Annotated in this window: 54 protein-coding genes, 3 tRNA genes and 4 pseudogenes (1 of these 61 only partly in view); 16 read left to right on the top strand and 45 right to left on the bottom strand. The window is 68.0% G+C overall.

The window, feature by feature from the left end; all coding sequences use genetic code 11:
* Positions 1–161: 161 nt before the first annotated feature.
* Both MX659_RS02280 and MX659_RS02275 read right to left on the bottom strand, forming a co-directional pair.
* Positions 162–575: pseudogene (locus tag MX659_RS02280) on the bottom strand (transposase); the annotation flags it as partial.
* A gap of 15 nt (positions 576–590) precedes the next feature.
* A complete protein-coding gene (locus MX659_RS02275; protein ID WP_267191858.1) occupies positions 591–1,106 on the bottom strand; it encodes an IS110 family transposase in 516 nt (171 codons plus the stop codon).
* A 146-nt stretch (positions 1,107–1,252) separates the two neighbouring features.
* On the opposite strand from MX659_RS02275, the gene MX659_RS02270 reads away from it, so the two are divergent.
* The 8 genes from MX659_RS02270 (at position 1,253) to MX659_RS02235 (ending at position 5,857) form a co-directional block, all read left to right on the top strand.
* Positions 1,253–1,663: a TspO/MBR family protein gene (locus MX659_RS02270; protein ID WP_267191857.1), complete on the top strand. Its 411-nt coding sequence runs from the start codon at positions 1,253–1,255 to the stop codon at positions 1,661–1,663.
* Positions 1,664–1,921: 258 nt separating this feature from the next.
* Positions 1,922–2,485 (top strand): DUF2239 family protein, encoded by a 564-nt coding sequence (locus tag MX659_RS02265; protein WP_267191856.1) that lies wholly within the window; start codon positions 1,922–1,924, stop codon positions 2,483–2,485.
* Between the two features lie 66 nt (positions 2,486–2,551).
* Complete coding sequence (locus MX659_RS02260; RefSeq protein ID WP_267191855.1) at positions 2,552–2,788, top strand: hypothetical protein; 237 nt, start codon at positions 2,552–2,554, stop codon at positions 2,786–2,788.
* Between the two features lie 217 nt (positions 2,789–3,005).
* Positions 3,006–3,320, top strand: a complete 315-nt coding sequence (locus MX659_RS02255; protein WP_267191854.1) for a hypothetical protein — start codon at positions 3,006–3,008, stop codon at positions 3,318–3,320.
* A complete protein-coding gene (locus MX659_RS02250) occupies positions 3,269–4,585 on the top strand; it encodes a serine hydrolase domain-containing protein (RefSeq protein WP_267191853.1) in 1,317 nt (438 codons plus the stop codon). The genes MX659_RS02255 and MX659_RS02250 overlap by 52 nt, the downstream gene beginning before the upstream one ends.
* A 12-nt stretch (positions 4,586–4,597) precedes the next feature.
* The gene (locus MX659_RS02245) at positions 4,598–5,140 is read left to right on the top strand and encodes a methyltransferase family protein (RefSeq protein ID WP_267191852.1); all 543 of its coding nucleotides are present in this window, start codon (positions 4,598–4,600) and stop codon (positions 5,138–5,140) included.
* A gap of 9 nt (positions 5,141–5,149) precedes the next feature.
* The gene (locus MX659_RS02240; RefSeq protein WP_267191851.1) at positions 5,150–5,350 is read left to right on the top strand and encodes an iron chaperone; all 201 of its coding nucleotides are present in this window, start codon (positions 5,150–5,152) and stop codon (positions 5,348–5,350) included.
* Between the two features lie 303 nt (positions 5,351–5,653).
* On the top strand, positions 5,654–5,857 hold the full coding sequence (locus tag MX659_RS02235) for a cold-shock protein (protein ID WP_267191850.1): 204 nt from the start codon (positions 5,654–5,656) through the stop codon (positions 5,855–5,857).
* A gap of 96 nt (positions 5,858–5,953) precedes the next feature.
* On the opposite strand, the gene MX659_RS02230 is transcribed toward MX659_RS02235, so the two are convergent.
* Complete coding sequence (locus MX659_RS02230; protein ID WP_267191849.1) at positions 5,954–6,712, bottom strand: SDR family oxidoreductase; 759 nt, start codon at positions 6,710–6,712, stop codon at positions 5,954–5,956.
* A 214-nt stretch (positions 6,713–6,926) separates the two neighbouring features.
* Between MX659_RS02230 and MX659_RS02225 the strand changes: the two genes are divergently transcribed.
* Positions 6,927–7,001, top strand: a tRNA-Val gene (locus tag MX659_RS02225).
* Positions 7,002–7,212: 211 nt separating this feature from the next.
* On the opposite strand, the pseudogene MX659_RS09230 reads toward MX659_RS02225, so the two are convergent.
* The 8 genes and pseudogenes from MX659_RS09230 to MX659_RS02180 form a co-directional block, all read right to left on the bottom strand.
* Positions 7,213–7,324 (bottom strand): annotated as a pseudogene (locus MX659_RS09230) (transposase); the annotation flags it as partial.
* Positions 7,314–7,636 (bottom strand): annotated as a pseudogene (locus MX659_RS09140) (transposase); the annotation flags it as partial. The pseudogenes MX659_RS09140 and MX659_RS09230, both read right to left, overlap by 11 nt.
* A gap of 239 nt (positions 7,637–7,875) precedes the next feature.
* Positions 7,876–7,962 (bottom strand): annotated as a pseudogene (locus MX659_RS02205) (tyrosine-type recombinase/integrase); the annotation flags it as partial.
* 21 nt (positions 7,963–7,983) lie between these two features.
* A complete protein-coding gene (locus MX659_RS02200) occupies positions 7,984–9,174 on the bottom strand; it encodes an FprA family A-type flavoprotein (RefSeq protein ID WP_267191846.1) in 1,191 nt (396 codons plus the stop codon).
* A gap of 76 nt (positions 9,175–9,250) precedes the next feature.
* Positions 9,251–10,258 carry a polyprenyl synthetase family protein gene (locus tag MX659_RS02195; RefSeq protein ID WP_267191845.1) on the bottom strand — a complete coding sequence of 336 codons (1,008 nt, stop codon included), beginning with the start codon at positions 10,256–10,258 and terminating at the stop codon, positions 9,251–9,253.
* Between the two features lie 89 nt (positions 10,259–10,347).
* Positions 10,348–10,701, bottom strand: a complete 354-nt coding sequence (locus tag MX659_RS02190) for a hypothetical protein (RefSeq protein ID WP_267191844.1) — start codon at positions 10,699–10,701, stop codon at positions 10,348–10,350.
* Between the two features lie 6 nt (positions 10,702–10,707).
* A complete protein-coding gene (locus MX659_RS02185; RefSeq protein WP_267191843.1) occupies positions 10,708–11,220 on the bottom strand; it encodes a nitroreductase family protein in 513 nt (170 codons plus the stop codon).
* 2 nt (positions 11,221–11,222) lie between these two features.
* The gene (locus tag MX659_RS02180; RefSeq protein WP_267191842.1) at positions 11,223–12,236 is read right to left on the bottom strand and encodes a DUF523 domain-containing protein; all 1,014 of its coding nucleotides are present in this window, start codon (positions 12,234–12,236) and stop codon (positions 11,223–11,225) included.
* On the opposite strand from MX659_RS02180, the gene MX659_RS09135 reads away from it, so the two are divergent.
* Complete coding sequence (locus MX659_RS09135) at positions 12,178–12,708, top strand: acyl-CoA dehydratase activase-related protein (RefSeq protein ID WP_407674448.1); 531 nt, start codon at positions 12,178–12,180, stop codon at positions 12,706–12,708. The genes MX659_RS02180 and MX659_RS09135 overlap by 59 nt on opposite strands.
* A 486-nt stretch (positions 12,709–13,194) precedes the next feature.
* On the opposite strand, the gene MX659_RS02170 is transcribed toward MX659_RS09135, so the two are convergent.
* The 3 genes from MX659_RS02170 to selA all read right to left on the bottom strand — a co-directional run bounded on the left by MX659_RS02170 (position 13,195) and on the right by selA (position 16,692).
* Positions 13,195–13,291, bottom strand: a tRNA-Sec gene (locus MX659_RS02170).
* Positions 13,292–13,356: 65 nt separating this feature from the next.
* On the bottom strand, positions 13,357–15,264 hold the full coding sequence (gene selB / locus MX659_RS02165; protein WP_267191840.1) for a selenocysteine-specific translation elongation factor: 1,908 nt from the start codon (positions 15,262–15,264) through the stop codon (positions 13,357–13,359).
* 36 nt (positions 15,265–15,300) lie between these two features.
* Positions 15,301–16,692 carry an L-seryl-tRNA(Sec) selenium transferase gene (gene selA / locus MX659_RS02160; RefSeq protein ID WP_267191839.1) on the bottom strand — a complete coding sequence of 464 codons (1,392 nt, stop codon included), beginning with the start codon at positions 16,690–16,692 and terminating at the stop codon, positions 15,301–15,303.
* A 132-nt stretch (positions 16,693–16,824) separates the two neighbouring features.
* Between selA and MX659_RS02155 the strand changes: the two genes are divergently transcribed.
* A complete protein-coding gene (locus tag MX659_RS02155) occupies positions 16,825–18,090 on the top strand; it encodes a 4Fe-4S binding protein (RefSeq protein WP_267191838.1) in 1,266 nt (421 codons plus the stop codon).
* An 85-nt stretch (positions 18,091–18,175) separates the two neighbouring features.
* Here the strand turns inward: MX659_RS02155 and yedF are convergent, their stop codons facing one another.
* The 11 genes from yedF to pyk all read right to left on the bottom strand — a co-directional run bounded on the left by yedF (position 18,176) and on the right by pyk (position 28,503).
* Positions 18,176–18,514, bottom strand: coding sequence for a sulfurtransferase-like selenium metabolism protein YedF (yedF, locus tag MX659_RS02150; protein WP_267191837.1), 339 nt, complete (start codon positions 18,512–18,514; stop codon positions 18,176–18,178).
* Between the two features lie 26 nt (positions 18,515–18,540).
* Positions 18,541–19,569 (bottom strand): selenide, water dikinase SelD, encoded by a 1,029-nt coding sequence (gene selD, locus MX659_RS02145; RefSeq protein WP_267191836.1) that lies wholly within the window; start codon positions 19,567–19,569, stop codon positions 18,541–18,543.
* A 156-nt stretch (positions 19,570–19,725) separates the two neighbouring features.
* Complete coding sequence (locus MX659_RS02140) at positions 19,726–21,081, bottom strand: GGDEF domain-containing phosphodiesterase (RefSeq protein ID WP_267191835.1); 1,356 nt, start codon at positions 21,079–21,081, stop codon at positions 19,726–19,728.
* A 9-nt stretch (positions 21,082–21,090) separates the two neighbouring features.
* Entirely contained in the window at positions 21,091–22,989 is a 1,899-nt protein-coding gene (locus MX659_RS02135; protein ID WP_267191834.1) for a cellulase family glycosylhydrolase, read from the bottom strand.
* A complete protein-coding gene (locus MX659_RS02130; RefSeq protein WP_267191833.1) occupies positions 22,986–24,143 on the bottom strand; it encodes a tetratricopeptide repeat protein in 1,158 nt (385 codons plus the stop codon). Before MX659_RS02130 ends, MX659_RS02135 begins: the two co-directional genes overlap by 4 nt.
* A complete protein-coding gene (locus MX659_RS02125; protein ID WP_267191832.1) occupies positions 24,143–24,847 on the bottom strand; it encodes a cobalamin B12-binding domain-containing protein in 705 nt (234 codons plus the stop codon). The genes MX659_RS02130 and MX659_RS02125 overlap by 1 nt, the downstream gene beginning before the upstream one ends.
* Before the next feature lie 31 nt (positions 24,848–24,878).
* Positions 24,879–24,965: transfer RNA gene (locus MX659_RS02120), tRNA-Leu, on the bottom strand.
* A gap of 1 nt (position 24,966) precedes the next feature.
* A complete protein-coding gene (locus tag MX659_RS02115; protein ID WP_267191831.1) occupies positions 24,967–25,950 on the bottom strand; it encodes a Ppx/GppA phosphatase family protein in 984 nt (327 codons plus the stop codon).
* Positions 25,940–26,464: a DUF501 domain-containing protein gene (locus tag MX659_RS02110; RefSeq protein ID WP_267191830.1), complete on the bottom strand. Its 525-nt coding sequence runs from the start codon at positions 26,462–26,464 to the stop codon at positions 25,940–25,942. Before MX659_RS02110 ends, MX659_RS02115 begins: the two co-directional genes overlap by 11 nt.
* Positions 26,461–26,976 carry an FtsB family cell division protein gene (locus tag MX659_RS02105; RefSeq protein ID WP_267191829.1) on the bottom strand — a complete coding sequence of 172 codons (516 nt, stop codon included), beginning with the start codon at positions 26,974–26,976 and terminating at the stop codon, positions 26,461–26,463. Before MX659_RS02105 ends, MX659_RS02110 begins: the two co-directional genes overlap by 4 nt.
* A 126-nt stretch (positions 26,977–27,102) precedes the next feature.
* The gene (gene pyk, locus MX659_RS02100) at positions 27,103–28,503 is read right to left on the bottom strand and encodes a pyruvate kinase (RefSeq protein ID WP_267191828.1); all 1,401 of its coding nucleotides are present in this window, start codon (positions 28,501–28,503) and stop codon (positions 27,103–27,105) included.
* A gap of 146 nt (positions 28,504–28,649) precedes the next feature.
* Between pyk and MX659_RS02095 the strand changes: the two genes are divergently transcribed.
* Positions 28,650–29,111: an Hsp20/alpha crystallin family protein gene (locus MX659_RS02095; protein WP_267191827.1), complete on the top strand. Its 462-nt coding sequence runs from the start codon at positions 28,650–28,652 to the stop codon at positions 29,109–29,111.
* A gap of 78 nt (positions 29,112–29,189) precedes the next feature.
* Here MX659_RS02095 and MX659_RS02090 read toward each other — a convergent pair whose 3' ends face one another.
* The 5 genes from MX659_RS02090 to mfd form a co-directional block, all read right to left on the bottom strand.
* Complete coding sequence (locus tag MX659_RS02090; protein WP_267191826.1) at positions 29,190–30,452, bottom strand: ATP-binding protein; 1,263 nt, start codon at positions 30,450–30,452, stop codon at positions 29,190–29,192.
* Positions 30,453–30,632: 180 nt separating this feature from the next.
* Positions 30,633–31,919 (bottom strand): phosphopyruvate hydratase, encoded by a 1,287-nt coding sequence (eno, locus tag MX659_RS02085; RefSeq protein ID WP_267191825.1) that lies wholly within the window; start codon positions 31,917–31,919, stop codon positions 30,633–30,635.
* Positions 31,916–33,382 carry a nucleoside triphosphate pyrophosphohydrolase gene (gene mazG / locus MX659_RS02080; RefSeq protein ID WP_267191824.1) on the bottom strand — a complete coding sequence of 489 codons (1,467 nt, stop codon included), beginning with the start codon at positions 33,380–33,382 and terminating at the stop codon, positions 31,916–31,918. Before mazG ends, eno begins: the two co-directional genes overlap by 4 nt.
* Positions 33,383–33,404: 22 nt before the next feature.
* Positions 33,405–34,391 carry a peptidylprolyl isomerase gene (locus MX659_RS02075; RefSeq protein ID WP_267191823.1) on the bottom strand — a complete coding sequence of 329 codons (987 nt, stop codon included), beginning with the start codon at positions 34,389–34,391 and terminating at the stop codon, positions 33,405–33,407.
* A gap of 130 nt (positions 34,392–34,521) precedes the next feature.
* Entirely contained in the window at positions 34,522–37,491 is a 2,970-nt protein-coding gene (gene mfd / locus MX659_RS02070; protein ID WP_267191822.1) for a transcription-repair coupling factor, read from the bottom strand.
* A gap of 99 nt (positions 37,492–37,590) precedes the next feature.
* On the opposite strand from mfd, the gene nth reads away from it, so the two are divergent.
* Positions 37,591–38,247 (top strand): endonuclease III, encoded by a 657-nt coding sequence (nth, locus tag MX659_RS02065; RefSeq protein WP_267191821.1) that lies wholly within the window; start codon positions 37,591–37,593, stop codon positions 38,245–38,247.
* A 50-nt stretch (positions 38,248–38,297) separates the two neighbouring features.
* Here the strand turns inward: nth and MX659_RS02060 are convergent, their stop codons facing one another.
* Both MX659_RS02060 and MX659_RS02055 read right to left on the bottom strand, forming a co-directional pair.
* The gene (locus MX659_RS02060) at positions 38,298–39,053 is read right to left on the bottom strand and encodes a DUF554 domain-containing protein (protein WP_267191820.1); all 756 of its coding nucleotides are present in this window, start codon (positions 39,051–39,053) and stop codon (positions 38,298–38,300) included.
* A gap of 1 nt (position 39,054) precedes the next feature.
* Entirely contained in the window at positions 39,055–39,540 is a 486-nt protein-coding gene (locus MX659_RS02055; RefSeq protein ID WP_267191819.1) for an NYN domain-containing protein, read from the bottom strand.
* Positions 39,541–39,546: 6 nt separating this feature from the next.
* On the opposite strand from MX659_RS02055, the gene MX659_RS02050 reads away from it, so the two are divergent.
* Entirely contained in the window at positions 39,547–40,107 is a 561-nt protein-coding gene (locus MX659_RS02050) for a peroxiredoxin (RefSeq protein ID WP_323745449.1), read from the top strand.
* Positions 40,108–40,232: 125 nt separating this feature from the next.
* On the opposite strand, the gene MX659_RS02045 is transcribed toward MX659_RS02050, so the two are convergent.
* The 6 genes from MX659_RS02045 to MX659_RS02020 form a co-directional block, all read right to left on the bottom strand.
* Positions 40,233–40,544 (bottom strand): hypothetical protein, encoded by a 312-nt coding sequence (locus MX659_RS02045; RefSeq protein ID WP_267191818.1) that lies wholly within the window; start codon positions 40,542–40,544, stop codon positions 40,233–40,235.
* Between the two features lie 538 nt (positions 40,545–41,082).
* Complete coding sequence (locus MX659_RS02040; protein ID WP_267191817.1) at positions 41,083–42,123, bottom strand: threonine aldolase family protein; 1,041 nt, start codon at positions 42,121–42,123, stop codon at positions 41,083–41,085.
* On the bottom strand, positions 42,120–42,644 hold the full coding sequence (locus MX659_RS02035; protein WP_267191816.1) for a hypothetical protein: 525 nt from the start codon (positions 42,642–42,644) through the stop codon (positions 42,120–42,122). The genes MX659_RS02040 and MX659_RS02035 overlap by 4 nt, the downstream gene beginning before the upstream one ends.
* Positions 42,641–44,152 (bottom strand): TrkH family potassium uptake protein, encoded by a 1,512-nt coding sequence (locus MX659_RS02030; RefSeq protein ID WP_267191815.1) that lies wholly within the window; start codon positions 44,150–44,152, stop codon positions 42,641–42,643. Before MX659_RS02030 ends, MX659_RS02035 begins: the two co-directional genes overlap by 4 nt.
* 14 nt (positions 44,153–44,166) lie before the next feature.
* Positions 44,167–44,298: a hypothetical protein gene (locus MX659_RS02025; RefSeq protein ID WP_267191814.1), complete on the bottom strand. Its 132-nt coding sequence runs from the start codon at positions 44,296–44,298 to the stop codon at positions 44,167–44,169.
* Between the two features lie 92 nt (positions 44,299–44,390).
* Positions 44,391–46,103, bottom strand: coding sequence for a SpoIIE family protein phosphatase (locus tag MX659_RS02020; protein ID WP_267191813.1), 1,713 nt, complete (start codon positions 46,101–46,103; stop codon positions 44,391–44,393).
* 94 nt (positions 46,104–46,197) lie between these two features.
* On the opposite strand from MX659_RS02020, the gene MX659_RS02015 reads away from it, so the two are divergent.
* Together MX659_RS02015 and MX659_RS02010 are read left to right on the top strand one after the other, a co-directional pair.
* Positions 46,198–47,130, top strand: a complete 933-nt coding sequence (locus tag MX659_RS02015; RefSeq protein WP_267191812.1) for a GerMN domain-containing protein — start codon at positions 46,198–46,200, stop codon at positions 47,128–47,130.
* A gap of 75 nt (positions 47,131–47,205) precedes the next feature.
* Positions 47,206–47,943, top strand: a complete 738-nt coding sequence (locus MX659_RS02010) for an LOG family protein (protein ID WP_267191811.1) — start codon at positions 47,206–47,208, stop codon at positions 47,941–47,943.
* Positions 47,944–47,990: 47 nt separating this feature from the next.
* Here MX659_RS02010 and MX659_RS02005 read toward each other — a convergent pair whose 3' ends face one another.
* From MX659_RS02005 to dnaJ, 7 genes are all read right to left on the bottom strand, one after another.
* Positions 47,991–49,979, bottom strand: coding sequence for an ABC transporter ATP-binding protein (locus MX659_RS02005; RefSeq protein WP_267191810.1), 1,989 nt, complete (start codon positions 49,977–49,979; stop codon positions 47,991–47,993).
* Positions 49,976–51,703, bottom strand: a complete 1,728-nt coding sequence (locus tag MX659_RS02000; RefSeq protein WP_267191809.1) for an ABC transporter ATP-binding protein — start codon at positions 51,701–51,703, stop codon at positions 49,976–49,978. The genes MX659_RS02005 and MX659_RS02000 overlap by 4 nt, the downstream gene beginning before the upstream one ends.
* A 1-nt stretch (position 51,704) precedes the next feature.
* Positions 51,705–52,256 carry a MarR family winged helix-turn-helix transcriptional regulator gene (locus MX659_RS01995; protein ID WP_267191808.1) on the bottom strand — a complete coding sequence of 184 codons (552 nt, stop codon included), beginning with the start codon at positions 52,254–52,256 and terminating at the stop codon, positions 51,705–51,707.
* A 116-nt stretch (positions 52,257–52,372) separates the two neighbouring features.
* The gene (locus tag MX659_RS01990) at positions 52,373–52,831 is read right to left on the bottom strand and encodes an Hsp20/alpha crystallin family protein (protein ID WP_267191807.1); all 459 of its coding nucleotides are present in this window, start codon (positions 52,829–52,831) and stop codon (positions 52,373–52,375) included.
* A 48-nt stretch (positions 52,832–52,879) separates the two neighbouring features.
* The gene (gene clpB, locus MX659_RS01985; RefSeq protein ID WP_267191806.1) at positions 52,880–55,486 is read right to left on the bottom strand and encodes an ATP-dependent chaperone ClpB; all 2,607 of its coding nucleotides are present in this window, start codon (positions 55,484–55,486) and stop codon (positions 52,880–52,882) included.
* Positions 55,487–55,696: 210 nt separating this feature from the next.
* A complete protein-coding gene (locus tag MX659_RS01980) occupies positions 55,697–56,101 on the bottom strand; it encodes a heat shock protein transcriptional repressor HspR (protein ID WP_267191805.1) in 405 nt (134 codons plus the stop codon).
* A 19-nt stretch (positions 56,102–56,120) separates the two neighbouring features.
* Positions 56,121–56,263: the 3' end of a molecular chaperone DnaJ gene (gene dnaJ, locus MX659_RS01975; protein ID WP_267191804.1), read on the bottom strand. It continues 979 nt past the right edge of the window; only the last 143 of its 1,122 coding nucleotides appear in the window; its start codon lies beyond the right edge, outside the window; its stop codon occupies positions 56,121–56,123.

Here is a 56,263-nt window from a genome sequence, read left to right as displayed (position 1 = left end):
CATGGCAACGGCGCTCGACCATGCCGATATCTAAGGGATTTCGACTCCACATCTCGGTCGGCCCGGAGCCTGCCTCAAACTAGGCGCTCGCTTGCTGATGTCGAATAACGTCATCGAGGATCTCTCCGGAGTGTGGCGCCCGCCCGCATGCATGACGTCTACTATCGGGCCGGACCGAGGTTGCCGGTCATGAGACCCCAGACGAAGCTCGAGAGCTCACGTGCGGTGGCCACGACCGCGGTGTGTGCACCCTTTCTCGCGGCGATGCGGCGGTAGCTGCCGTTCAGCCGCATCTGTGCTGCCCACGAGTAGGCGGCGACCTCAGGCGGCATCCCCTCGAGACGCTCACGGAGCTTGCTGCGCACGGCAAGGGCGTGCCGGTAGGCCCAGGCGGATTCCACGAGCGCGCGGCGGATGTGCCGGTTTCCCGTCGTGGTGATCGAGCCTTGGTGCCTGCTCGCCCCGCTCGAGTGCTCGGACGGCAGGAGCCCGGTGAATGCCATGCGGTTGCCTGCCGTTGCAAAGCGCGTGAAGTCGCACGTCTCGGCAAGAATCGTCATGGCCGTAAGCGTGCCGACACCGCGAAACGTCTAGAGGCGGGCGACGTCGGCCGCGAAGGCCTCGGTCATCGCGATCTCTTCGACCCGCTTGCCCATCTCGGCGAGTTGCGCATCGCGGATGAAGTTGGCGGAAAGCGGGTTGGCGAACGCCTCTTGTGCGTGCGGCTTGTCGAAGGTCACAGAGCGCGCCCATACCTCGAAGCGGTGAGACCAGGCGTCGCGCGGGCCGGGGTAGCGCTTGCCGTAGCGCATGAGGAAGCTCCGGATCCGCTGACGGGCGATCCGCCGGTCGCACTTGACCTCCTCGCGCACGCGGATGAGGTCGCGCACAGCCTCCTCGGCAGCCCCTGGCACCCGCACACTCGTGAGCTCGCCCGCGCGATGGAGCCGCGCGAGGTCGCGCGCGTCGATGCGGTCGGTCTTCACGCGGACGCCGCTCCTTCTCGGGATCATCGAGGGTGCGATCACGGTCGTGCCGGATCGCAAGACGGCGACCGAGATCGTGTCCTTGTGGACGTCGAGCCCGATGTGAGTACACTCGTTCATGGCCGGTCCCTCCGTATGTCGGCGCCGCGGGGTCATTCCCGCCGTGATCCACGTTATATGCGGATTCGGGCCGCTCATCTCATAGTGACTAGGCGGATGGTCGAACACGTGTCGGAGATCGCCGGGTTGTCCGGAGGATCGGTGTCTTGGGAGGCGCTCAGGTGGGACGCATGGACTGGTACGACAGCCTCGCCAAGCCGGCGTGGACGCCTCCGCCCAGCTTCATCGGCACCGTGTGGACCGTGCTCTACCCGGTCATCATCGTGGTCTTCGGCTACATGATCTACCGCGTCGCGCGCGGGACGGCACCGATGTCCTTGCTCGTGCCCATCGCGGTCAACGTCGTCTCCAACCTCGCGTTCACGCCCATCCAGTTCGGTCTGCGCAACCTGCCGCTCGCCTCGATCGATATCCTCATCGTCCTCGCGATGATCGTCTGGTGCATGGTGGCCTTCTGGCCGTACTCCCGGCTGGCGTCTCTCGCCCTCACGCCCTATCTCGTCTGGGTCGCAACGGCCAGCGTGTTGCAACTCTCGATCACCTGGATGAACCGATAGCGCGACGTGTGGATCAGAAGTCGCGCGACCGTGCCGTTGATGCACCCAAGCGCCAGGTACGGATTCGAGGTCAGGGCATGGGCAGCAGTTCGGTACTTTCAGTCACGCGGAGCACGGCGTCGAGCTGGACGCGCCTCCCAAGTAGGCGCGGCGGAGCACCGACGTGCGGCGTCTCCCTTTTCACCCTGGTGATATTGACAACATAGTTTCACCCGGGTAATAATCAGCGACATCGTAACCAGATGCCGAGGAGCACACATGACCGAGCAAGCGCTTACCCTGTTCGCCGACGCCGAGGCGGTCGCCTCGGGCGGCCGAGCTGAGATCGCCGCCGCTATCGCCGAGCTGCTGGAGCGTGACGATCCACGAACCCTGCTCGTGTTCGACGACGTCACCGGCGAGCAGGTCGATATCGATCGGCGCGAAGCGTCGTCCGCCGGCGCGCCGGCGGAGGCCCCGGAACGCAAGGGTCCGGGGAGACCGCGGCTCGGCGTCGTCTCGCGCGAGGTCACGCTGCTGCCCCGTCACTGGGAGTGGCTGAACGCGCAACCATCGGGCGCGTCGGCCGCGCTTCGGCGGCTCGTCGATCAGGCGCGTCGACAGAACGAGCGGGGAGACCGCGTGAGGCGCTCGCGGGAGGCCGCGTTCCGCTTCATGACAGCGATGGCCGGCAACCTGGTCGGCTTCGAGGAGGCGTGCCGCTCGTTGTTCGCGGGTGACGAGCGGGGCTTCGAGTCCCATCTGGCCGCGTGGCCCGAAGACGTCGCTCGGTTCTCGGCCAAGCTCGCCGCCGACGCTTTCGATGCCGAAGACGCCGGCTAGCTCATCGTGTCAGACGTATCGGCTACCCTTCTACCGTAGCCCCGTGTCCGGGGGAAGGAGGAGGTGGTGTCGCCGGAAGACAACGACCTGCGGAGGGGGAGCACTGACGGCACGACCGAGGCGAAGCCCGACGCTATGTCGTGCGGCTCATGCCGCTACTGGTGGAACGGCAGCTGCCGGCGGCGCGCCCCCATCGGAATCCCGCAGCTGGCGCTCGTGATCACTCCGGCCTCGCGCGTGCTCTGGCCGGCGACGGAGGAGCAGGACTTCTGCTTCGAATGGCAGCGTGACGAGGGCTCTTAGCGCGCTGCGACGGCAGCAGGTCCTTCATCTGCTTATAGATGAGCGCAGCGGCGCGCTTGGGTGACAGGCGCGAGAAGCGGTCCATGAACTTCGCGTCCGACCCGATCCGCACGCGGTAGACGTTCTGCTCCATGCCGGGGTGCCGGCCCCGGATGGTTGTCGGACATGGTATACGATTCCGTGGGACCGCGGCAGGAACCGCACGGGGAGGGAGCGCATGTCCGCATCGCGGAGGCGAGCGACCGATCGCGACACGACCGCGCGCTCCCAGCACGGACGTGCCGGGGCTCTGATCGTCCGCGCCGTGGGTGCGCTCCTGGCGGTGGCGCTCCTCGGCCTGCACGGCTGCGCCGACGCCCGCGCGCCGCGCTGGCGGTCACGCGACGCCTTCACCGCGCACCTCGACGAGGCGGTACCGCGCCTCATGGAGCGCTACGACGTCCCGGGTGCGAGCATCGCGCTCGTGGGGAGGGCGAGGTCGTGTGGTCGGCCGCATACGGCCTGGCCGACGTCGAGGAAGCGCGTCCGATGACGGTCGATTCGGTCTGCCGCGCGCAGTCCATCTCCAAGTCGCTGACGGCGTGGGGCGTCATGCGCCTGGCCGAGCACGGCCTCGTCGATCTGGACCGTCCGGTGCAGGACTATCTCGGTGGCTTCCAGCTGCCGGACACGCCGTACGCCGAGCGGGAGGTGACCGTGAGGCGGCTGCTCAGCCAGACCGCGGGCATGCCGCTCGGCGACGTGCTGGCGCAGTACGAGCCTGGCGCCGAGATGCCCACGCTGCGCGAAGACCTCGCGGCGCAGGCGCGCCTGTTCCGGGAGCCCGGCGCGGGCTTCTTCTACTCGAACCCCGGCTTCGACCTGCTCGAGATCGTGATCGAGGAGGTTTCCGGCCGGTCGTACGCCGAGTACATGCGGGCCGAGGTGCTCGAGCCGCTCGGCATGCGCGAGTCGACCTTCGTGTGGGAGGAGCGCCTGCGCCCCGACTTCCCGACCGGTTACGACCTGCGCGGCGAGCCGGTGGCGCCCTACGTCTATCCGGCCAAGGCCTCCGGCGGGCTGCTCGCGCCGGTGGAGGACATCGCGCGCTTCGCCGCCGCCGAGATGACCGGCGAGCACGCCGCCGACCAGGACGTGCTGAGCCCGACCGCCATCAGCGCGATGCACGCCGCTGAGACCGACGTCACCGGGATCTTCGGCGCCGTCGCCGACAGCTACGGCCTCGGCCACTTCATCGAGCGCCTTCCCGACGGTCGGACGTCGGTCTGGCACGGCGGGCAGGGCAATGGCTGGATGACCCACTTCCAGGCGGTGCCGTCCTCGGGCGACGGCATCGTCATCCTCACCAACAGCCAGCGCAGCTGGCCGATGATGGGCCGCATCCTCGGAGACTGGGCCTCGTACGCCGGACTGGGCTCCGTGAAGTTCACGCGCATCGTCTGGGCTGAGAACCTCCTCCGGGCGCTTGCCGGCGTCATCGCGCTTGCCGGCGTCATCGCGCTTGCCTCGTTTCTGCAGCTCGGTCGGTTGGCGCGCGACGTGCGTCGCGGAATCCGTCGGATCGCGCCCTTCTCGGCCGCGGCACGCTACAGGCGCGCGCTCCTGTTCGCACTCGGCACGCTCGTCATCGACGCGCTCGCGTGGAGCGCCGCGCAGCCGCACCTGCTGCTTTCCTCGGTGCTGCCGTTCGTGGCAGACTGGGCTGCCGCAGCCGCCGGGCTCGGCGCGGCGACGCTGATCGCCACCGCGCTCCTTGCGCCGGTTGACGGCACCGCGACGACCGAGACCGACCGATAGGAGAACGCGCGCATGCAGAGCGCATACATCGTGCTGATCGTCGCCTACACGCTTATCGACCGCGCCGCCTTCGCGGTATCAGGCGCGCCCACCACGCGCGCGCGGCGCGAGTGGACGTTCTGGGCGGTCTGGGTGCCGTATCTCGCGTGCTTCGCGGGACCGATCGCGGAGCTGGCGCTCGGGACCGCCGAGCCGCGCACGCCCGGGATGGTGGCGGGCGCCCTGCTCGTCGCGGCGGCCGCCGGGCTGAGGTGGGTCGGCGTCACCACGCTCGGCAGGTCGTTCTCGGCATCCGTGGAGACGCACGACGGGCACCGGCTCGTGGACACGGGGATCTTCTCGGTCATCAGGCACCCGCTCTACCTGGGGCTGGCGCTCCTCTACATCGGGTTGCCGCTCTTCGCGGGGGCGCGATGGACGTGGATAGCGGTGGCGCTCGGCATGGCGGGCCTGGTGGCGCGCACGCTGGCCGAGGAACGCTGGCTGGCCGGCGAGCTGCCCGGGTATAGCGAGTACATGCGCAGGACGAAGCGCCTCGTGCCCGGGGTGCGGTGAGAAGGAGCGATGGCGGCCGACGCGATCGACGAGTACATCAGCGCGTATCCGCCCGAGATGCAGGCGGTGCTGAGGCGCATGCGGGCGATCATCCGCGAGGAAGTGCCACAGGCTGCCGAGACGATCAGCCACCGGCTGCCGACGTTCGACCTGGACGGCGTGGACCTCGTGCACTTCGGCGGGTTCGCCAAGCACGTGGGACAGGGTTGAAGCGGTCGCGGGACTAGACTTGCAGGCGGTCCTCTGACGGGAGCGCTGTGTACCAGGACGACTGGATTCTGCGACGCATCGAGATGCTCGGCGCAGCCCGACGCCGAAGAGGGTGCGGCCGAGCGGATCGAGGAGCATCTCCGCTGGCTGGAGGAGCCCGGCGCACACGCTGGCGCGTAATCTGCTATACTCCCTGCAGGCGAGCCAGAGGGGCTCGCAGGATTGCGACGTGACACACCGCATTCTGGCGGTCGGTCACGTCATTTTGTTGTGCCCCGCGTTAGGGCGGAAGGTAGGTTTGGAATGGCTGAAGGTAAAGTCAAGTGGTTCAACCCTGACAAGGGCTACGGCTTCATCGAGCGCGAGGGTGGCGACGACCTGTTCGTCCACTTCTCCGAGATCCAGGGCGAGGGCTTCAAGACCCTCGACGAGGGTCAGGCCGTGTCTTTCACGGAGGCCACTGGCCAGAACGGCAAGCAGCAGGCCACGCAGGTGCGCCCGCTCTAAGCCGTGCCAGAGCGCATACGGACCGGCCGGCCCCCGGAGGGACCGGCCGGTCTCGCTTTGTGGCGGAGCAGGCGTGTCGTGACCGTGCTCTGCCGCCTACTGCGCGACGTACGCGCCATCCACCGGCAACGCAGCGCCGGTGATGAACGACGCCTCATCAGAACAGAGGTATACGACCGCATCGGCTATCTCGGAAGGCTTGCCGAGGCGACCGATCGGCTCCAACGCCTGCAGGCCCTTCAGCGCCTCGGGATCCTCGTTCGTCAAGCGATCGACCATCGGCGTGTGGATGACGCCCGGGCAGACCGCGTTGCACCGGATGTTCTGCGTGGCGTAATCGAGCGCGATCGACTTCGTGAGTCCCACGACGCCGTGCTTGGATGCTGTGTAGGCCGGGAGCGCCGGGAACGCGACCAGGCCGGCGATGGATGCCGTGTTGACGATAGCGCCTCCGCCTACCTTAAGCATCTCCGGGATCTCATACTTCGCGCACCACCAGATGCCTTTGAGATTGATGCCGAGCGTACGGTCCCAATTCTCCTCGGTGCACTCCACGATCGGCGCCGGCGTGCCCTCGATGCCGGCGTTGTTGTGCGCGCAGTCCAGACGTCCGTAGGCCTCGATGGTCCGCGCGACGAGCCTCTTGACGTCGTCTTCCTTCGACACGTCGCACTCGACGAAGATAGCGTCGCCGCCGCCGTCCCTGATCATGGCGACGGTCTCTTCGCCGCCCTCGACCATCACGTCCGAGACGACCACCTTGGCCCCTGCTCGAGCGAAGGCGAGGGCGCTCTCCCGACCGATGCCGGAAGCAGCCCCGGTCACGAGCGCCACCTTTCCAGTGAGGTCTGCCATGCCTTTCCCACCTCCACGCGCCCTCCATCGTATGTCCGAGCGTCGCGGGCGCTTGACGACGCTCCATGTTGTGGTTCTACCCCGCCCACGGTGGAGAGGAACGCTTCGGGCGCAAGTGATTCGAAGTACTTGCACCGGGGCAGGTCAGCGGCTCGCCGTCCTGCGCACGTTCGCCGCGCCCTGCTAGAATGGCAGTCACGCGCGAACGCCGAACGGGCGATTAACTCAGCGGGAGAGTGCCTCCCTTACAAGAAGGAAGTCACAGGTTCAAATCCTGTATCGCCCACCATGGATGACAGGACGCCCCTTTAGTGTCTCTTCGGAGATACTCGAAGGGGCGTTTTAGCTGGTAGGAGGCTATGGAGCCCCCGGCACGTCCCGTCAAGTGGTGTATGAGGCCCTCTGCTCCGACCTCGAGCTTGTCGCTCAGCCAGCCATGAGCGCGGGCACCACCTCCTGATCGAGTCCTTCCTCCACCACGAGCATCGGCTGCATGGTCTTCTCCAGCGGCTCGATCGACATGCAACGGCGGCTCGCCTGCCACTCGTCGTGCTGCCCTGAGAGCACCGGGCCCACCAGACGGATGATGCTCTCGCGGTTCGGGAAGATGCTTGAAGGCGGCGATCTCTTCGTCGAGCGCACGAGCCAGGCGAGAGACCTGCGACTTCGAGATGTCCTCGATGCCGAGCGTCTTCGCCAGCCCGTCCACGCGTCTGGCCGAGACCCCGCGCACGCAGCGCTCGGCGATCACGGCCACGAGCGCCCGCTCGGCACGCGTTCGTCGCTACGCTCGCCGTGGCTGGCGCCGCAGAGCGCATCGGCCTCGGCACCCATCGGTTCTTCGGCGAACACGCGCAGCATCTCGCGCATCAGGTCGGGATCGGCGTCCTTAAGCGTCTTGCGCAGCCATGCCAGCCGGTCCATCGTGTCCTTGGCCGCTGCCTCCTCCTCGTCTTCGGGCTTCAATCACCCTCGAGGATGGAGCAGCGGCCGCCTCGTGCCAGGCGGCCGGGCCTTCGTGCACCACTACCGGGGACGTTAACCGCGAGAGCATCTCCAGTCTGCGCAAGCAGCTACGATGCCCCCGCTCTTCAAGCAGCCGGGATGTCACAAGCAGTCCAACGGGCTTCGCGCCTCATACCCCCGCGAGCCAGTACGTGCGTCTAGATCATCGTGGCGCTCACGTCTTTGTGACCGAGCAGCTCTTGGATCGTCCGGATGTCGTGACCCGACTTCAGCAGGCGCGCCGCTGTCCCCAGCCCACCGGCGTCTTACCGCGCCTTGAGCGCCTCGCCGATGCTGCGGCCCCACGCTTCGGCGGCCTCCAGGTCGGCCGCGGTCGGACGGAACTTCACCCCGAGGTCCTCGCCATAAATCTCGAAACCCGCCTTCTCAAGCCGCTCGCGCATCTGCTTGATCGCGCCGCCGCCCCAACCGTACGAGCCGAAGGTCGCGGCGAGGCGTCCTGCCGGGTGCAGCCCTTCGAGGTAGGTCAGAAGGCCGCTCACGCGGTAGAGCATGCCGTGGTGCAAGGTCGGCGAGCCGAGCACGAGCGCTTTGGCCTCCAGCAGCTCATACGCCAGGTGCGCGATAGGCGTCGCGGCGACGTCGTAGAGCGCCGCCTCCACGCCGGCCTGCGCGAGGCCGTCCACCGCACGCGCCGCGAGCGCGGCCGTCGAGCCCCACATCGTGCCGTACACCACCACGGCCTTGTCACGCTTCTCGCCCGCCGTCCACCGCCGGTAGCGCTCGATCGCTGCCGCGATGTCGGCGCCACGCCACGCCACGCCGTGCGAGGGCGCGATGACGTCGATCTCCCAGCCCGTCGCCAGCACCTTGTCGACCGCCTTTGCAACCTGCGTACCGAGCGGCAGCAGGATGTTGGCGTAGTAGATGCCGAGCTGCTCGAGCGCCTCATCGAGTCCCAGCTCGTCGGCGAACCGCTCCTCGCAAGCGAAGTGCTGCCCGAATGCGTCGTTCGGCATGAGCGTCTTGGACTCGGCGCAGTAGGTGAACATCGAGTCCGGCCAGTGCACCATCGGCATCGGAAGGAAGCGCAGCGTGCGGCCACCGAGGTCGATCACGTCTTCGGCAGTCACGGCGTCGACCGCAAGCCCATCGTGGTACTCGGCAACGCCCTTCACGCCGGACGGCGACGCGACCACACGCGCGTTCGGCATGGCCGCCATCACGTCGCGGAGGCCGCTGTTGTGGTCCGGCTCGACGTGGTTGACGACGATGAGGTCCACGTCGGCCGGGTCCACGACGCTCGAGACGCGCGCCAGAAGCTCCGGCACGAACGGCGCTTTCACGGTGTCGATGAGCGCGATCTTCTCGGCGCCGCGCACGAGGTACGCATTGTAGGTGCTGCCGAACGGTGTCTCGTAGCCGTGGAAGTCGCGCAGGTTCCAGTCGATGGCGCCGACCCAGTCGATGCCTTCAGCGATCGGGTACGCACGCATGCCGTCCTCCTTGCACGAACGCGAGCCGGGGCGGCTCACCGGCCGCCGTCCCAAGGTTCGTACCCGAAGAAGCGCCCTACGCCGCGCGCTTCACGAAGAAGTCCGCCATCGACAGCAGGAGCGTGCGCGCTCGCGACGGCGGAAGCGCGGCTTTGAGCCCCGCCTTCGCGTGCTCCACGAGGTCGCGCGCGTAGCGCTTCGCGTACTCGATCGAGCCCGCGCGCTCCATGATCGCGACCGCCTCCGCGAGCTCGTCAGGGTCAGTCGTGTGCGCGGAGAGCAGCTCCACGAGCCGCTCGCGCTCCGGCGAGTTCGCAAGCGCGTGGATCGCGACGAGCGTCCGCTTGCCTTCCGTGATGTCGCTCCGGAAGTCCTTCTTGGTGGCTTCCTTGGTGCCCACCAGGTTCAGCACGTCGTCTTGTATCTGGAACGCGAGCCCTGCGGCCATGCCGAACGCGCGAAGTGCTTCGATCTGCTCCTCGGTACCACCCCCGATGATCGCGCCGACGGCCAGCGGCACCCCGCCGGAGTAGAAGGCGGTCTTGTGGTTGGCCATCACGAGGTAGTCCTCGATGGTGAGGTCGAACCGCCCGTCCCGCGCCCAGCCGATGTCGAGCGCCTGGCCCTCGATGGTCCGCGTCGTCATCGACACGAGCTCGCCGAGCACCCGAAGCTTCGTGGCGTCGTCAAGCCCCTCGTCGTCCACGACCGTCCCGCAGACGAGCGAAAGCGCGAGGTCGCCCGCGTTGATGGCGAGGCCCTCGCCCTCCGTGACGTGCATGCACGGCACATCGCGCCGCGTGAGCGAGGAGTCCTCGATGTCGTCGTGGATGAGCGCTGCGGTGTGGAAGTGCTCGATGGCGGCCGCCGCCGGCCACGCGCGCTGAGGGTCGCCCCCCACCGCCTCGCACGCGAGCAGGCAGATGAGCGGCCGGTGCCGCTTGCCGGCGTTGTCGGAGAACCTCCGGAGCGGCTCGTACAGGTAGCGGGTCATGTCCGGATGCGAGCCGTCCTCGAAGAAGGTGAGCAGGTACTCGTCGAACTTCTTCGCGGTGCGGTCCAAGTAGCGCTCGAATCCGGTCATGTGGCTCCTCGGCGGCGTCGCCAGGCGGGGTTCAGTCCCACGTATAGTATTCGCCGCGAGCCCGGTCCACAACCTGCCTGCCCGCCGGACTAGCTTCGCACGGCAAGCCACGCCCATGCGGTTCCGGCGCCGTAGATCAGCAGGAAGGCGACGTGCTTGACGACGAGCGCCGTGCGCTTCGCCGCGACCTCCTCAGGAGCGGCCTGCTGGCGCCAGTACGCGAGCCGGATCCCGCCGGTGACGGCGATGACGGCGAGCGCGCCTGTGAGCAGCCAGAACACCGCACGCATCGCGTCGGCAAGCGCGACGGCAGCCTCATGAGGCGCCGCTGCTGCACGCGGGTCGAGCACGGCGATGACGAGGACGCACGCGGCCCAGGTGCCGGTCGCCATGTCGTGCAAGAAGTTGTTGACGATGCGCCCGTACGGGCCTCGCGCGCCCATGCCGCCTCACGACCAGCGCTCGTAGCGGACCTTCTCGGGGTCGAAGCGGTCCACCGGCGGTTTCGTCTCGGCGGGATGCCCGATCGCGATGACCGCAAGCGGCTCGACGCCTTCCGGCAGCCCAAGGACGGCCTTGAGCGGCTCGACGCGCTCCAGCTTCGGCCAGAAGCCGAGCCACACCGCCCCAAGCCCGAGTGCGTGCGCAGCGAGCAAGACGTTCTGGACGGCGGCCGAGCAGTCCTGCTGCCACATCTGCGGGTGTTTCAGATCGCGCGTGTCCGCGCACACGACGATGCCGAGCGGCGCCTCGCGCAGCATCGCGCCGTACGGCGTCGTCTCCGCCGCAGCGTCCAGGCGCTCGCGCTCGGTGAGCACCACGAAGCGCCACGGCTGCTGGTTGCCTGCCGACGGCGCGGCCATGGCGGCCTTGAGCAGCGTCTCGACATGTTCGGGCGAGACCGGCTCGTCCGTGTACTTCCGGATGCTCCTCCGCGTCATGATGGCCTCGATGGCGTCCATGGTCACTCCTTCCTGTCCGGCGTCCTGCCGAGCGCCTCGTCGCGCGCCCGCACGCGCCGCCGTTCGCGGTACAGCACCGGGCTCGGCGCGAAGAGCAGGTCGTTCTCGAACGAGACGCGCTCCAGCACGAGCAGCTCCTGGGCGAGCGCGGTCGCATTGCGCCGCACCTCGGGGGAGCGCACTGTCAGTTCGTGCAGATCCACGCCTTCCAGCGTACCGCGCTTGCGGTGGTATGTGTACGCCTTCCACATCGCCGCGAGCGCGCGCTGCGGCGTCGTGGGCGCGCGGAGCGCGTCGAGCATCCGCGCGCGGACGGCCTCGATCTCCTCCGCGGCAGCGTGCCGCGGCAGCCCAGCGATCGCGCGGCCGATGGCGTCGGCTTCCGCGCGCTGCGTCTCCTGCACGATGAACTTCACCACGTGCCACGCGTCAGAAAGCTCGCCGTTCGTTCGCACCGAGCGAGCCGACAACCACAGCCACGCGTGCATACGGCGACGCCAGTCCCACCACTTGAGCGGCGAGTCGAATGCCGCGTCGGGAATGATGAACCAGCCCTTGCGCACGAGCAGCGCGCCGAAGACGCCCGCGGCCTTCACGCGCTGCTCGCGCTGCCCGTTCCCGACCCGGGTCTTCAGCAGGCCGCATGACGGCGATTCCTCTTTCAGGATGACAACGCGCACGCCAGCCCGGTCGAGCGCGTCCGCGCACGCCTGCGCTCCCGCGACCAGGTCGGCGGTGACGTCGCGGCCATGCCGGTTCACGACGCGAGCGGTGCCAGCGAGCACGTCCTTGCCTGGGCCGGTGAGGTGGATCGGGTCGCGCGGCACCCCGAATCCGGCCATGCACTCGGGGCACACGGGCATGAAGCGCAAGCCGCCCTTCTCGCGACCGAGACGCGAGACCGCATCGAAGCGCTTGCCGTTGTACCGCACGGGGCAGTCGTACAGGCACGCGCTGATGCCGATCACGGGCTTGTCGGTGAGGATCTCAGGCGTGCCGAAGCTCTCGTCAGCCACGCTTGCTCCTTCCACTGCAGTGCACGGTCGCACGGAGTGTTCCCATTCGCAGACGTCGCTCGATGATAGTGCGAAATCCCTGGCACCATTCTTCCCGTCGCATGCGATACGAGGGCTTCACAGGAGCGCCTTCTTCGAGGGCATCGAGTCCGAGGTCGTCGTAAGCCCTCCGAACACCACGGCCCTGCTCGAGCGGGGCACTGCCCTTTCCGTCGATGAGACGTGCCTGTCGATGAAGCTCTTCCTCGGCCATGTCGAAGCGCTGCGAGGGCGCTGCGACCACGTCCTCGTCCCCGATCTCGTGGCACCGCGCAGAGTACCGGGAGACGTTGGGCGATACGACGTAGGCCGCAATCGCTGCCTGCCCATAGCCCAGCATCACCTGGCTCTTTGGCAAGATGACGAGATCGATGTCGTCGCGCCTCTGCAACCACGCGTAGAGGCGGCCAAGCCGTTGTTCGAAATCGGCTGAACCGGAGCGGGCAGCGAATCTCTCTGCGCTCGAAGCGTCGCTAAGCTGGTACCACTGGTCGAAAGGCTGGAAGCCGGCAACCCTGCTCTTCGCGGCGGCCAGGTCCCGCACAAGGAACAACGCCTGCGAGATCACGAGAGGTCGCGAGCATCTCGACGCAAAGAATCGCGAACGCAAGCTTCCGTGTCCTCATCCCGTCCCACGCCAGGTGGATCGATCGCCTCATCGGTTCACCCGCATACTCACCGGATCTCGGCAGACAGCGATGATGCGAAGGCCTCGGCATTCCCCACGACCACGGTTGCGCCCGGGCGCCCTGGCCTGGTTTCGGTAGATCGCCTCCGTAGGCGGTATGTGCGGCACCGAACAGCAGCAGGAACGAGGTGGGCACAGAGCACGCGAGTATCGTCCACGCACGGGCGAGGATGGGGCGCACCATGCGTTCACCACGCTAGTAGCAGGAGGCACGCGCAGTCAACCGGATGCTGGCGGAGGCGTGTGCGAATCGAACGCACCCGGGACGTTCTTCACGCCCCACGACGGTTTTGAAGACCGCGGAGCCCACCAGGACCCATCCGCCTCCAGGGGCGAATTGTGAGTGGCGCGTGCCGGCGTGTCAAACCGCCGCGCGCAGCACGGCCGATCGCGTCACGCTCTCGGACCCAGCACCCGTTCGTCGCCCTGCCGCTTCGTGACACCTTGTACATCGAAGTACTCCAGCAGCGGCACCACGTACTTGCGGCTGCTGCCCGTGACGTCCCGCGCGTCTTTCGCGAGCATCGTTCCGTGCTCGCGCAGGTACGCCACGATGCGCTCGCGCGCCTCGCTCACGGCCGCAGCGTGGAAATGCAGGTCGGGCCCCACGCGTACCACGTCCCCGCTCGCAACGAGCTTCGTGAGGACGCGCCTCACGACGTCGAGCGGTGCACCGGCCGCCGCAGCGAGCTCGGACATCCCCTCGGGCTGGAGCCCCTGCGCGGCGAGAAGCGCGAGCAGCCGTACGCGGACGGCCTCCTCTTCGGCAAGCGCAGCGGAGGCGGCGCGCGGGTGACGCACCTCGCCACCTGCGACCGCGGCCTTGCCCGCGGCGACCGCTCGCTCCACGAGCGCGTCAAAGACCTTCGGGTCGAGACGCCGGTCCACGCGGTCGCGAAGCGCGAGCGCCGAGATCCCGGTGGCGGTCGGGTTCTCGTCGTGGAAGGCCATCAGTTCTCGTTCGACGGCCTCCACGAGGTCCGCGAGCGCCTCTGCCGTCACGAAGTAGGTCTCAGCACCGACCTTCACGCGCTCCAGCGCCGCCCTGTTGAGCTGGTCGGCCACCTGCGGCCTGGGCAGTCCGAGCGCCATGGCCACCTGCCCAGACGTCATCGGCACCGCACGCGAGCGCAGAAGCCCCACGGCCGCGCTCCCGAGGTCGCCCGCGCGCAGCGCGTCGAGCAGCGCGCGCTCGTGCTCCTTGAGCCGCGTGCGGCGAGGTGGCAAGACGTCGAGGATGACGCCGCCGCCGATCGTCCACATCGGCGAGTAGCGGCGGACGATGAAGCGGTCGCCGTATCGCGGCATCAGCGGCTCTTCGAGCCTGACCTGTGCGTACCCGCTCTCGCCGGGCGCAAGCGCCTCGGCGTCCATAAGCAGCACGCGCCCGAGCACCTCTCGCGTGCCGTGGTGCACATGCACGCGCGTGCCGGTCTCGAACGGCTTGTCCTCGGAGGCCAGGTAGGTCACGTACGCGTCGAAGCGGTCGGTGACGGCGAGCGAGCCTGGCTCCGCGACGACGTCGCCGCGCTCGACCTCGTCGCGCTCGAGGCCGGCGAGATTCAGCGCGACGCGGTTGCCGGCACGCGCCTTCTCGACGCTGTTCCCGTGCACCTGGACGGAGCGTATCCTGCCCCGCCGCCCGCTCGGGTACACCTCGACCTGCGCGTCACGCTCCGCCGTCCCGCTCCAGAGCGTGCCCGTCACCACGGTGCCCGCACCGGCGATCGTGAACACGCGGTCGACCGGCAGCCGCATGGGGAGGTCGGCGTGCCGCGACGCGGCCTCGGAGGCCACTTCGTCGATGGCCGCAAGCAGGTCGTCGAGGCCCTGCCCCGTCTTGGACGACACCGGCACGATCGGCGCACCCGCGATGCTCGTGCCGGAGATGAGCTCCCGGACGTCTTCGGCGACGAGCGCCAGCCACTCCTCGTCCACGAGGTCCGCCTTCGTGAGCGCGACGACGCCGGCGGGAATGCCGAGCAGGTCGATGATGGCAAGGTGCTCGCGGGTCTGCGGCATCACGCCGTCGTCGGCCGCCACAACGAAGAGCACCACGTCGATGCCGGTAGCGCCTGCGACCATCTGCCGCACGAAGCGCTCATGGCCCGGCACATCCACGACGCCCATCGAGCGTCCGCTCGGCAGCGTGAGCTGCGCGAACCCGAGCTCGATGGTGACGCCCCGCTCCTTCTCCTCAGGCAGGCGGTCTGGGTCGGTCCCAGTGAGCGCCTTGACGAGCGAAGACTTCCCGTGGTCGATGTGGCCTGCGGTGCCGAGCACGAGGGATGGTGCGGACATCGTGCCTCCTGTCGCTTTCGAGAAGCGCGCCGGCCGCTACCTGGCGAGCGTCGCGAGCGCGGAGACGATCGCGGCCTCGTCGCCGTCGAGCAGCGTGCGCGGGTCGATGAGCAGCCGCTCATCGCTGATGCGGGTGATGATGGGCGGTTCGCCGCACCGCAGCCGCGCCTCGAGCTCGCCGACGCTCATGCGAGACGGAACCACGGTCGTGACCACGGTCGGGATGTCTGCCATCGGCAGGGCGCCGCCGCCTGCACGCGACACCTCCGGGGCCGTGCCAGTCGCGTACGCATCGCCGCACGCGTGCGCGACACGCTCAGCCAGCGCTTCGGCGCGCTCGCGCATCTCCTCGAGACGTGCCGACAGCATGCGAAGCGTCGGGATCTCGCGCCGCGCACGCTCCGGATCGAGGTACAGCCGGAGCGTGACCTCGAGCGCCGCGAGCGTCATCTTGTCGAGGCGCACCGCGCGGGCCATCGGGTGCTTCTTGAGCGCCTGCACGACGTGCCACTTCCCGGCGATGATTCCCGCCTGCGGGCCGCCGAGCAGCTTGTCGCCCGAGCACGTCACCACGTCTGCGCCCGCAGCAACCGATTCGCCGATGGTGGGCTCGTACGGCAGCCCCCACTCGCGCAGGTCCACGAGCACGCCCGAGCCTTGGTCCTCCATCACCGGGACGCCGTGCCGCGCGCCGAGCTCGACGAGCTCTTCGAGGGAGACCTCCTGGGTGAACCCGACGACGCGGTAGTTGCTGGTGTGCACCTTGAGCAGCAGCCCCGTGTCGGGCGTGATCGCGTTCTCGTAGTCGCGCAGGTGCGTCTTGTTCGTGGTGCCCACTTCCACCATCACCGCACCGCTCTCGCGCATCACGTCAGGGACGCGGAACGACCCGCCGATCTCGACGAGCTGCCCGCGGCTGACGATGGCCCGCTTCCCGCGCGAGAGCCCGGCAAGCGATAGGAGCACGGCGGCGGCGTTGTTGTTGACCGCCATCGCCGCCTCTGCACCCGTCAGCCGACAGATGAGCTCCTCGACGTGCACGTGACGGCTGCCGCGCTCGCCGGCCTCCACGTCGTACTCCAGCGTGGAGTACGAACCCGAGACCTCCGCAACCGCGTCCACGGCGGCCTTCGCGAGGCACGAGCGGCCGAGGTTCGTGTGGACGACGATGCCCGTGGCGTTGACGACCCGCCGGAGCGACCGCCGCGCCATGCGCTCCGCCAGCATCGCGGCGCGCGCTGCGACCGCGTGTTCGGAGACATCGGGCTCGCCGCCTGCGCGGATCTCGTCTCTGAGCTCGTCGAGCGTCTCGCGCACCGCGTCGGCCACCAGCACCCGCGGATGCACCGCGCACAGCGCCTTGAGGTCGTCGCGCTCCAAGAGGCGGTCGACTTTCGGGAGCGCTCGAAGAAGCGACTGCATGTCCATGAGGTCATTCTAGCGGAGCAGCGGGCAGCGACAAGCGCACGCCTTCACGATTTCTGCACACCCAGCACACCTTGCGTACGCGAGCAGTCGTTATCCTGCTCACGAAGTGACCCCGCTCGACGAGGAGGAACCATGACCACCACGCGCGACAAGACCGTGAGCCCGGGCGACCGCCCGATACTCGCCGCGAAGGGACCGCGCCGCACGGCCCGAATCGTCCGATGGGCGGTGCTGGCCGCCGTGCTGGCCATGGTGACTGCGCTCGGCATCCTCCACCAGCGGGCCGGCGCCGGTCGGCCCGTGGGCGTGGACGCGCTGTGTCCGTTCGGCGGTCTCGAGACGCTCTGGTCCCTTATCTCCAGCGGCACGCTCGTGCGCCGCATCGCGCTTTCGAGCGTGCTCTTGCTCGGCGCGACCGTCGCCGTGGCGCTGGTGTTCCGGCGAGCGTTCTGCGGGCGGATCTGCCCGCTCGGCTTCCTGCAAGAGCTCTCAGGGCGGCTTGGCAGACGCATCTTCGGGCGCAGACTGAGCGTTCCGGCGTCTCTCGACAAGCCGGCGCGTCTGTTGAAGTACGTCGTGCTGGCCGCGTCGCTCGGACTCGCCTGGACGACCGCCGATCTGGCCATACGGCCCTACGACCCGTGGGTCGCCTACCAGCACCTCACCTCGCCGGAGCTCGTGGCCGAGTTCGGCGTCGGCCTTGCCGTGCTCGTCGTCTCGCTCGTCGGCTCTTTGCTCTACGACCGATTCTTCTGCAAGTACGCGTGCCCGATGGGCGCGTTCCTCGCCCTGATCTCGCGGTTCAGCATCTTCAAGGTCCGTCGCAACGCAGAAACCTGCATCGACTGCAAGGCGTGCGACCGCGCGTGCCCGATGAATGTGAACGTGTCTGCCGCAACGACCGTCTCCAACCCTGAGTGCATCGACTGCGGCGAGTGCGTCGCGGCGTGTCCGGTGGCCGATACGCTCGCCATCAGCTCCGGCACGCGCTCGCTCACGCCCGTGACGGCAAGCGTCTTCTCTGTGGGTTTGTTCGCTACGTTGATTGCCGGCGCGACAGCCGCGGGCGCCTTCGAGTGGTCGCAACCGACGCTCAAGCAGGAGATGGAGCGCGAAGCGCCCGCCTCCGGCACGGTCGCGCCCGGCTCCTTCGACGTCTCGCTCATCAAGGGCTCGACCACGATCTCAGAGGTCGTCGAGGCCGCTGGCGTGCCTGCCGAAGCGTTCACCGCCGTCTACGGCGTCCCCGCCTCGGAGCAAGACCGGCCGCTCAAGGAGCTGAAGGACGTGTACGGCTGCTACCCAGGCGACGTGCGCGCGTTCGTGGAGCTGTACCTCACAGACCCGGCGGCTGCAGCTGTGTACGTGCCAGGCTCCGGCGAGATCGAAGGCCACTAGGGGCGGCCGCTCCTTATCGCCACACATACCGGGAGGCGCCCGCCGCCGCGCGAGCGCCTCCCGTGGTCGGAGCCGCGCGTGTCGGCTACGCGATCGTCACGACGTCGCTTGCGCCCATGAAGGTCGCTGCGGTGTCGTTCATGTTCCCGACCTCGCCCACGGCGAGCTTGTCCATCAGCCCGTAGTAGTCCAGGCAGGTCCCGCAGGACTTGATCGCAACGCCATCTTCCTGGAGCAGCCGCAGGTCGTCGAGCGCAGGAGAGCCCTCGCACGCCAGCCGGACCCCCGCGTTCATGAACAGCACCGCGGTCGGCTTCGGCTCCGTCCGTGCGAGCGAGTACAGGAACGACGCCGCGAGCTTGCGCCCGAGCTCCTCGTCCCCGTGCCCGATCCTGTCCGTGCAGATGAACACGACCTTGCCCATCGCTTCGCCTCCTGCCTCTGGATCGCCTACACGATGCGGACGGCGCCTGGCCGCCCGTCGATGCACCGCCCGACCGCGACGGCCTCCTCGCCTCGCGCGGCCAGCGCCGAAAGCAGCGCTTCGGCCTTGCTCTCTTCCACCGCCATGAGCAGCCCGCCCGAGGTCTGGGGGTCGGCAAGCACGCCTTTCCAGTCGAAGCCCGCAGGCCCCCAGTCCACCCACTCCTCCAGAAACGCGAGCACGTCGGCCGTCCGGCCAGGACGCACGCCGTGGCCCGCGTACTCGACGACGCCCGGCCACACGGGCACCTTCGCGAGCTCGATCTCGACCGCCACGCCGCTGCCGAACGCCATCTCCCGCGCGTGGCCGGCCAGCCCGAAGCCGGTGATGTCGGTGCCGGCGTGCACGCCGACCTCTTGCATGGCCTCCGCAGCGGCCGCATTGAGGTGCGCCATGCTCTCGATGACCTCAGAGAGCGACGCTTCGGTCTCGAGCCCCTGCTTGAGCGCGGTGTTCAGAATGCCGACGCCCAGTCGCTTGGTGAGCACGAGCACGTCTCCGGGCCGCGCGCCGACGTTCCGCACGACCTTCCCGGGGTCCACGACGCCCATCAGCGACAGCCCGTACTTGGGCTCCTTGTCATCGATGGTGTGGCCTCCGACGATCACCGCCCCGGCCTCCCGGACCTTGTCCGCGCCGCCTTGCAGCACGCGCGCGGTGATCTCCGCCGGGATCGAGCACGGCATGGCGAGCAGGTTCATTGCCGTGAGCGGCCTGCCCCCCATCGCGTAGATGTCGGAAAGTGCGTTGGCCGCGGTGATGCGCCCGAAGTCGTACGGGTCGTCCACCATCGGCGTGAAGAAGTCGACCGTGAGCAGCACCGCGGTATCGCCCAGCCGGTACACGGCAGCGTCGTCGGACGTCTCGAACCCGACCATCAGGTCCTCCGAGCTGCCCGGAGCCATCTTCTCGAGCACCGCAGCGAGGTCTCCCGGACCCCACTTGGCGGCTCAACCGGACTTCGTGGACAGTTGCGTCAAGCGGACAGGCTCCACTGCTCGCTCCGTTCTGGCTCATAGTGCACTCATGCGTAGCATAACGCATCGTGATTGAGCGAGCGAGAGCGGCCGGTCGTGGTACGCGTGAAGTGCGTGCTCAGCACCGGTTCGTACGGACGGCACGAGAGCAGCGGCGCTCTCGCTCCGCGCAGCCTACAGGCCCTGAGCGACCTCGCTGTCCTGCGGGAACGGCTCGGAGGGCCGCGCGAACAGGAAGCCCTGGCCGTACTCCACGCCGATCTCGCGCAGCGTGGCGAGCTCCTCAGGCGTCTCGATGCCCTCGGCGACGAGGTTCACGCCCACCTTGGCCGCGAATGCGTGCATGCTTTCTATCAGTTGGCGGCGGATCTCGTCGGAGTCCACGCCGCGCACGAGCGACATGTCGATCTTGACCCACTGCGGCCTCACCTCGGCAAGGCACTGCAACGAGCCGTATCCGGCCCCGGCGTCGTCGATCGCGATTGAGAACCCGAGCATCCGCAGGTACTCGACCGTCGAACGGAACGCGCAGAAGTCGCCGATCGCTGTACGCTCGGTGATCTCCAACACGACCAGTTCGGGCCGGAGCCCCGCCTCTGCGAGCAACGATGCGAACACGACCTCGCGGAGCTCCGGGTCGGCGACCGCTTCCGGCTCGACGTTGATGAACATCAACCTGCCCTCCGGCAGGCCTTTCGCGGCCTCGAGCGCGCGCTTGCGGCACAACCGCTCCAGCCGAACCACCATGTCCGAATCGTACGCCGCCTTGAACAGCTTGTCGGGGCGCTCGAACTCGGTCGCTTCGGGGCCGCGCGAGAGCGCCTCGTAGCCCACAATGGAGAGGTCGCTGAGCCGGAGCACCGGGTGTACGAGCGTCCGGACGGCCTCGGTGTCGATGATCTCCTTCAAGCGCCGTCCGCGCTCCTCCGCGTCTTGCGCTTCGCGCGCGTCCGCCTGCGCGAGCGCGCGGTCGAGCGCGTCGTGCACGAGCCGCTCCATCCGAAGCTTCGGATCGCGTCGCACCGTCGCGGCGCCGACGTAGCATCCGAACTTCACGTACAGCGCCGGATCGAGCACCGCTTTGAGTTCGCGCCGGACGCGGTCCTCCACGCGGCGAGCCAGACTCGTCAGCGCATCGCGCTCCATGTGCTGGGTGGTGCGCGGCGGCGAGAGCAGCACCACGAAGGCGTTGCCCGACACCATGAGCTCGGCCACGATGTCGGAATCTCGAAGCTCAGCGCCCGTGATGCGCTCGAGCGTGCTCGCAACCTCGCGCATCACCTCGTCGAAGACCTTCCAGCCGTAGATCTCCTCGATCTTCGAGTACTTCACCACATTCAGGCACAGAAGCGAGATCTCGCCACGCTCCTCCAGGAGCGACTCGATGCGCGGGAACAGAAGCGGCGTCGTCGGAAGCCCTGTCACGGGGTCGAAGAGCAGACGCTTGACCTCGGGATGCTCAGCGAGCAGGTCGTGCAGCTCGAGCCATGACTCGAGCAAGAAGTCGTGGAAATCGTGCCTGTCGTACATCAGGTTCGCTCACCCCTGCTTCGCGTAGATGACCTGCAACGCGGCCGCTCCGTTCGGCGGCAGCGGGACCTCGAACGTCGTCGCACCCACCTCGACCTCCTCGCCTCCGCGTACGTCCGCGACAGCGGCGACGGTCCGCCCGAAGGTGAGGCTGGCTCGCGTCTGCACAGCATTGTGCACCAACAGCACGACGATGTCGCGTCCGTCTCCGAGGAAGTGCGCGACTTCGACCTCTGGCGCGTCGCACTCCACGACAGGGCCCGCACCTGCTGCCCGCGCGACCGAGCCGTAGACCTCCCGCACGAACGACCGAACCGGCGCGGGCGTCGCCCACGGGTCGGCCTGCGCGATCGCCCGCTCGATCGGCGTCGCGAGGAACACCGCGCGGCCCTGACCGTGCTGCCGGACCGTCGCGAGCGGACTCCCGTTCTCGTCTGTGGCCACCACCAGCGCGTCTTTCGGCGCCAAGAGCGCGAAGCTCGGGAGCGGCTGCTCTGCGTCGAACGACGCGATCGCGCCGAGCACGCCCGGCTGCGCGACCCTGCACGAGAAGCGTCGCCGGGGTCCGTGGTCTCCCAGGAACTCGACGCCGAAGATCTCGCGCACCGCAGGATCGGCGTCGCCGCCACCGTACGACAGCACCAGGGAACCGCCGCCCTGCACGAACGCGGCCAGCCGCCGCCAGGTCTCGGACGCCAGCTTGAACGCCGATGGCACGATGAGCGCCTGAAAGCTGCCGATCTCGTCTCCTTCGCGCGTCACGGCCACCGGCAGGTGCGCTTCTTTGGCCGCGATGTACGACTGCAGACACGCTCGCGGCGCATACAGCCCGGCCAACGATGGCAGCGGTTCATAGCGCTCCGAGGGGACGAGGACAGCCGCCCGCTCAGGAGCGAGCGAGAACTCCCCGAAATCGATGGCGGCTACGGCGCGAGCGAACGCCCGCACCTCACGGACGACCGGCTTGGGTGCCCCTGAAATGTCAGTGAGGCCGACGAGCACCTCGAACGGGTCGCGGAAGTACGGTTCGCGGCGCTCCGTATCGACGTCGCGCCAGCGGCGGACGAGCACGCCGCTCGCGCGGTTCATGAGCGCGGAGAAGAGCGCTGTGCGCACGTACGCCGCTTCCTCAGCGGCCGAGAAGTCCAGCGAATGCACCCCGACGCCGTCTACGACCACGGGAAGGTCCCGGAGCGCGCTGCGCGCAAGGAACCCATCCACGTAGGTCGACGGACCTGAAGTGAGCGGCCCTTCGGCGATGTACGCACGGTACGGCCCGGTGAGATGGCTCATCGCAGCCTCGGCGAAGTCGATGGCCGGCCGGGCATCGACGCCAGTCTCCCTCAAGAAGGTCTCCGCGTCCACGCCGAGCCAGATCGGCCGGTCGGGGTCGACCTCGCGAATCGCTTCGCGAAGCGTGCGCACCCACGCTTCGAGGTCCTCCTCGGACGAGAACCCCGCGCAGAACGCCTCGTTCGCAAGGTCCCACGCGTGGACCGCCGTCTCGGTACGGTAGCGGTTGACGATGCGCTGCACCAGCGAGACCTCGCGCTGGACGAGGTAGTCGTCCGTGCGCGCGTCGCGTTTCTTGCCCCACGGCACCTCGGTCAGCTCGGCAAGCTTGTCGTCGGCGAAGAAGCACACGACGACCTTCAATCCGCGCGCCTTCGCCTGCCCGATGACCGCGTCCAGCCGGTCGAACATCTCCTCGTCGTACTGCCCGACCTGCGGCTCGAGGCAGCGCCACGACACGAACAGCCGCACGAGCCACAGACCCGCCTGGGCGATCGCATCGAGGTCCGTCTCGACGCCCTCTGCGTACCAGTCCTCGGGCGAGAGGCGCTCTGCCGACAACGGGTGGAGGTCGACGCCGACCGGGAAGGCCGGGTTGCGCGGCACGCCGCTCACGCAGCACCTCCTTCGACGTAGCGGTCGAAGAGGTCCCAGAAGACTCCGAGCCGCTTGGTGTCGTAGTACGCCGCCCGGCGGATGTGCCACTGCGCCTCGGCGTAGCTGCCTTCCGAGAACAGCACCGCCGCCAGCCCGAACCGCGCGCGCACGCACGAGGGGTCGAGCGCGACGGCCGCCGCGTACGCCGCACGTGCCTGGCGGTAGCGTTGCAGCCCGAGCAGCGCCTCGGCAAGCAGGACGTGCGCGAGCGGCTCGGCAGGCGATGCTTTCGCGAGCGCCAAGAAGACGCGCGCCGCGTGCTTGGCCAGGCCGGGCCGTTGCGCGTAGGTCGTGCCGAGCACGTACATCCCCTCGGTCATGTCCGGGGCGAGCGCAAGCGCGCGCACGGCGCACGCCATCGCCTCGTTCGTCGCTTCCTGCTTGAGGTAGCAGAACCCCGCCAGCGCGAGCGCCTTCGCGTCGTCGGGGGCCTCGTCCAACAGGCCGCGCACCACGTCCACGGCGCCGAAGAAGTCCTCCGCGCGCGCCAGCGCCACCGCCTCGGCGTAGCGGACCTCGCGAGGCGCGTCCGCCGCGACGTCGCCAAACGGCTCGCGCGCCGGAAGCCCGGTGAGCGAGAAGAACAGCGCGTCTTGGCTCGGATCGAGCGCGCCTGCGGTGCGGATGAGCGGGAGCGCAGTGGTCATGCCCTCGCGCTTGAGCGCGTCGATCGCGAGGTTGTAGTGCGCCCGCGACTGGTGCGGATCCAGTTCGAGGGCGCGTTTCCAGCTGTCCCGCGCCTCCTCGTCGAAGGCGGCCGCGGCGAACGCCTCCCCAAGCTGCACGTGCGCTATGACGAGGTCAGGTACGACCTCTGCCAACTCGTGCCATACGAGGACCGACTGGTCCCACATGCCGCCGCGCCGGTCGTACGCGAGCCCGAGCGCGAGATAGGCCGGGCTGCAGTCAGGGTCAAGCTCGATAGCCTGCGTGGCTGCCGCGATCGCCTCGTCGTAGAAGTCCTCGCCGAGCATGAGCTCCGCGATGAGCGCGTGCGTCGCCGGATCGCGGTCGTCGATGGCGAGCGCCTCGTAGCACGCGGCCACGGCCTCGGCGACCCTTCCCTGCCGCGCAAGCCCTTCCGCGATCACGGCCTGCTGCGAACGCGGCATCAGCCGGCCTCCTTCTCGAGCAGGTCGCGGCGCACGCGCTCGAGCACGTCGAGCGCCCCTTGCGCGCTCGAGATGACGCCGTTCGCGCCGACGCTGCGCGCGAGCGACGGGTCCGCGGCGAACGGCCCGCCGCACACGAGCAGCACCACCTCTGAGCGGCCTTCGGCGTCGAGCAGGTCGCGCACGCCGGCGACGGCCCGCGCGGTGGCGAGCATCTCGGCGAACGCGACGACCACGCGGGCCCCGGTCTCTTCGACGCGCTCCAAGAAGTCCGAGGCGCGCACGTCGATGCCGAGGTCGAACACCCGGTACCCGGCCTCCTTCAGGGCGCCAGCGATGATGTTCTTCATCACGCTGTGGTGGTCGCGGTGCATCACGCCGAGCACCACGCTGACGCCGGTGTCGGGCCGCGCCAGCGGCGGCATCACGAACGAGGAGACCTGCTCTGCGACCACCGCGGCCTGCGTGAACGAGAGCTCATCGATCTCACGGCGAGCCCAGGCGTCCCCGAGCATCGCCAGCGCGGGGACGTACAGCGCGTCGAACAGCTCGGCCTGCGCCACGCCCGAAGAACGGACCTGCTCCACGACGCGGATGGCCGTCGCCGGGTCGGTCTCGACGAATGCGCGGTACAGGCGCTCGATCTCGCCGTCTGGCACCCGCTCGACCTCCTTCGCGTCGTCTCGCCTTGCCCCGCACGCCACGCGGGCCGCCTCGCGGTCCCGCGGTCAGTCCTGGTAGCGGCGGTGGGAGTCGAACCCACACGGCCTTTCGGCCAGAGGCTTTTAAGGCCCCCTCCTGTACCAGTTCGGATACGCCGCCGTCACCCGCGCTCGCCGTTCGCGCCGCCGGCCGGCCGGCCGACACGCGACGCATACCGGTCGAGCGCTGCCCCATAGAGGATATCGTGCTCGCTCACCAGCGTCGAATCGAGGCCGGAGAGCGCGAGCGCGGTCTGCAAGATGAGCGCCCCGGCCACGATCACGCTCGCGCGGTCAGGCTCGAGGCCGACCACCTGCTTGCGCTCAGCGAGCGTCATCGATGCGAGCCTCTCGAGCGCGTCGGAGATCGCGGCCCCGGAAAGCGCGTAGCCGTGGACGCGCTCGGGGTCGTACGGGTCGAGCGACATGTCGATCGCGGCGAGCGAGGTGGCGGTGCCCGCGACGGAGATCATACGTCGCGGCCGCTCCTTGAGCGTCGCGAAGAACGGCCGTAGTTCGTCCGTGACGTAGGTCTGCGCGTGCTCGATCTCCCGCGGCGCAGGCGGGTCGCTGTGCAAGAAGAGCTCGGTGATGCGCTTCGAGCCGACGTCGATCGACCGTGCGGCGACGACGTTTGGCGCACCGTCTGCGGCCGACGATGAGCCAAGCACGAGCTCGGTCGAGCCGCCGCCCACGTCGACGACGAGGGTCCCGTCGCCGCCGAGCGCGTAGGTGGCGCCCGCGAACGTGAGCGCGGCCTCGCGGTCGCCGGAGACGACCTCGAGCTCGATGCCTGAGCGCGCGAGCGCGTCTGCGAGCTCGTCTGCGTTCGCGGCGTCCCTGGCTGCGCTCGTGGCGAGTGCGACGACCTCCTCGGCTCCGAGCGCGTGGGCCTCGCCGGCGTACTCCGCTGCTGCCGCGGCCACGCGCGCGATCGCCTCGCTCGACAGCCGGCCGGTGCCGGTCCACCCGTCGCCGAGGTGCGTGATCCTCGAACGCCGGACCACCTCGCGAAGACCGTCGGGGCCGAGGTCCGCGACGAGCAGCCGCGTCGTCACCGTCCCCATGTCGATCACGGCAAGCCGAACGCTCGCCTCACCGTCCATCGTGGCTCCTCCCGTCGCACCGCGCATCGCCGCATGCCGCGCCGACGCGCTCGATCATCGCTTCCCCCACCGGATCGCCGATCCCTGCAAGCGCCGTGGCGATCCGGGCGTGCAGGCACTTCGTGGCGAGCGGATCGCGCTGGCCGGCCGCACCCACGCCGCCGCACGGATCGCTCCCGCGTGCTGCCGCCGCCCGTCTGGAGACGACCTCCTCGTGGGCCTCCCGCATGCGGGCCGCGAACGCCGCATCTGTACTTGCTCGCGCGTCGAATCTCGCGAGCTCGCCTTCTGACTCCGCTGCGCTCGCGGCCTCGACGAGGTACGGGCAGGTGAGATAGTACAGCGTCGGGAACGGCTCGCCTCCCGGGAGCACCGGTTCTGTCTCGATCGCCTGCGGAAAGCCGTACCGGCATCGCGCGGCCACGCGCCACCGGCCTCGCGGCCGTCTTCCAAGCTGCCACGTCACGACCCCCGCGTCATCGCGACGCGGTGCGTCGTCCCCGCTCTCGCTCATCGCTTCACACCGAAGATGAGATCGAGGATCGCCGTGAGCGCGGAGGTGTCGGTCGCCTGGATGCTCCGCGTCTGCGCGGAGACGTCCGGGGCCGGCGCCGCCGTCGGCTCGCCTTCGGTGACGATGTACACCTGCTCGCCAGGGCGGGCAAGCCCGAGGCTCTCGCGAGCGACCTCCTCGACGCCTTCGGGGGTCTGCAGCCGTTGCGCCTTCTCGCGCAGCTGCTCGTTGCGCTCTTTGAGGGCCGCGAGCCGCTGCTCGAGCGTCTGCTTCTGGCGCTGCTGCTGATACTCGAGGCGCATCACCGGATAGAGCATCCACGCTGCGAGCACGAGCGTGAGCGCAAGGATCGCCGTCGCTATCCGACGCTCGGCCGTCGATGCGCGCCGGGACCGCTTCGCGGGCTTCCGAGAGGGTGCGCGACGGGCAGACGCTGACGACGCCCTCGCTTTGGAGGAGCGCTTCGCCGCGTCCGCTCGAGCCCGAGTCTTCGTCGCGCGTGCTGTGGCCATGCTTCCGTCTTCGTGCTGCGTCAAGGCCGGCGGATGGAGCGCACATCCCTGCGCTCGCGGGCATCATACCACGAACCGTCGCCAGAGGGTGAACCTCAAGTCGAGGCGAAGGTATCTCGGTGCCGTTCACACCTGGGTGACCTGGACCAGGTTCGTCGTCCCCGGCACTCCCACCGCCACGCCGGCAGTGAGCGCGACGAGCTCGCCTTCCCGTGCGAAACCGGCCTTGCGCACCGCGTCGATCGCGTGCGCCAGCATCTCGTCGATGCTGCCATGCTGCGGCACCACGAGGGGCTCCACGCCCCACACGAGCGCGACCCGGCGCGCGACGCGCTCGTCGGGGGTGGCCGCCACGATAGGCGTCTTCGGCCGGTGCGCCGCCACCGCACGCGCCGTCGCACCCGACTGCGTCGCCGTGACGATCGCCGCCAGGTCGAGCACGCGCGCGATCTCGCACGCTGCCGCGCTCACCGCGCGAGCAACGTCCGAGCGCCCGGCACGCGGCGGGGCTTCCGTGCCGCACGCTTCGACCTCGCGTTCTGCTGCCTCAGCGATCCGCGCCATCGTCTCGACGGCTTCGACCGGGTACGCCCCGACGGCGGTCTCGGCCGAGAGCATCACTGCGTCGGCCTGCTCGAAGATCGCGTTGGCGACATCGGAGGCCTCGGCCCTGGTCGGACGCGGCGATGAGACCATCGACTCGAGCATCTGGGTCGCCACGATCACCGGCTTGCCGTGCTCGCGCGCGAGCGCGACCACCCGCCGCTGGATGAGCGGCACCTGCTCCGTGGCGGTCTCCACCCCGAGGTCGCCCCGCGCGACCATCACCGCGTCTGCGGCCTCGACGATCGCTTCGAGCCGCTCCACGGCCTCGTGCTTCTCGACCTTGGCAACGATGGGGACGGCCGACCCGCCCATGAGCGCGCGCAGCGCCTCGACATCGTCGGGGCCGCGCACGAACGACTGTGCGACGAAGTCGACGCCGGCGTCCAGGCCCCACGCGAGGTCCTCGCGATCCTTCGCGGTGATGGCGTCGAGCGAGAGTCGCACTCCGGGCACGTTCACGCCCTTGTGGGACGAGAGCGGACCTCCCGTGACGACGACCGTCACGAGCCGCGATCCGTCGCGGCTCTCCACCTGGAGCTCCACGCGCCCGTCGTCGATGAGCACGCGAGCGCCGGGCGGGATGTCGGCGATGACCTCGGGGTGCGTCACGCACGCGCGCTGCCGGTCGCCCACGCACTGCTCGGCCACAAGTTCGAACCGCGCCCCGCGCTCAAGGACGACGCCTTGAGCGACCTCCCCGATCCGCAGCTTCGGACCTCCTAAGTCGAGCATGACCGCGACGTGCCGGCCTGCGTCGGAGGCGATCTCGCGCACGGTACGCAGGCGGCGGACGAGGTCATCGCGGGTGCCGTGCGATGCGTTCAGCCGCACGACGCTCGCCCCCGCGGCGATCATGCGACGCAGGACCGAGGGGTCCTCGCTTGCAGGTCCGACGGTCGCGACGATCTTCGTCCGTGACATCGCCTGGCGCCTCCCTGTGTTCCAGCGTCTCGAGTTGCTCGTACCCGTTTTGGGCGCGCGCGTGTTTAGAACGCGTGAAAGGTGGTATATAAGATACCGCTCAGACAATCTGATACGCAGACACTTAGATTTGGGAGGTGATGGCGATGGCAATCGTTCGGTGGGATCCCTTTGGCGAGCTCATGAGCATCCAGCGTGAGATGGACCGGCTGTTCGGCCGGCTGGGTCTGGGGCGGCTGCCTGAGAGCGCCTCCGAGATCGCGTGGATGCCCCGGATCGACGTCAAGTCGACCGGCGACGACATGGTCGTCTACGCGGAGCTTCCGGGCATGAGCAAGGACGACATCTCCGTCGAGGTCACCGACGGCGTGCTCACCATCAAGGGCGAGCGCAAGGCGGAGACCGAGAAGAGCGAAGAGGGCTGGCTCATCCGGGAGCGGAGCTACGGCGCGTTCGAGCGCTCGCTGGCGCTGCCTGAGGGCGTGGAGCCCGACAAGATCACGGCCGACTACAAGGACGGCGTGCTCGAGGTCCACATCCCGAAGGCGATGGCGGCGCTCAAGCCCAAGACCCACAAGATCGCGCTGGGCGAAGGCAAGAAGAAGTAGCCATACCCTCCTCTCTCTCACCCCGAAGACCCCGCCGTACGGCGGGGTCTTCGCGTGTTGCGAGGCGGCGGGCTGCTGTCAGGGCAGCCCGTTCGCTTGAGCGCCGACTCGCCAGAGCCCTTCGATCGGCATCGCCCACATGCTCTGCCCCAGAGGGACCGTGCTCTTCCCCTGGTGCAGCACGACGCCTCGGTGGAACCGCTTGCCGGCGCTTTGTGCAAGGGCGCGCAAGCCGCGCGTGTCGCTCTGACCGAGAGACGCCGCCGCCTTGACCTCTATACCGACGATGCGCCCCGCCCGATCCTCCAGCACCCAATCGACTTCGTTTCCTTTGGCGTCCCTGAAGTGCAGGAGCCGGACGTCCGCTTCGCTGCACGCAGCAAGGCGCAAGAGCTCGCATCCGACGAACGTCTCCAGCAGGCGCCCGACAGCGTCTGGCTCGCTGTGAGCACGACGCTCGTCGATGCCCGCAAGGTTCGCCATCAGCCCCGGATCGGTGAGGAGGATCTTCGGCGCGCGCATGAGACGCCTGCTCGTGTCAGCGGACCACGGCGGCACGAACCGGAGAACGAACACCTTCTCGAGCATGCCGAGGTACCGGTCGACCGTCGCGCGGGCCATGCCGAGCGTCCGGGCAAGGTCGCTCACGTTCGCAAGCGTCCCGCTTCGCGCCGCGAGCACGCTCAACAGACGCGGCAGACCCACCCTGTCCGTCACTGCCGCCACCTCGCGCACGTTCCGCTCCAGCAAGGTCGTCGCGTACGAGCGGAACCACCCTTCGCGCGGACGCCCCTCCGGCAACGTCACCGCCTCGGGATACCCGCCCCGGCACGCTCGTGCTACGGTCAGCTCCCGCGTCTCAGTCGCCTCCACCGACGGAAGCGGACCGTCTGCGAACACGGCATCTATGAACGCCGAGGACGTGCCGTCTATCTCCGCTTGGGTGAATGGCCAGAGCGTGACGACCCGCATCCTTCCCACGAGCGCCTCAGACAGTTTCGGAAGCAGCATCACGTCCGCAGACCCCGTCATCAAGAAGCGTCCCGGGCGACGGTCAGCGTCCACCGTGAGCTTGATCGGCAAGAAGAGCTCGGGCGCCCGCTGGACCTCGTCGAGGATCGTCCGTCCTTCGAGGCTCGCGATGAACCCCTGCGGGTCTGCCTTCGCGCTCGCAAGCACGAGCGCATCGTCGAGCGTGACGTACCTGCTCGGAGTCCGTGCGCCCACGAGATCGCGCACGAGGACGGTCTTGCCAGCCTGGCGCGGGCCCTCGACGAGCACGACGGGCGAGTATTCCATGGCTTCCAGAACGAGTTCAGTCGCAGCGCGCTGTCGGAGCATCACCCACCTCCTGGTGCAGATTGCTCACCAATAGTAGCAAAAATCGCTCATCTCGTGAGCAATTTGCACCACATCCTGCCGGCAGTCCGCCCCTAACCGCACGCCGTCGCCGATCGAGCGCCCCTGAAACGGCGGCGCCCCGCACGAAGCGAGGCGCCGGTCACGTCGTCGTGATGCGCGCTATCCGCGCTTGAGCGCCCTCGCTCCCAGGTAGGTCGCGCTCGCGCCCAGCTCCTCCTCGATGCGCAGGAGCTGGTTGTACTTCGCGACACGATCCGAGCGCGCCGGTGCGCCGGTCTTGATCTGGCCCGCGTTCACCGCCACCGCCACGTCGGCTATCGTGGTGTCCTCGGTCTCGCCAGACCGGTGCGAGATCACCGTGGTGTACCCGGCGCGGTGCGCCATCTGGATGCAGTCGAGCGTCTCGGTGAGCGTGCCGATCTGGTTGAGTTTGATGAGGATGGAGTTCGCCACGCCGGCCTCGATGCCCCGCGCGAGACGCTGCGTGTTCGTCACGAACAGGTCGTCTCCCACGAGCTGGATGCGATCGCCGAGCGCCGCGGTAAGCGCCTTCCACCCGTCCCAGTCGTCTTCCGCCATGCCGTCTTCGATGCTGACGATCGGGTACTTGCCCACGAGCGACGCGTAGTAGGCCGCCATGGCCTCCCGGTCGAGCTCCCTGCCTTCGCCCGAGAGCACGTACACGCCGCGCTTGGCGTCGAAGAACTCGCTCGCGGCCGGATCGAGCGCGATCGCGACCTGCTCGCCAGGCGCATAGCCGGCCTTCTCGATCGCCTCGATGATGACCTGGATGGCTTCCTCGTTGCTGCTCAGGTTCGGTGCGAAGCCGCCCTCGTCGCCCACGGAGGTCGACAGACCACGCGCCTTGAGCACCGACTTGAGCGAGTGGTAGGTCTCGGCGCACATCCGCAGCGCCTCGGCGAAGCTCGCCGCGCCGACAGGCATGGCCATGAACTCCTGCAGATCGACGTTGTTGTCCGCGTGGACGCCGCCGTTGAGGATGTTCATCATCGGCACCGGAAGCACGTGCGCGTTGGCGCCGCCGATGTAGGAGTACAGCGTAAGCTCGCAGGACGCCGCGGCCGCCTTGGCCACCGCGAGCGACACGCCGAGAATGGCGTTGGCGCCCAGCTTGGCCTTGTTCGGCGTGCCGTCGAGCTCGATGAGCGCCGCGTCGATGGCGCGCTGATCGGTCGCCTCGGCACCGAGCAGCTCCGGCGCGATGACCTCCCTCACGTTCTCGACGGCCTTCTGCACGCCCTTGCCGAGGTAGCGGCCCGGATCGCCGTCACGCAGCTCGACCGCCTCGAACTCGCCCGTGGACGCACCGCTCGGAACCGCCGCCCGCCCCCAGCTGCCGTCGTCGAGCACCACCTCGACCTCGACGGTGGGGTTGCCGCGCGAGTCCAAGATCTCCCGCGCCGCGATGTCAGTGATGTAGCTCATCTCGCCTCCTCCTCCGACGGCCCGGCTCCGGACCGCTCTTGCGACTTGGCCTGCTCCCACAGAACGTCGTACTCCTCGATGCTCAAGCTCCGCACGTCGACGCCGCGGGCCTGCGCTGCCCGCTCCATCTTTTCGAAACGCCGCACGAACTTCGCGCATGTGCGCCGCAAGGCGTCCTCCGCATCGACGCCGAGGTGACGCGCGACGTTCACCACCGTGAACAAGAGGTCGCCGACCTCGTCCGCCGCCTCCGCCGATCCAGCGGGCGCCGCTTTGAGCTCGTCGATCTCCTCGTGCACCTTCGCCCACACGCCCTCTATGTCGGGCCACTCGAATCCAGCGGCCGCGGCGCGCTTCGAGAGCTTCTGTGCGTACATGAGCGCCGGTAGCGACGGCGTGACGCCCGACAGCACGCCGCCCTCATCGCCGCGCTCCTCCCGCTCGCCGCGCTTGATCGCGTCCCAGTTGCGCATGACCTCGTCAGGCGTGCGCGCCTCCACGCTCCCGAAGATGTGGGGGTGGCGCCTGCGGATCTTCGCGATGATGCCTGAGATGACCTCGTCGATGCCGAAGGTGCCCTCTTCAGAGCCGATGCGCGCGTGCAGCACCACCTGCAGGAGCACGTCGCCCAGCTCGTCTTTGAGAGCGGCAAGGTCGCCTTCCTCGATGGCGTGGACGGCCTCGTACGCCTCTTCGAGCATGTGCTTCGCCAGCGTCTCGTGGGTCTGCTCGCGGTCCCACGGACAGCCGCCCGGGCTCCTCAAGACGTCCACGATGCGCACGAGCTCGTCGAACCCGTCGGGCGGCTCGATGCGCGACGGCGCGACGAAGGCGACCGTGCCGCGCTCGCAGCGTTCGGTCCGCTCGAGCGAGGCCACCGTGGTCGACGCGAGGTCGAAACCGCCGTCTGAGAGCGGCGATGCGAGCACGACGCTGTGCTCGGGAGCGTAGGTGCGCGCAAGGGCCTTGCCGACGGCCCGGGCGATGGCGGCGTTGTCGATGCCGGTCACGACCAGGTGCGTGTCCCGTCGCGGCTCTGCGCGCGGAAGCGAGTCGGCGTCCACGATCGCCGCGTCGGCCGTGACGTCGAGCTCCAGTGCGAGCAGGAGGACCTGCAGCGGAGAAGCGAGCGGGTAGACGTCGACGGACGCCCCGCGCCTCGCCAAGAGCCCGGAGACGACACCGTCACGCACGAACGGGAAGCCCGCCGCCAGAAGCACCACGTCGCGTCCGTCCGCGAGCTTCGCCAGCGCTTCGACGATCGCGCCAGCCGGCGCGTCCGGCGCAAGCCCCAGATCCGCGTAGCTGAGCGGGACGGCGCCCGCTTCGCGCGCAGCGGCTGCCGCCGCGCCTTCTGCGGAGGCGACGACGACCGCGTCCGCGCGGGCGATGCGGGCAGCGGCGCGCTCGTCGAGCGCGCCGCTCGCGTCCCGTTCAAGACCGACGATCGCTATCGAGCCCACGACGCCCCCGAAGCCGTGCGCGCTACTTGGCTGTCGTCTCGGTGCTCCCCGCCGAACTGGCGTTGGCGAGCTCTTTGTCGAGGATCTCGATCTTCGTCTTCGCCTTCAGTTTGGCGAGGTAGTCGTTCCAGGCCTTGGTGCGCGCCTCTTGCTCGAGCGTCGCCTTGATGAGGTCCTTGACCTCCTCGTACGACTGGATGCCGCCCGGCGTCTCGCTGACCTTCTTGATGATGTGCCACCCGAACTGCGTCTTCACGAGCCCGCTCACTTCGCCGACCTTGAGCTTGTCGGCCGCCTCCTGGAACTCCTTGACGTACCGGGAGGTCGGCGCGGTGCCGAGGTCGCCGCCCGAATCCTTCGAGCCTGGGTCGGTGGAATACTTCGCAGCCAGCGCGCCGAAGTCCGCACCGCCTTGGATCTCCTTCAGGACCTTCTCCGCGGTGGCCTTGTCGTTCTCCGAGAACAGGATGTGCAGGAGGTGCGCCTCCGGCTCCTTCGTGAACTGCGTGGTCTTGTTCTGCTCGTAGTACTTCTTCATCTCCTCTTCGGAGATCTTCGGCGCGGGCGCGACCTTGTCGTACAGCGCCTGGTAGACGAGCTGGTCCGAGATGCTCTGGCGGATCTGCTCCATCGTCATCCCCGACTGCTTGACGACCTCGTTGAACGACGCCTCGTCCGGATAGCTCGCTTTGATCTCTGCGAGCTTCGCATCCACGTCCTTGTCGGTGACATTGATGCCGAGGCGCTTGGCTTCCTGCCGCACCATCTCCGCTTCGATCATGCTGTCGAGGATCATGCGCTTGTACTGGAGAAGCTGCGGGTCGCCTTCTTTCAGGGAAGCCAGCGTGGTGTCCTGCTTCTTCGCCACCGCAACGATGCTGTCGAACTCCTCGCGCGTGATCTTCTTGCCGTTGACCTTCGCGACGACGCCTCCTGACGTGCACCCTGCCGCCGAAGCGACGAGCGCGAGCGCGGCGACGGCTGCTGCGACACGCATGCGGACCTTCACGATGATTCCTCCTTGCGCCGGATGGGACCTCCGGCATCGATGACAGACGCCGCGAGGCGGCACGCCGCCTGGGCTCTCGTGAGTATAGCACCGGGCCAGCGAAGACGACCCCGAATCTCGCGGGGCGTCCTCAGTGCTCCGCCTCCCCGCGCAGCTCGGCGACCGCCTCGCGCAGCATCTCGGCATAAAGATAGAAGCCTACCTCGCTCACGTGTCCGCTCTGCTCCGCACCCAGCAGCGATCCTGCGCCGCGTATCTCCAAGTCGCGCATGGCGATCTTGATGCCGGCTCCGAGCTCGGTGTGCTCGCCCACGGCTGCCAGGCGGTCGTACGCCTGGCCGGTGAGGTTCGCGCCCGGCGGGAACAGGAAGTACGCGAAGGCCCGGACGTGGCTGCGACCGACACGGCCTTTGAGCTGGTAGAGCTGCGCGAGCCCGAGCCGCTGCGAGTCTTCGATGATGAGCGTGTTGGTGTGCGGGTTGTCGATGCCGCTCTCGACGATGGTGGTCGAGACGAGCACGTCGATCGCGCCGGCCGAGAAGCGCTCCATGACGCGCTCCAGCTCGCGCTCCGACATCTTGCCGTGCGCGACGGCCACACGCGCCTCCGGCACCGCCTGCCGCACGCGCTCGACCGCCTCGTCGATCGTCCGCACGCGGTTCGAGACGTAGTAGACCTGCCCTCCGCGGTCGAGCTCTGCGCGGATCGCGCGGGCGACGAGGGCGTCGTCGTACTCGCCGACGTGCACTTTCACCGGGAAGCGGTTGGGCGGCGGCGTGTCGATCACCGAGAAGTCGCGGATGCCGGAAAGCGACATCTGCAGCGTGCGCGGGATCGGCGTCGCGGTGAGCGTGAGCACGTCGACCTGTTCGCGCAGGTGCTTCAGGTGCTCCTTGTGCTCGACGCCGAACCGCTGCTCCTCGTCGATGACCACCAGTCCGAGGTCCTTGGGCGCCACGTCGCGAGAGAGCAAACGGTGCGTCCCGATGAGCACGTCGACGGTGCCCGCTGCGAACCCTTCGAGCGCCGCTTTCTGCTGCTCGCGCGTGCGGAAGCGCGAGAGGACCTCGACGGTCACCGGGTACGGCGCGTACCGCTCCGAGAAGGTGACGTAGTGCTGCTGGGCCAGGATCGTGGTCGGGCACAGCACCATCACCTGCTTTCCGTCTTGCACGGCCTTGAATGCGGCGCGGATGGCGACCTCCGTCTTGCCGTACCCGACGTCGCCGCACACCAGGCGGTCCATCGGGCGGTCGGACTCCATGTCCGCCTTCACGTCGGCGATCGCTGCGAGCTGATCGGGGGTCTCCTCGTACGGGAACGCGGCCTCCATCTCGCGCTGCCACGGCGTGTCCGGGCCGAACGCGAAGCCCTTCACCGACGCGCGGCGTGCGTACAGCTCTACGAGGTCGAATGCGAGCTTCCGGGCGGCCTTGCGAGCACGCTCCGTGGCCCGCTCCCAGTCGGCCGAGCCGAGCCGGGTCACCTTCGGCGTCGCGCCTTCCGGGCCGACGTACTTCGTGATGCGCGCGACCTGCTCGAGCGGCACGTAGAGCTTGTCGCCCTTCGCGTACTCCAGCAGCAGGTACTCCCGCTCGACGCCATCGACCTCCTGCGTCACCGTGCCGCGGAAGTGCGCGATGCCGTGCACCGCATGCACCACGTAGTCCCCGGGCTTGAATCCAGCCGCGATGCGCGCCGCGTCCGAGGCCGCTTGCTGCGTCACCCGCTCCGAGCGAGGTCGGACGTCATCGGCGCTCACCACCGCAAGGCGAGCGTTCGGCAGCACGAAGCCTGCAGGCACGTCGGCTTCCGTCACGATGGCTGCGCGCTGCGGCCGCGGGGAATCCGGGCTCGCCACGAGGTCGACCACCGACACGCCGCCTTCCACGAGCGTCCGAGCCAGAGAGCGTCGCGACCGGTGGTCGTACGCCGCCACCACGACGCGGTGGCCGCTCGAGAGCAGGGTCTTCACGGCCGAGACGAAGGCGCTCTCGCCGCCGGCCACCTCCGGCCGTCGCGCGACGACCTGGGCGTCGACGCCTGCGCCGTGGCGCATCACGGAAAGCAGCGTGAGCCGTTGCCGCGAGCCCAAGTCGAGCTCGGCCGGCGGCCAGAACAGGCCCTGTGTCGGGACTCCGGCCTCTGCACCGCGCGCCAGGACCTCGTCGTGGTACCGAGCGGCGTCGTCGAACAACGCACGCGGCTCGGCCAGCACGACGAGCACCTCCGCGGGCACGTAGTCGAGCAGCTGCCCCGGCTTCTTGTAGAAGCACGGCAGGTACTGCTCGACGCCATTGAACAGCACACCGTCTGCGATGCGGGCCAGGTCGAACGCCACCTGCGCGTCGTCGCGCGCGCGGCGCTCGAGCGCCCGCTGCGCCGACTGGGCCGCTCGCGTCCCGAGCGCGACCTCGCGGCACGGGTACCCTTCGTAGCGGTCGACCTCGCCGATCGTCTGCTGCGTGGTCGGCACGTAGCGCTTGATGGTCTCGACCTCGTCGCCGAACAGCTCCACGCGCACCGGCCACGCCGCGTCCGAACCGAACACGTCGAGCACCCCGCCGCGCACCGCGAACTGCCCGCGCCCTTCAGCAACGTCCACACGCTCGTAGCCCATCCGCACCAGACGCTCGGCGGCAGCGCCCGGATCGAGCTCGCCGCCTCGCTTGACGACGAGCGGCTCGAACACGTGCGAGCCCTGCGGCGGCAGCGCACGCACAAGCGCGCGAGCGCTCGCGACGACCACGGCCTGCCGCCCCGACGAGAGCGCCCACACCGCGCGGGCCCGTCTCCCAACGGCCTCGAGCGGCGGCTCGCGGCGCTCCCACGGCATGTCCTCGCGGAGCGGGAAGCGGAGCACCGCCTCGGGGCCCAGGTATGCGCGCACCTGCATCGCGAACTGCTCGGCCGCATCCTCGCCTGGCACGACGGCGAGCACCGGTCCGGTGCGCTCCCGCGCCACCGCTGCGACGAGCGCAGGCCGCACGAACGCTGCGGCCGCAAGCGCGACGTCGTCACCCGACGCCAGCGCGTCGCGCGCGTGCGCGAGGGCGCGGTCGCGCCAGATGTCATCGCCGATGAGGTCGATCAGTCGCACGGCACCCGTTCCCGGACAGCACGAATGCCCGCATCCGCGTCGCGGTGCGGGGTCGTACAGGGTACCATCGTACCCTGAACCGAGGCGAGAGGAGCGCGCATGGACACTGCTGAGCGAGCGAAAGAGATCTCGCGCCGGCTCGCGGACGCGTACCCGGACGCGCACATCATGCTCACGTACGAGAGCCCGTTCCAGCTCCTGGTCGCGGTGATGCTCTCTGCGCAGACCACCGACGTCACCGTCAACAAGGTCACCCCGGAACTGTTCGCCGCCTACCCGACGCCCGAGGCGCTCGCTGCGGCGGACCAGGCCGACGTCGAGCGCATCATCTACCGCACGGGCTTTTTCCGGAACAAGGCGAAGAACATCATCGCAGCGGCCCGGATGATCGTCAGCGAGTTCGGCGGCGAGGTTCCTCGCACTATGGAAGAGCTCACACGCCTGCCAGGCGTGGCCCGCAAGACGGCCAACATCGTCTTGTACAACGCCTTCGGCATCCTTGACGGCATCGCCGTGGACACGCACGTGCTCCGGCTCGCGCAGCGGCTCGGGCTGAGTGCCCACAAGGACGCCGAGAAGGTGGAGCGCGACTTGATGGCCCTCTTCCCGCGAGAAGAGTGGGGCACGATCACCTACCGGCTCATCGACCACGGACGCGCCGTCTGCGACGCCAAGCGCCCGGCATGCGGGGCATGCGTGCTCGGCGACATCTGCCCGAGCGCGTTTTCCGTCAAAGGCTGGCGCGAGCGCGTCTGAGCGTGCGCCCCAGCGCTCCTGTCACGCCCTGCCCGCGAACGGCTCCGCGCTCACGTCAGCAGCGCCGCCGCCACAGCCGCGTACAGGATCGCGGGCAGCATGTTGCCGATGGGAAGCCGCTTTATGCTCGCAAGATCGAGGCCGATGGCGAAGATCAGCGCACCACCGGAAAGCTCGATGGCGAAGACCACCGGATCGGTCACGTACGGCTTCAGCCCAGCCGCTCCGAGGGCTATGCCGCCTTGGATGACCGCGATCGGGATCACGGAGAGCCCGACGCCGGCGCCGAGCGTGGTGGCGAGCGCAGTCGCCGCGATGCCGTCGAGCAGCGCTTTGAGGTAGAGGAGCGACGGGTCGCCGAGCCCGTCTTGGAGCGAGCCGAGGATCGTCATGGCGCCCACGCAGAACAGCAGCGACGCTGCGACGAAGCCCTCCACGAGCGTATGGCCCTTCTCGCCCGGCTCGGTGGCCGTGCCCGGAGCGAGGAACGGCAGCCTGCCGGCGACCTCTTGGAGCCAGTGGCCGAAACGCTTTAGGTAGTGCTCGATCCGCATCGCTTCGCCGGTGATCGAGCCGATGACGAGCGAGCCCACTAAGACGAGCGCCGCGTACTGCCCGACTGCTGTGTCTCCTAGGTCTCTCATGCCTCCCAGCGCCATCGAGACGCCGATCACCATGGTCGCGAGCCCGATCGCTGCGAACGCGATCTGTCGGAACCGGTCGGCGATGATGCGCCCGAAGACGAGCCCGATCCCGGTACCGACAAGCACTGTGAGCATGTTGACGACCACGCCGCGTCCGGGCACGTCACTCCCCGCTTTCCTGAGAACCGCCCTCTTCGTCCAACAACATGCGCTTGAGCTCCTCGGTGATGAGGTTCCCGCCTTTCGGGATGCCGACAGTCGAGGCCGGATAGCGCGCGCTCTTCCGCCTTCTCGCCGGCCGTGCGCTCTCGAACACTGTGCTCGCCGGCTGCACGCGAGCCCCTGCTGCGCGGCATCGGTCTGCGAGCTCGTGGTCGGACGTCACCACCACCGCATCGGGCCCTGCCAGCGCTGCCACGAGGTCATCTGCGATGCGGTCGCGTGAGAAGCGCACCTCTACGCTCCCGACCGACTCGGCCATACCATCAGGGCAGCCGTCGAACACGACGACGATCGTGCTCGTGCCGAGCAGCGCCTCGCCGCGCACCGCCAGCCGGCGCACCAACGCCGCCCGCTGCTCCTCGTCCGCAAGCGGCTTGGTGGCCGGGTCGCTCCTTGCCACGTTGTATCCGTCGACAATGACGCGCATGCGGCAATGCTACCGCTTCGCGGTACTGCCGTCATCGCGGGTAGATACTTGCTGTCACGACTGAAGGAGGTCGCCATGCCCCAAGCGCCTATGCCCGCCGTCGGAGATGCCGCGCCGCCGATTCGCGCGACGATCACCGGCAACGGCGAGTTCGATCTGGCCGCGCACCGCGGGAAGTGGGTGGTCGTGTACTTCTATCCGCGCGCGAACACCCCGGGTTGAACCCACGAAGCGAAGGACTTCCAGGACCACGCCGCCGAGCTGGAGTCCTTGAACGCCCTGGTCGTGGGCGTGAGCGCCGACAAGCCCGAGGTGCAGCAGCGCTTCATCGAGAAGTTCTCGCTGACATTCCCGATGATCTCCGATACGGATAAGTCGATCATCGATGCGTACGGCGCGCGTGCCGTGCTCGGTGTGGCAGCCACTCGCTCGACTTTCCTCGTCGACCCGGACGGCCGCATCGCGCACGTGTGGCCGAAGGTGAAGCTCGAAGGCCACGCCGCAGACGTCGTGGCGAAGATCCGCGAGCTTTCGGCGAGCGGCGCTACGGCAGGCGCCAACGGATAAGCTGTTCGACGCCGGATCTCACAGCTCCAGCACCTCCGAACACCGCTCCCGATGGCGCGCTCGATTGCGAGTCGATAAGCGCCTGACGCGTCGCACCGGGAAGCACGTCCTGTCGAGTTGTCGAGTCAGGAGCACGAAGCCGCGTACGCACCGAGAAGTGCAGCGCCGGCAAGGCCGTCCGGAAACGCCATGCCCGAAGCGACGCCGATGCTCCGGCCGTCGCTCCATCCCTCAGCGATTGCGCGCGAGCGCGCCTGCGCGGCGCCACCGGTGCGTGCGAGCGAGACCGCTGGAGGCGAGGCAGCGTCTTTGAGCTCGTAGACCGTGCCGTCCATGATCTCCGCGACATAGAGAGCGCCGTCTTGGCCTTCCCCGAACGTCGTGATCGGCAGCAGCGTATCGAGCGCAAGCGAAACCGTGTGCGATGTCGTGGACATGCTCCAGATGCAGCCGGACTCGAAATCTGCGAAGAAGTAGCTCCCTTGCCACGTGGGGCATGTGGAGCCGCGGTACGCGAACCCGCCCGTGATGCAATCATCGAATCATCGCCCTGGTCATGCGAGTACTCGTACACGGGGAACGTGAGACCAGTGGTCGGCCTGGGAGCAGAACCAGGAGGGAACGGCAGGTACCCGGCTCTGCCGACGAACGGGTTGTCGCTCGGCACACGGTACGGCAAGGCCCCGACTCGACGTCGATCCTGAGCATCTTTCCGAGCACGGCGTCCGTCTTCTGGCCGTTGCCCAGGGGATCCCCTGAGCCTCCGCCATCGCCCGAGCGAGCAGCCTCACTGCAGGCGTGGAAGCGGCAGGTGCGGCCTCTGGCGCAACGCTGCGTGTCTCTTCAGCTGCGGAGCGCATGCGAACCCTGCGCACACCACCGCCAGCTAGGCTATCAGGGCTGCAGGCTTGAGTCGAAGTATGGCGTCCTCCTTCGCGGATCCGACGCCATGAACTTACCCGTGCGGGCCGTCGCCTAGATGTCTGCGACGATCCGCTTCGCGCCTTCGACGAATGCAGCGACGTCTTCTGGGGTCGTGTCCCATGACGTCACCCACCGGACCTCGGCCGTCCGCTCGTCCCAGACGTAGAAGCCGAACTCCCGTTGCAGCGGCTCGATCGCCTCGCGGGGCAGGGTCGCGAACACCTCGTTGGCCTCGACCGGCTGCGTGATCCGCACGCCGGGAACGCCGCGCATCCCGTCTGCGAGCAGCCGCGCCATCTCGTTCGCGTGTCGTGCGTTCTCGAGCCAAAGCCCGCTGCCGAACAGCGCCACGAACTGCGCGCCGATGTAGCGCATCTTCGAGGCGAGCTGCGCCCCTTGCTTGCGGACGAACCGGAAGTCGTCGCCGATGCTCTCGCGCAAGAAGACGACCGCCTCGCCGAACAGCATGCCGTTCTTCGTGCCCCCGAGGGACACCACGTCCACGCCCGTATCTGTCAGCATCTGCGAAAGCGAGCAGTCAAGCGACGCCGCCGCGTTCGAGATGCGAGCACCGTCGACGTGCAGGAGCATCCCGTGGTCGTGCGCCGTCGCGGCAAGCGCCGCGATCTCGTCGGGCCGGTAGACGGTGCCGTACTCGGTGCTCTGCGAGATGGAGACGACGCGCGCCTGCGAGTGGTGCTCGACGCCGACGCCGAAGATCGCTCGCTCGACGAGCTCAGGTGTGAGCTTGCCGTCGGGCGTGTCGACGGGGAGCAGCTTGCCGCCGGTGAACCGCTCCGGCGCCCCGCACTCATCGACGTTGATGTGGGCAGTGGCGGGACAGATGACCGCCTCGTACGGCCGCATCACGGCCGCCAGCGCCGTCGCGTTCGCTCCCGTCCCGTTGAAGACGAAGAACGCGCGCGCCGCGTCCCCGAGATGTCGCCGGATGACGGCTTCGGCGGCACGCGTCCACTCGTCATCGCCGTACGCGTATGCGTGTCCCTCGTTCGCCGCACGGAGCGCATCCAAGACCGCAGGATGCGCACCAGACGCGTTGTCGCTTGCAAACATCCGCCGCGCCGCGCTCATTGCCGCTCCTCGAACCGACGCCGCTCACGTGACCGTGCGAGGAGCGCCGCCATGCCCGCGATCGCGAACCCCGCTGCCCCGACGAGGGCCTCGAGCGGCCGCACCCGCTCGCTCCGGGGCTTCCCGTCCGCCACCACCTCAAGGCTTGCGGCGTGGACGTCGAGGTCTCCGCCATGCTGGTCGCACGCAAGGTTGACGGTGCCCGTGATCCGCACCGTATCGCCGGTCTGGCTGTAGGCGCCATACCGCACGATCTGCGATGCCATCTCCTCCGGCATCCAGACGCCGATCGCCTTGCCCCCATCGAGGACATTCACCCACACCGTCGCGTCGTCGGCACGAAGCGCCTCCCCGATAGCCTCCCCCTCGAACGTCACTTCGTGTCCATCAAGCTCGGCGGCGCGTGCGACGATCTCCGGAACGCGGAGCACTGGCGCGTCGCTCGCGAACGTCGGCGAAGGGCACACGGACCACATCGCCGCCGCCAGGACGAGAAGAACGGCCGCCCAGAACCGCATCACCGTCGCCTCCATCCTAGAACCGGCTGCAGCAGCGTCGCCACAAGCACGAACAAAGCGATGAACTCGAGGCGGCCCGCCCACATCTGCAGGATGTAGGTGATCTTCAGGATGCTCGGCATCGACGGCGAGGTGATGCCCGTCGAAAGCCCGACGTTCGCAGCAGCTGAAACAGACTCGAACACCGATTCGGGGACCCCGTATCCGCAGGCGACGCCCACGACTGCGCCTGTCACGTAGGTGAACACGTACAGCGTCGCGATCATGAGGGCGGACGCCAGCATCTCTGGCTGCAAGACGCGCTGCTTCATGTGGTGGAAGCGAGCCGTCACGATGGCGCTTGGAGGCGCAAGCGCTGCTTTCACCCAGCGAACGACGCCTTTGACGATCAAGCCGACGCGAAGCGACTTGATGCCGCCCGCGGTGGAGGAGGCCATGCCGCCGAACGCCATCGCAAGAACGACCGCCACGAACCCAAGGCCTCCGTAGTCCCGCATCCACTGTGCGGCGTACAGGGTCTGGTGTCCCGTTCCCGTGTTGGCCGACAAGATGTGATAGATGCCTTTGCGCACGACCTCGAAGCCGGAGCCGAACGCCTGCGTGGAAGCAAGGCCGCCAGACACGAGCACGCTCAGCACGAAGATGTTGAGGGCGAGCGTCCGGACCTCGGTGTTCTTGAACAGCTCCCGACGGTCGCCCCGCCAGATGTCGGCGTGGAGGTTGAAGTTGAAGGTCCCCGCGAGCATGAGCATCACGGTCACCCACTCGAACCATGCGCTGTGATAGTACAGCGCGTTCTGCGACTGCGGCCCGAATCCGCCGGTGTCGAACGTCGCGACCGTCACCCAGAACGCATGGAGCGTGGCGCGCACCGCGTCCATGCCTCGAATGAGGTTGAGAATGCTCAGTGCCGTGGTGCCCAAGAGCACGTAGACCGCAGTCACGAACCATATGAACCGCACGGTGTGGATGACGTTCGGCATGATCCGCTCGTCTCTCGCCTCCGCGAGGTACAGCGATACCGCGCCGCCCCCGTGCGCGAGCGCGAATGAGAGAACCGCCACCACGATACCCTGGCCTCCGACCAGGTGCATCAGGTGCCGCCACATGTTGTGTGCGTTCGCGAGGTGATCGAGGTCTTGCACGAGAGTGAGACCTGAGGTGGTGAGCGATGACATGGATTCGAACAGCGCGTCCAGGTATGAGCCGTAGTGCCCCGAGAGAACCAACGGCACTGCAGCGCACAGCGCGGCGAACAGCCATCCCAGCGCCGTGACGATCAAGCCGTTCGAAGCGTTCAGCGACGCGCGTCGGGGAGCGGCAAGCATCAGGACCGACCCGAAGCCGATCGCCAGGCCCGCTCCAGCGAAGTAGTCGAGCGCGGGTCCCCACTCCCCGAGCGCAAGCGCCGTCACCAGGGGCACTGCCATGAGCAAGCCGATGCCGACGACAAGCATCCCGAGGTAGCGGGCGATCACCCTGACGTCGTCACGCGTGCGGTGGACCCACATGCTCGGCAGTCTCCCTAGATGACGGCAGCCAGCACGTACGCCAGCACGACCAGAGCTGAGATGAAGCCAGCGGCAGTGAGCATCTCCAGGAGCAGGCCGCTTCTCCAGTGCTTGTACGGGCTTTGGAACGGGCTGATCTCTGACATGGCGCTCCTCACGAGGCTTTCTAGGCGCTCCGGGCGCTGACGAACATCAAACGTGCTCGCGTTATGGTAGCGCAATCGGCTCGTGGTCCGCTTCAGAGCGCAGCCAGCTCGAGGCGTTGCTGGCCAGAATCGGTCTCGCCGGTGCGGCGCAGCGCGAGGATGGCGACGTCCTCGGTCAGCCGCCCGTCGGCGTACGAGAACAGATCCAGGAAGATCTCCTGAGGAACCTCGCGGGCGGGAGCGTCTGCGCACGCCGCGCATGCGCTCACGAGCCGCCGCGCTCCGAACGGCTCTGCATCCCGCCGTCTCCCAGCGATCGCGCCGTTCGTATACAGCACGAGCAGGTCGCCGACCCTGAGCTCCGCGCTGCGGGAGACGAACCTTCCCGCTGCGCTTGCGCCGAGACCCGGTCCATCGTCTGCGAGCATGAGTGGTTCTTCGCCATCACGAACGAGCACAGGCCCCGGGTGCCCCGCGTTGGCGTACGCCATCGTGCCGGTGGCCAGGTCGATCGAGCAGAAGAACGCGGTTGCGCCAAGACCCGGTTCCGCGTGCCTCGCCACGATGTCGCTGGCGTGAGCAAGCACGCTCGCAGGCGCCGGCAGACGATACGCCTCCGAGCGCATCGCGCTCTTCAGCAGCGCCGCGAACGCCGGCGAGTCGTCGCGCCGCTCGACGACGCTTCCGATCGCGACACCGGCCCGACCCTCGCTCAGCTGCACGATATCGTAGAAGTCGCGGCCGAGCGTCGCCCCGCCCGAAGCGGAGTGGAACAGGTGGCCTACCTCCAGACCGGGCACGGCTTCAGGCGCGGTGAAGAACGCCGATTGCAGCGTGCGCCGCATCGAACGCTCGGCCTCGTACGCCCGAGCGTTCTCGACAGCGAGCGAGAGCGACACCGACAGCTTCTCGGAGGCGTCGAGCACCGCTGCGCTGAATGCGGCCTCGGCGTCCCAGCAGAAGCCGAGCACTGCGGCGGCCTCTCCCCTGTGCAGCACTGGCACCAGCAGCATGGCTCCGATGTCGTGCCGCTCCATGAGCAGCCGTTCGACGGGATCGGCGTCCTCCACCGAGCCGACGGCGACGACGCGCATGCGCTCGGCCGCAAGCCGGGGCAGCGACGGACCGTCGTCCGAGAAGCGAAGGCCGATCATCTCCTCGGGCCAACCGTGCACGTTGCGGAACACCCACCCCGCAGGCCGGCGCTCGGCGATCCAGCTCCAGTCCGCGCCGAACACCTCCGTGGCCTCGACGAGCACGCGCTGCATCGCCTCCTCGGCGTCCAGCGTGGAGAGGATCGTCGCGTCGATGAGGCCCATCGCCCTGCGGATCTCGTCCAGCTCGGCCTCGGCCCGCTTGCGCGCAAGAACGGTCTGGGTCACGTCGATGGCCGTGAACAGCACGTCGTACGGTCCGTCCAGCCGACCAGGGATGGGCAGGTACTCGAGCTGCCAGTATGTGGTCTCGCCCCAAGACGGGGAGTGCTCGTATTCGGGGACGGTGAGAGCTTGACCGGTGTATGCGGCGTCGATGAAACGCACGGCAGACCGTGTGTCGGAAAGGAAGCCGCGGACCGGCATGCCGAGAAGGTCCCACTGCGGCCTCACGTCATCGAGCACGTCTTTGAATGCGCGGTTCATCCACACGAAGCGCATCTCCGCCCCTGACCAGATGGCTGCCGGGAACGACGCTCCTTCGAGCATCTCAGCGACAGCGGCGCGCTGGCGGTCGCACGCACGCGATCGCGGCCCTATGTCGATGCGCTCGCTCGTGTCGGTCTCCTCGAAGGGGAACCTACGCAGCATGTATCGGCTTGATGACGTGTCCGCTCAAGACGAACGTGCCGAACGGCGCAGGGGATACAAGAAGAGTATGGCTCTACCGAGGGAGATGATCGTCATGGCACGAAGGCTCATCGCATTCTGCACGGTGCTTGCCATCCTGGCGCTCGCTGTCACGGCGTGGGGCTGTGCACGGAAGCCCGTCACGTCGACAGAAGACGCGACGGGCTCACGGCCGGCGACCGAAGAGCCGACTGCGCAGCCGCTTCCGCCAGAAGACGGCTCGAGCGAAACGACCGCGCCGCCAGCGGGCGGCAGCGGCTCCTCCACCAGCAAGACGCTCGCGCTGTCGGTGTACTATCCGCGCGGCGAGAAGCTCGGCGTCGTCGTGCGCCAGGTGCCGTACACCAAAGCAGTCGCGACCGCCGCGCTGAACGAGCTGCTCAAGGGGCCGTCGAGCACCGATGCGGCCTACGGCTTCCACACCGAGATACCCGCCGGTACCCGCTTGCGCTCGGTGTCGATCCGCGACCGCGTGGCGACGGTCGACCTCACGGGCGAGTTCGACGATGGCGGCGGCTCGCTCTCGATGTTCATGCGGCTCGCGCAGCTCGTGTTCACGGCCACGCAGTTCGACACGGTCGATGCGGTCACGCTGAAGCTCGATGGCAGGCCCGTGGACGTCTTCAGCGGTGAAGGCATCGTCATCGACCACCCCATGCAGCGCAAAGACTTCGAAGACATGCTGCCTGCCATCTTCGTGGAGTCCCCGAGGCCAGGCGAGTCGGCACGAAGCCCGCTTCGGATCAGCGGAACGGCGAACGTCTTCGAGGCCGTCTTCAAGGCGGAGGTCCGTGATGCCGCCGGCACCGTCGTCGGCTCGAAGACCATCATGGCCTCGTCCGGGACAGGCACGCGCGGCACGTTCGCAGACACCGTGCCGTTCACGGTGACCCGCGTCCAGATGGGCTCGCTCGTCGTGTTCGCGGAGTCGCCGCGGGACGGCTCGCGCATCGACGTGGTGACGATACCGGTCAAGCTCCTCCCGTAGGCCGGCAGCGATCGCACGCGACCAGGTGCGCCGATAGTACAATCGGCGCACCTGCTTCTGTCCGAAGGAGAGACGATGAGCGACCTAGAACGAGACGACCGCGACGCGTACCCGCCGAGCCTGCTCGAGCAGGTCATCGGCGCAGAGGCCGAGTTCCTGGCCGGCGGGCACGGCCACGAGGAGAACACCGTCTCTGCGGTCCGCATCTTCCTCGAGTTCTTGCGAGGATTCGAGTTCTTCACCATCAACCGACCGATGGTGACCGTCTTCGGCTCTGCGCGATTCGGCGAAGACCACGAGCACTACCAGCTCGCGCGCTCGATGGGCCGTGCGCTCGCTGAGAACGGCTACGCCGTGATGACCGGCGGCGGTCCCGGCATCATGGAAGCGGCGAACCGCGGCTGCAAGGAGGCGGGCGGGCTGTCGATCGGCGCCAACATCCACCTGCCGCACGAACAGAAGCCGAACCCGTACCTCGACCGGGTCATGACCTTCGAGCACTTCTTCGTGCGCAAGGTGATGATGGTGAAGTACTCGCGCGCGTTCGTCATCATGCCGGGCGGTTTCGGAACACTCGACGAGCTTTTCGAAGCCATCACGCTCATCCAGACCGGCAAGATGGCCTCGTTCCCGGTCGTCGTCATGGGTTCGCACTACTGGCGGCCGCTCATGCTGTTCTTCCGCGACACGCTCGTAGCGAACGGAACGATCCTGCCTGAGGACCTCGACTACATCTACCTCACCGATGTGGTCGACGACGCCATCGCCTACATCAAGGCGCACCCGCACGGCGCCAACGGAAGCACGCCGTAAGCGAGGCCCGCGCCGGAGCTCGGCGACAGGCCTCGCGTGCCGTGCGCTTACACGGCCTCTTCGAACGCACGCTCGAACTGGCTCGTGTACAGGTCGTAGTAGAAGCCGCCTCGAGCCATCAGCTCCGCGTGGTTCCCCTGCTCGACGATGCGACCGTTGTCCATGACGATGATCGTCTCGGCGTTGCGTACCGTTGACAGGCGGTGCGCGATCACGAAGCTTGTGCGGCCCTTCATGAGTGTGGCCATCGCGCGCTGGATGAGCACCTCGGTTCGCGTGTCGACCGAGCTCGTGGCCTCGTCCAGGATGAGGATCTCCGGATCCGCAAGAAACGCGCGGGCGATGGTGAGCAGCTGTCGCTCGCCCTGCGAGATGTTGGCGGCGTCATCGTCGATGCGCGTGTCGTACCCCTCGGGAAGCGTCCGCACGAAGTGGTCGACGTGCGCCGCTTCGGCCGCCGCGATGATCTCCTCTTCTGTGGCGCCTTCCTTGCCGTACGCGATGTTCTCGCGGATGGTGCCGCCGAAGAGCCACGTGTCTTGCAGGACCATGCCGAACAAGCGCCTCAGGTCATCGCGCGCCATATCGCGGACATCCACGCCGTCGATGCGGATCGCGCCCTCGTCCACGTCGTAGAAGCGCATCAAAAGGTTCACGAGGGTCGTCTTGCCGGCGCCGGTCGGCCCGACGATCGCCACGGTATGACCCGGCTCGACGACGAGGTTCAGGTCCTCGATGAGCGGCTTGTCGGGAACGTACCGGAACGAGACGTGGTCGAACTCCACGCGCCCATGCACTTCGGGAAGCTTCACGGGCTGTACAGGATCGGGCGTTTCCTCAGGCTCGTCCAGGAGTTCGAACACGCGCTCGGCCGACGCGACGGTCGACTGCAGCACGTTGGCGATGCTCGCCGTTTGGACGATCGGCTGTGTGAACTGCTGCGAGTACTGGATGAACGCCTGCACGTCGCCGAAGCTCAGCGTGCCGTGCGCGACGCGGACGCCACCGATGACGCAGATCGCCACGTAGTTCAGTTTGTTGATGAAGTTCATCGACGGCTGGATGATGCCCGAGATGAACTGCGCCTTGAAGCTTGCGTCGTAGACCTGCGCGTTGAGCTCGTCGAACCGCTCGATGGCCTCCTTCTGCCGCCCGAAGACCTTCACGATCGCGTGGCCGGTGTGCATCTCCTCGACGTGGCCGTTGAGCGCACCGATGCGCTCCCACTGGCGGGAGAACTGCACCTGCGAGCGCTTCGCGATCATGATCGTCACCAGGACGGACAGCGGAACGGTGACGAGCGATATCAGCGCCAATATCCAGCTGATCGAGAACATCATCGCCAGCACGCCGATGATCGTCAGCAGCGCCGTGATGAGCTGCGTCATCGCCTGTTGCAGCGTCTGCGCGATGTTGTCGATGTCGTTCGTCACGCGGCTCAGGACGTCTCCGCGCGGGTGGTTGTCGAAGTACTTGAGCGGGAGCCTGGCGAGCTTCTCGTCCACCCGTGCGCGCATGTCGTAGACGACCCGCTGCGACACGCCTGCCATGAGGTAGCCCTGCGCCCACTGGAAGAGCGCAGAGAGCAGGTACAGCGCTGCGATCGTCGTGAGGATGCCCTGCAGCTTGTCGAAGTCGATGCCATGGCCCGGCTTCACGTTCATGTTCGCGAGCATGTCCACGAGGCGGTCCTGGCCCTTCTGGCGCATCATCTCCACGACCTGCGCCTTGGTGACCCCAGCAGGCATCTTCTTGCCGATGACGCCCTCGAAGATGACGTTCGTCGCCTTGCCGATGACCTTGGGAGCGGCGACGCTGAGCGCGACGCTCGCTGCGGCCAAGAGGACCACGAGGCCGATCGTGAGCGCCTGCGGCCGCAGCAGCACCGCAAGACGCTTCAGCGAGCTGCGGAAGTCTTTCGGCTTGGCGACCGGAGCCATCCCCATGTGCCCGCCCGGCCCGAAACCGCGCCCAGGACCAGGCCCCGCTCCGGGGCGCGGAGCGATCTTCACGTCGTCACGAGCGTTCTCGGTCATGCTATCTCCTCAAGCGTCAGTTGAGACTCGACGATCTCGCGGTAGGTCTCGCACGAATCGAGCAGTTCCTTGTGCACGCCGATGCCGACCACGCGGCCCTGATCGAGCACGACGATGCGGTCCGCGTCCATGATCGTGCTCACGCGCTGCGCCACGATGATCACGGTCGCGCCCTTGGTCTCGTGACGGAGCGCGCGCCTGAGCTTCGCGTCCGTCTTGAAGTCGAGCGCCGAGAAGCTGTCGTCGAAGATGTACACGTCCGGCCGCTTGACGAGGGCCCTCGCGATCGCAAGGCGCTGGCGCTGGCCGCCGGAGACCGAGACGCCGCCTTGCGCGACCGGGGTCTCAAGGCCCTGCGGCATTGCCTCAACGAACTCGCGGGCCTGAGCGACCTCCAGCGCGTGCCACAGCTCTTCGTCAGTCGCGTCAGGCTTGCCGAAGCGCAGGTTGTCCGCGACCGTTCCTGAGAACAGGAACGCCTTCTGCGGCACGAAGCCGATCTTGGTCCACAGCTGTTCCCGTGGCATCTCGCGCACATCGACGCAGTCGACGAGGACGCGCCCTTCTGTGGCGTCGTAGAAGCGAGGAATCAGGTTGATGAGCGTGGACTTCCCGCTTCCGGTCGAGCCGACGATCGCCGTCACTTCCCCTGGCGCAGCCGCGAACGAGACGTCGCACAGCACGGAATGCTCAGCGCCAGGATACCGGAAGCCGACGTGCTCGAATGCGACGAAGCCGCACTCTCCGGACTCCGGCGCTGGATTCTCGGGGTCTTTGATCGAAGGCTCGGTCTCCAGCACCTCGACGATGCGCTCGGCCGACGCGGCCGCACGCGGCACCATCGCGAACATGATGACCGCCATCATCACCGAGATGAGGATCTGCATCATGTAGGCGATGAACGCGGTGAGGTTGCCGACCTGCATCGCTCCGGCATCGACCCGCTTGGCGCCGAAGAGGAGGATCGCCACGACGGTCATGTTGAAGATGGTCATCATCGCCGGCATGACCGTCGCGAACAGCCGCTGCACGCGCACCGTGGTCTGTGTGAGATCCGCGTTGACCTCCTGGAACCGTCGGCGCTCGTGCTCGGTCCGCACGAATGCGCGGATCACGCGCACGCCTGCCAGGTACTCGCGCACGACCTGGTTGATGCGGTCTGTCTTGACCTGGACCTTCCGGAAGAGCGGGAGCGCCTTGCTCATCGCAAGGCCGACGACGAGACCCATGAGGGGGATGACCACAAGGAGCAGCCCTGACAAGGGCACGTCCTGCCGCAACGCCATGATGATGCCGCCTATCGCCATCACGGGCGCGAGGATCATGATGTTCAGCCCGAGAACCGCGAGCATCTGCACCTGCTGCACGTCGTTGGTGTTGCGCGTGATGAGCGACGCCGTGCCGAACCGGTTGAGCTCGGCCGCAGAGAAGCTCTCCACCGCGCGGAAGACCGCGCTCCGCAGATCTCGACCGAAGGCCATGGCGGTTCTTGCGCCAAGGTAGACGGCCACGACGGAGACGATGCCGAGCACGAGGGTCACGCCGACCATGATGCCGCCCGTGCGCAGTATGAAGTCGACATCTCCCTTGGCGATTCCCTTGTTGATGATCTCGGCGTTGAGGTCGGGAAGGTACAAGTTGGCGATCGCCTGGATCACCAGCAGCAGCACGACCAGGGCTATCTGCTTCCAGTACGGTCGCAAGAACCGGAAAAGCTTGCGCATCTCACTCCTCGTTTCCCGCGGAACGCTTCTCTGCCCGCCACAGCGGCAACCACTGAGCGACGTTTTCTCCAAGCCGCTCCATGAGCTCCACGAACGTCGTCATCTCCTCTTCGGTGAACCCGTCGAACATCGTCTTCATGTGGTCGGCGAACACCTCTCCGAGCGCCCGGGCGGCCTCACGGCCTTGGTCCGTCGGCCAGATCCTCATCAAGCGCTGATCGGCGGCGTCCGGCCGTCGTTCGACGAATCCTGCGCGCTCCATCTTCTGCAGCATGGCCGTCACGGTCGGCGGCGAGACGTGCAACCGGTCGGCAAGCTCGCGCTGGCTGAGACCCGGCGTCGACGCGACTATGAACAGGCACGCCGCCTGGCCCGGATGGACACCCGCGCCCTCGAAGACCGTGAACGCCAACTGGCGATAGAGCGTCATGACGCGCTTGAGCGAACGGAAGGCGGCGTACAAGTGCGGATCGACGCCTGCCGCCTGCGCGACCTCCCACTCGTCATCGAACGGCGGGGAGCCTTCTGGATCGTCGATGCGCGAACACGGCACAGCGATTCCTTTCGTTAGCATGCTAACCGTTAGCATACTATCTTTTGCGTGAGCGACTGTCAACGAAGGCGGCTCCGGGAATCCCGGAGCCGCCTGCCATCCGAGCTACGAGGGCGTCACTTCTTTCCGATCTCTACCTTCGTGGTCTTCGGCTTTGCGCTCGCAAGAGCTTTCGGCACGCGAATCGCAAGCACGCCGTTCTCGAAGCCGGCTTCGATGGAGCTGGGATCGACGCCCTCGGGCAGAGCGATCGTGCGCTCGAACGCGCCGTAGCAGGTCTCGCACAGAAGCCAGCTCTCGTCCTTCTCCTCGAGCGACGCTTTGCGCTCGCCTTTGATCGTCAGCACGTTGTCAGTGACCTCGACCTCGACGTCGTCGGGAGACACCCCCGGCAGCTCAGCGAGCACCACGATGTCGTCGCCGCTCGCCTTGACGTCGATCTTCGGCATCCACGCCACGGCCTCGACCCGCGCCTCGCTCTCACGCGGCGCGCTTCCGAGCCGCGCAAGGATCTGCTCCATCTCGCGCTGCATCCTCAGCATCTCGCCGAACGGATCCCACTTCGCTATCGCCATGCGTATCACCTCCTGCGCTTCGGCCCGCGACCATGGCCTGCCGCGGTCCTACCGGGACTCGTGCCTGACGGCGCGGATCCCAATCTCGTCTCCGATCACGTCTATGATGACCGTGTCGCCTTCGCGCACCTCGCCTGCGACGAGGGCTTTGGCGATTCGGTCGACGACCTCCCGCTGGATGACACGCTTGAGCGGCCGCGCTCCGTACACCGGGTCGAACCCGTCGATAGCGATGCGCTCGAGGGCCGCCGGCTCGATCTGGAGCGTGATACGGCGCTCGGCGAGCCTGAGCGTGACGCGCTCCAGCTGCAGCTGCGCGATCTCCGCCACCTGCTCCATCGTCAGCGGGTGGAAGACCACGATGTCGTCGATGCGGTTCAAAAACTCCGGCCTGAATGTCTGGCGGAGCACCTCTTCCACCGCGGCCTTCATCTGCTCGTAATCGCCGCTCTTGGCGAGCTCGGTGACGTACTGGCTGCCGACGTTGCTCGTCATGATGATGATCGTATTGCGGAAGCTCACGGTGCGGCCCTGACCGTCGGTGAGGCGCCCGTCGTCGAGCACCTGGAGCAGCACGTTGAAGACCTCCGGGTGCGCCTTTTCGATCTCATCGAGCAGCACGACGCTGTACGGACGACGGCGCACCGCCTCGGTGAGCTGGCCGCCCTCCTCGTAGCCGACATAGCCAGGCGGCGCACCGATCAGCCGCTGCACGCTGAACTTCTCCATGTACTCGCTCATGTCGATGCGCACCATGTTGCGCTCGTCGTCGAAGAGGAACTCCGCGAGCGCGCGCGCGAGCTCGGTCTTGCCGACGCCGGTCGGGCCGAGAAAGAGGAACGAGCCCAGCGGACGGTTCGGGTCTGACAGCCCCGCCCGCGCTCGCCGGATGGCGTTGGCAACGGCCGCGACGGCCTCGTCCTGGCCGACCACCCGCTTGTGCAGCAGCTCTTCGAGGTGCACGAGCTTCTCCATCTCGCCTTCGAGGAGCTTCGAGACGGGAATGCCGGTCCAGGAGCTCACCACCTCGGCGATCTCGCTTTCGGTGACCTCCTCTTTGAGCATGGCCTCGCCGGACTGCAGCTGTTTGAGCCGTTCGTCGGCCTCGGCAAGCTTGCGCTCGATCTCAGGGATGCGGCCGTAGCGGATCTCGGCGGCCCGCTGCAGGTCGCCGTCACGCTCGGCCCGCTCGGACTCGATCTTCGCTTCGTCTAGCTCGGCCTTCAGGCGCTGGACCTCGGCGATCACGGACTTCTCGCTCTCCCAACGCGCCTTGAGGCCCGTGAGCTTCTCAGTGAGCTCGGCCATCTCCGCGCGCAGCGCCTCCAGCCGCTCCTTGCTCGCCTCGTCCTTCTCCTTCATGAGCGCCTGCTCCTCGATCTGGAGCTGGCGCAGCTTGCGATCGAGCTCGTCGATCTCGGTGGGCATCGAGTCGATCTCCATGCGCAAGCGGCTGGCGGCCTCGTCGATGAGGTCGATGGCCTTGTCCGGCAAGAAGCGATCGGTGATGTAGCGGTCCGAAAGCATCGCAGCCGCCACGATGGCGCCGTCGGTGATGCGCACGCCGTGGTGCACCTCGTACTTCTCTTTCAGTCCGCGGAGGATCGCGATGGTGTCCTCGACGCTCGGCTCACCCACGAACACCGGCTGGAAGCGTCGCTCGAGCGCAGCGTCCTTCTCGATGTGCTCCCGGTACTCGTCGAGCGTCGTCGCGCCGATCGCGTGCAGCTCGCCGCGGGCGAGCGCCGGCTTGAGCATGTTCGATGCGTCCATCGCGCCTTCGGCCGCACCGGCGCCGACGAGGGTGTGCAGCTCGTCGATGAACAGGATGATGCGGCCTTCGGCGTTCTGCACTTCGCGCAAGACGGCCTTCAGCCGGTCCTCGAACTCGCCGCGGTACTTCGCGCCCGCCACCATCGCGCCTAAGTCGAGCGCGATGATCTCCTTGTCCTTCAACGTCGCCGGGACGTCTCCAGCGACGATGCGCTGCGCGAGACCCTCGACGATAGCGGTCTTGCCGGTGCCCGGCTCGCCGATGAGGACTGGGTTGTTCTTCGTCCGCCGCGAAAGCACCTGGATGACCCGCCGGATCTCCGCGTCGCGACCGATCACCGGGTCGAGCTTGCCCTCGCGCGCCGCCGCCGTGAGATTCCGGCCGAACCGCTCGAGCGCTTGGAACTGCGCCTCGGGATTCTGATCGGTCACGCGCGCGCCGGCCCGAAGCTCTTCGATGGCGGCCGCAAGCCGCGGAGCCGTGACGCCGTGCACGCTCAGGATGCGGCTGGCTTCTCCGCCCTCCTCGACGATGCCGAGCAGCAGGTGTTCTGTCGACACGTACGCGTCTTTCAGCTTCTCGGCGTGCTTGAAGGCGCTGTTCAGAACCGTGTTAAGGCGCGGCCCGATGCCTGCCGGCCCGGCGGCGCCGGGACCGGAAACCTTCGGCATCTTGGCGATGGCCGATGCGACCTCGGCCTCCACGAGGTCGGGGTCCGCACCGACCTTCTGCACGATCGGCCGCACGATGCCCTCGGCGGCGTCAAGCAACGCCTTGAGCAGATGCTCTGGCTCTATCACCTGCGAAGAGGCCTCGTCGGCGATGCCCTGCGCCGCCTGGAGCGCCTCTTGCGCTTTCACTGTCAGTTTGTCCAACCTCATGTCTCATCAGCTCCTTCGAGCGCCCAAGCGCCCGCGTTCCATTCCGTCTCGGCCGCACCGGCCGTCACCGCAGCGTTCAAGCCGGCGCCGCGCGCCCCTTCAGCAGGCGTGACCACGCCCACGCCAGGAGCCGTCATACCGGCCCACCGGGTATTTCCCCGGCCCGGACGCCTTCGAGCCAGCGGATGAATCCGCTTCGACGATCGCCCATCATCCGTCCCTCCGGACGATGCCGCCCCGTGGGACGTGCACGATGTCCGCTCGCATGCTCTGGCGGACACGCTGGATCTCGATGGCGAGCCGCCGCTCCGCCTGGCTGACCTCAGCGCGAGCCTGCTCGAGCTCTGCCTGCAGCCGCTCGATCCGGTCCTCGAGCTCCAAGATCCGCACCACGCCTGCGAGGTTGACGCCCTCGTCTTGCGTCAGGCGCTGGATCAGCCGGAGACGCTCGATGTCCGCGTCGGAGTACAAGCGCGTGTTGCCAGCCGAGCGCTTCGGCTTGATCAGGCACTTGCGCTCGTAGATGCGAAGCGTCTGCGGGTGCATGCCTGCAAGCTGGGCCGCCACGCTGATCATGTACAGCGGCCGCTCCTTGTGGCCCCGTTGGCTCCTCATCGCTTGCCTCCTTCGTCATTCACCGGATGTGCGAACGGACGTCTTCGGTGTAGACCCGCGCGAACTCCTCCAGGAGCTCGCGTTGACGCGCCGTCAGTTTCGTCGGCACTCTCACGCGAACCCTGACCTTCAAGTCGCCCGCCCCTTTGCCCTTGAGCCGCG

The organism is Parvivirga hydrogeniphila, assembly GCF_023371205.1.
Taxonomy (GTDB): Bacteria; Actinomycetota; Coriobacteriia; order Anaerosomatales; family Anaerosomataceae; genus Parvivirga; species Parvivirga hydrogeniphila.
The sequence above is the reverse complement of the archived record's forward strand: the minus strand, read 5'-3'. Positions and strand labels throughout refer to the sequence as shown.

Coding starts and splice junctions, on each gene's coding strand:
- MX659_RS02000 (WP_267191809.1), bottom strand. CDS start 51,703: ATGCGCAAGCTTTTCCGGTTCTTGCGACCGTACTGGAAGCAGATAGCC.
- MX659_RS02025 (WP_267191814.1), bottom strand. CDS start 44,298: ATGTCAGAGATCAGCCCGTTCCAAAGCCCGTACAAGCACTGGAGAAGC.
- MX659_RS02185 (WP_267191843.1), bottom strand. CDS start 11,220: ATGGACGCCATCGAGGCCATCATGACGCGGAGGAGCATCCGGAAGTAC.
- MX659_RS02010 (WP_267191811.1), top strand. CDS start 47,206: ATGAGCGACCTAGAACGAGACGACCGCGACGCGTACCCGCCGAGCCTG.
- selB (WP_267191840.1), bottom strand. CDS start 15,264: ATGTCCGCACCATCCCTCGTGCTCGGCACCGCAGGCCACATCGACCAC.
- MX659_RS01990 (WP_267191807.1), bottom strand. CDS start 52,831: ATGGCGATAGCGAAGTGGGATCCGTTCGGCGAGATGCTGAGGATGCAG.
- MX659_RS02265 (WP_267191856.1), top strand. CDS start 1,922: ATGACCGAGCAAGCGCTTACCCTGTTCGCCGACGCCGAGGCGGTCGCC.
- MX659_RS02240 (WP_267191851.1), top strand. CDS start 5,150: ATGGCGGCCGACGCGATCGACGAGTACATCAGCGCGTATCCGCCCGAG.
- MX659_RS02195 (WP_267191845.1), bottom strand. CDS start 10,258: ATGACCGGATTCGAGCGCTACTTGGACCGCACCGCGAAGAAGTTCGAC.
- nth (WP_267191821.1), top strand. CDS start 37,591: ATGGACACTGCTGAGCGAGCGAAAGAGATCTCGCGCCGGCTCGCGGAC.
- MX659_RS02155 (WP_267191838.1), top strand. CDS start 16,825: ATGACCACCACGCGCGACAAGACCGTGAGCCCGGGCGACCGCCCGATA.
- MX659_RS02005 (WP_267191810.1), bottom strand. CDS start 49,979: ATGACCGAGAACGCTCGTGACGACGTGAAGATCGCTCCGCGCCCCGGA.
- MX659_RS02105 (WP_267191829.1), bottom strand. CDS start 26,976: ATGGCCACAGCACGCGCGACGAAGACTCGGGCTCGAGCGGACGCGGCG.
- selA (WP_267191839.1), bottom strand. CDS start 16,692: ATGGACATGCAGTCGCTTCTTCGAGCGCTCCCGAAAGTCGACCGCCTC.
- MX659_RS02255 (WP_267191854.1), top strand. CDS start 3,006: ATGTCCGCATCGCGGAGGCGAGCGACCGATCGCGACACGACCGCGCGC.
- MX659_RS02275 (WP_267191858.1), bottom strand. CDS start 1,106: ATGAACGAGTGTACTCACATCGGGCTCGACGTCCACAAGGACACGATC.
- MX659_RS02090 (WP_267191826.1), bottom strand. CDS start 30,452: ATGCTCCGACAGCGCGCTGCGACTGAACTCGTTCTGGAAGCCATGGAA.
- MX659_RS02055 (WP_267191819.1), bottom strand. CDS start 39,540: ATGCGCGTCATTGTCGACGGATACAACGTGGCAAGGAGCGACCCGGCC.
- MX659_RS01980 (WP_267191805.1), bottom strand. CDS start 56,101: ATGAGGAGCCAACGGGGCCACAAGGAGCGGCCGCTGTACATGATCAGC.
- clpB (WP_267191806.1), bottom strand. CDS start 55,486: ATGAGGTTGGACAAACTGACAGTGAAAGCGCAAGAGGCGCTCCAGGCG.
- MX659_RS02015 (WP_267191812.1), top strand. CDS start 46,198: ATGGCACGAAGGCTCATCGCATTCTGCACGGTGCTTGCCATCCTGGCG.
- MX659_RS02030 (WP_267191815.1), bottom strand. CDS start 44,152: ATGTGGGTCCACCGCACGCGTGACGACGTCAGGGTGATCGCCCGCTAC.
- MX659_RS02040 (WP_267191817.1), bottom strand. CDS start 42,123: ATGAGCGCGGCGCGGCGGATGTTTGCAAGCGACAACGCGTCTGGTGCG.
- MX659_RS02115 (WP_267191831.1), bottom strand. CDS start 25,950: ATGGACGGTGAGGCGAGCGTTCGGCTTGCCGTGATCGACATGGGGACG.
- eno (WP_267191825.1), bottom strand. CDS start 31,919: ATGAGCTACATCACTGACATCGCGGCGCGGGAGATCTTGGACTCGCGC.
- MX659_RS02140 (WP_267191835.1), bottom strand. CDS start 21,081: ATGTACGACAGGCACGATTTCCACGACTTCTTGCTCGAGTCATGGCTC.
- MX659_RS02245 (WP_267191852.1), top strand. CDS start 4,598: ATGCAGAGCGCATACATCGTGCTGATCGTCGCCTACACGCTTATCGAC.
- MX659_RS02020 (WP_267191813.1), bottom strand. CDS start 46,103: ATGCTGCGTAGGTTCCCCTTCGAGGAGACCGACACGAGCGAGCGCATC.
- yedF (WP_267191837.1), bottom strand. CDS start 18,514: ATGGGCAAGGTCGTGTTCATCTGCACGGACAGGATCGGGCACGGGGAC.
- MX659_RS02200 (WP_267191846.1), bottom strand. CDS start 9,174: ATGCGTGCGTACCCGATCGCTGAAGGCATCGACTGGGTCGGCGCCATC.
- MX659_RS02110 (WP_267191830.1), bottom strand. CDS start 26,464: ATGAGCGAGAGCGGGGACGACGCACCGCGTCGCGATGACGCGGGGGTC.
- MX659_RS02190 (WP_267191844.1), bottom strand. CDS start 10,701: ATGGGCGCGCGAGGCCCGTACGGGCGCATCGTCAACAACTTCTTGCAC.
- MX659_RS02045 (WP_267191818.1), bottom strand. CDS start 40,544: ATGTCCACGACATCGCACACGGTTTCGCTTGCGCTCGATACGCTGCTG.
- MX659_RS02095 (WP_267191827.1), top strand. CDS start 28,650: ATGGCAATCGTTCGGTGGGATCCCTTTGGCGAGCTCATGAGCATCCAG.
- MX659_RS02230 (WP_267191849.1), bottom strand. CDS start 6,712: ATGGCAGACCTCACTGGAAAGGTGGCGCTCGTGACCGGGGCTGCTTCC.
- MX659_RS02235 (WP_267191850.1), top strand. CDS start 5,654: ATGGCTGAAGGTAAAGTCAAGTGGTTCAACCCTGACAAGGGCTACGGC.
- MX659_RS02130 (WP_267191833.1), bottom strand. CDS start 24,143: ATGCCGCGTTCGCAGCAGGCCGTGATCGCGGAAGGGCTTGCGCGGCAG.
- MX659_RS09135 (WP_407674448.1), top strand. CDS start 12,178: ATGCCGATCACGGGCTTGTCGGTGAGGATCTCAGGCGTGCCGAAGCTC.
- pyk (WP_267191828.1), bottom strand. CDS start 28,503: ATGTCACGGACGAAGATCGTCGCGACCGTCGGACCTGCAAGCGAGGAC.